This is a genomic window from Vogesella indigofera (genome assembly GCF_028548395.1).
GTDB classification, from domain to species: Bacteria; Pseudomonadota; Gammaproteobacteria; order Burkholderiales; family Chromobacteriaceae; genus Vogesella; species Vogesella indigofera_A.
Genome location: NZ_JAQQLA010000001.1, coordinates 1 through 55,024 on the forward strand (window position 1 = coordinate 1; position 55,024 = coordinate 55,024).

Below are 55,024 nucleotides of genomic sequence, written 5' to 3' on the forward strand. Positions count from 1 at the left end.
GGTGGCCATAGCGAGGTGGTCCCACGCCTTCCCATTCCGAACAGGACCGTGAAACGCCTTAGCGCCGATGATAGTGCAGATACCTGTGTGAAAGTAGGACACCGCCAGACGCCCCATAAACAAAGCCCAGCTCAACCGAGCTGGGCTTTGTGCTTTGTGGGCGGCCAACGTAGCAGGTCTTGCTGCTGTCGTGCAATCCTCCTGTCCTGAAGCCTCTCGTGCCTGCTGCGGTCAACCTTTGTCTGCCTTCCTGCTTCTCATCGACTCGTTTTGCCAAGTGACCCACCGTTATTCGACCCATACGACCCAATTCAACCCTTTTGTCATTAGTTGTGTTGAAACCGCAAGATCGAATGAATCTTTTTGTGGAAAACTAGTCTACTGACACTGGTTTGAATAACTAAAGTCAACACGAACGGTTTGCTGTACGGTGTGGGGTGCCTTGCGCCCGTGCAGTTGCGGTGTTGTCTGCCACGAGGAGAAAAAGTGTCCCGTCTGATTGCCTTGTTGCTGCTGTGCGGTACGCCATTGCTGGCCCATGCGGCCACGCTGGATGGCGCCAGCCTGAGCCTGTTGTGGGGCGTTCCCTTTGCCGGCCTCCTGCTGTCGATCGCCTTGTTTCCGATCGTGGCGCCGGAGTTCTGGCACCATCACTTTGGCAAGATCACTACCGGCTGGACCTTGTTGTTCCTGTTGCCCTTTACGCTGAATTTTGGTGGCGCCACTGCCGCCGGGCTGGTGCTGCATGCCATGCTGGCCGAGTTCATCCCCTTCGTGGTGCTGCTGTTTGCGCTGTACACGGTGTCCGGTGGCATTTTGGTGGCCGGCAATCTGCACGGCTCGCCGGCGCTGAATACCGGCCTGCTAGCGTTGGGAACGGCTCTGGCATCAATCATGGGCACTACCGGGGCGGCGATGCTGCTGATCCGGCCGTTGATCAAGGCCAACGACAACCGCCGTCACAATGTCCATGTGGTGGTGTTCTTCATTTTCCTGGTGGCGAACATCGGCGGCGGCCTGACGCCGCTGGGGGATCCGCCACTGTTCCTCGGTTTTTTGAAGGGTGTCGATTTCGGCTGGACCCTGCAGGCCATGGCGTTGCCGGTGCTGCTGATGGCGGTAACGTTGCTGCTTATTTTTTATGTGATCGACAGCTATCTGTTCCGGAAAGAAGGTGTGTTGCAACGTGACCGGACGCCGGACTCGCCGATCCGTATCAGTGGCTTGCAGAACCTGCCGTTGCTGGGTGCGGTGATTGCCGCGGTGCTGCTGTCCGGCATCTGGAAACCGGGCGTGGTCTTCGACGTGCTGGGCACGCCGCTGGCGTTGCAGAACCTGGTGCGTGACCTGCTGCTGCTGGCGATTGCCGGGCTGTCGCTGTGGCTGACGCCGAAAGCCATTCGCGAGGGCAACGAATTCAACTGGGATCCGATGCTGGAAGTGGCCAAGCTGTTCGCCGGTATCTTCATTACCATCGGGCCGGTGCTGGCGGTACTGCAGGCTGGCGAGAGGGGTGCGCTGACCGCGCTGGTGCAGCTGGTGACCACGCCGCAAGGCACGCCGGACAATGTGATGTACTTCTGGCTGACCGGCGTGCTGTCCAGTTTCCTCGACAACGCGCCGACCTATCTGGTGTTCTTTAATCTGGCATCGGGCGATGCGGCCACGCTGATGGGGCCGCTGGCGCCTACGCTGCTGGCGATCTCGATGGGGGCCGTGTTCATGGGCGCGTGCACCTATATCGGCAACGCGCCCAACTTCATGGTCAAGGCCATCGCCCAGCAGCGCGGTATCGCGATGCCCAGCTTCTTCGGCTACATGGCCTGGTCGTTCGGCATCCTGCTGCCGCTGTTCCTGCTGCTGACGCTGATCGTGCTGTAATTCACCGCCTTGCGGTATCAGGGCTGCCCCTTGTGGCAGCCTTTTTTGCTTGAAATCCGGTATCCTTGCTGTTTTTCCGTTTTCGCGATTCTGTCATGCACATCCATATTCTCGGCATCTGCGGCACCTTCATGGGCGGCATCGCCGCCATCGCCAAGGCCGCCGGCCACAAGGTTACCGGCTGCGACGCCAACGTCTATCCGCCGATGAGCACCCAGCTGGAAGCCATGGGCATCGAGCTGATGCAGGGCTTTGGCGCCGAACAGGCGGATATCGGCGCCGACGTGTTCGTGATCGGCAACGTGGTGACGCGCGGCAAGGCGCTGATGGAAGAGATCATGAATCGCGGCCTGCCGTACATCTCCGGCCCGCAGTGGCTGGCCGAGAACGTGCTGCACGACAAATGGGTGCTGGCGGTGGCCGGTACCCACGGCAAGACCAGCACCACCTCGATGCTGGCGTGGATTCTGCAGGATGCCGGTTTGGAACCGGGCTTCCTGATCGGCGGCATCCCGGAAAACTTCGGCATCTCCGCACGCCTGCCGGGCACGCCGCGCCAGGACGCGGCCAGCACCAGCCCGTTCTTCGTGATCGAGGCCGACGAGTACGACACCGCCTTCTTCGACAAGCGCAGCAAGTTCGTGCACTACCATCCGCGCACCGCGGTGCTGAACAACCTGGAGTTCGACCACGCCGACATCTTTGCCGACCTGGCCGCCATCGAAACCCAGTTCCACCACCTGGTGCGCACCGTGCCAGGCAATGGCCTAGTGGTGAGCAATGGTCGCGAGGCCAGCCTGCAGCGCGTGCTGGAACGCGGCTGCTGGACGCCGGTGGAACAGTTCGGCAGCGATGCCGGCTGGCAGGCCGGCACGGCGGCGGCCGATGGCCGCTTCGACGTGCTGCTGCACGGCGAGACGCTGGGTCGCGTGCAGTGGGAGGTGCCGGGCGAGCATAACCGCCTGAACGCGGTGGCGGCGATTGCCGCCGCGCGCCACGTCGGCGTGACGCCGGCAGTGGCCATCGACGCGCTGTCGCGCTTCAAGAGCGTGAAGCGGCGCATGGAAGTGAAGGGCACCGTGCGCGGTGTCACCGTGTACGACGACTTTGCCCACCATCCCACCGCCATCACCACCACCATCGCCGGCCTGCGCCACAAGGTTGGCCGCAACAGCCGCATCCTGGCGGTGCTGGAGCCGCGCTCCAACACCATGAAACTGGGCACCATGAAGGCGGCGCTGCCGGGCTCGCTGGCCGACGCCGACGAGGTATTCTGTTACGGTGCGGCCGACCTGGGCTGGAGCGTGGCCGAGGCGATGGCGCCGCTGGGCGCCAAGGCGCGCTGCTTCGACGACATCGACGCGCTGGTGGCCGCCATCGTCGCCGAGGCGCACGACGGCGACCAACTGCTGGTGATGAGCAACGGCGGTTTCGGTGGTATCCACGGCAAGCTGTTGAGCGCGCTGGCGGGCTGAGGCGCCTCGCGGACCGCCACCACGCCAGACTGCGGTCTGGCGTTTTTTTATGGTGCGATGCTTTCCACGCAATTGCGGCCGTTGGCCTTGGCGCGATACAGCGCCTTGTCGGCCAGCTTCAGCAGCTCGGACAGGTCGTGCGCGTGGCCGTTGCGGCTGGCGACGACGCCGGCGGAGAAGGTCAGCTGCAGTTGCTGGCCGTCGGTGTGGAACGACTGCGCGGCGATGCCGTTGCGCAGCACATCGACGATGGCGTGCGCCTCGCCCAGCGAGGTGTCCGGCAGCAGCAGCGCAAACTCCTCGCCGCCCATGCGTCCGGCCATGGCGCTGTCCGGCAGCGCTGCGCGCAGGTTGCTGGCAAAGTGTTGCAGCGCGGCATCACCGGCGGCGTGGCCGTAGCGGTCGTTGATGTTCTTGAAGTGATCGAGGTCGATCAGCGCCACGGCAACAGTATCGTCGGCCAGCCGTGCGCGCTCCAGCGCCTTGCCGGCGAAGGACAGGAAGTGACGGCGGTTGGCCAGCCCGGTAAGGTCGTCCAGCGTGGCGCGCTGGTACAGCTCGTGCTGGGTGGCCTGCAGCTGTGCCAGTGCGCGTTCGGTGGCCTGCTTCTCGTCCTGCAGCCGCTGGGCGTGGGCGATGCGCTCGGTGATGTCGATCAGGCTGACGGCGATGGCGTGGCGTTCGCGGAATTGCAGGTAACGCATCGAGGTCATGCTCCAGCAGACCTTGTGGTTGTGGTTGTTGAGTTGCGCTTCGCGGTCGGTGACGATCTGCTGCTCCTGCAGCACCGCCAGCAGCTCCTCGCAGCGCTGCGGATTGTGGAACAGCGCCGGCAGCGTCTGCCGCTGCAGCATCTGCCGCGACATGCCCAGCATGCGCGCGGCGGCATCGTTGCTGGTGAGGATGGACAGCTCGCTGGCGTCGACGATCAGCACGCCGACCTGCACCGTTTCGATCAGCGTCTGCTGGTCGCGCTGCTCGTCGATCAGGGTGCGCATCTTTTCGCGCAGGCTGCTGTTGGTCAGCGCCAGCAGCTGCTGCGCGTGGTTGAACTGACTGCTGCTGTGTTCGACATGCAGCAGGATCTGGCTGATGCGCCACATCAGCAGCAACAGCAGGCAGCTAAGCACCAGTGCGACACCGAGCAGGCTCAGCGCGAACAGGTTGAAGCTGCGGATGATCTGGCTGCTGCGGTAGTTGGCCGCCAGCAGCAGCGGCACCTGGCTCAGACGGGTGGTGGCGACCTGGGTCAGGTTGTGGCCGTTGAAATCCATGCTGCCATTGCTGGCCAGCACGCTGCCGTTGATGTCGAGTACGGCGTAGGCGGGGTGATCCAGCAGCTGTTCCGGGTCCAGCAGCTCGCTGACGCGCAGGAAGCCGGTGAGTGCGCTGTGACAGCGCTCCAGGTCGCACAAGGGCAGCACCACTTGCAGCAGCTCGCTGTTGCCTGGCCGTTTGTCGATCACCGGCAGCGGCAGCACGGTCAGCGCCGGATGTACCGCCGGGCTTTGCAGCCATTGCCGCACTTGCTGCACGGCCGCTGCGCTCAGCGGCTGCTGCTGCCCGCGCAGCTGCTGTTGCTGGCTGGCGTCCACCAGCCACAGGCTGCCGCCCTGCAGCGGAAACAGCTGGGTGGCGTCGCGGGCCAGGCTGGGCTGGTCATTGGCGAACAGCTGCAATTCCTTGTACAGGTTGCGCAGCCGGTCATCGACCGCCGCGCTGGACAGGCGTAGCCATTCCGCCTGCTGTGTCTGTTGCTGAGCGCTGAGCAACGACTGGCGCTGGCGCAGGCCCTCGATCACGCCGCCCCACATCACCGCCAGCACCAGCAGGGCCAGCACCCACGACAGGCGTAGCAGGCGGCGGGCGCGCTGCGTTTCCGGTGCGTGCTGTTCTGACGGCAGGGTCGGCGTCATGTCTTGCCCTTGCCGATGTGCTGACGATGCTGCTGGAACACCCAGCGCTCCCAGCGGCGGGTGTCGTTGTCGTGGCGCAGCGGCTGCAGCCGGGCCAGGTGCTGGTAGCCGTCGGGGCCGGCCAGGCTGGATTCGATGGTCACGCACAGGTACAGCGGGCAGCCGGACGGTGCGTGCGGATGCAGCTGCAGCAGGCCACTGTCGCCGACGCTGGCGGCCAGTTCGTCCTGCCACACCACCGCCTCCAGTCCGATGCGGCAGGGGCGGGGTGGCGGCAGTTGCGGATAGCGCGCCAGCAGACCCAGTTCCAGCACGAAGTCGAGCTTGGCTTCCAGCCGTTGCAGCAACGGGCTGCCGTCACTGTCCTGGTCCAGCGGCGCGGCGAGCACCGCCAGCGCCAGGCCGGTTTCCAGCTGCGCGGCGTGGCTGGTGGCCGCGTCCGGCGCCGGGTGGAAGCGCAGCGGAAAACAGCTGTCAAAGTAGACGGTGTCCAGTTCGGGCAGTGGCATACAAGGTTGGCCGCAGGCTACAGGAACAGGTGGCGGATGCCATCCAGTCCGACGTGGTTGAGGGTGTAGCGGGCCTGGGCGCGCACCACCGGCTTGGCGTGGGTGGCGACGCCGACACCGGCCTCGGCCAGCATCAGCAGATCGTTGGCGCCGTCGCCCATGGCGATTACCTGCTCGGCGCGCAGGCCCAGTGCCTCGCGCTGCGCGATCAGCAGGCGGCGCTTGGCGGCGCCGTCGACGATATCGCCGATGACGCGGCCGGTGAGCTTGCCGTCGATAATTTCCAGCTGGTTGGCGTGGCAGTAGTCGAGGTTCAGCTCCGCCTTCAGCCGTTCGGTGAAGTAGGTGAAGCCGCCGGAAAGCAGCATGAATTTCACGCCGTGCTCACGACAGGCAGTCAGCAGCTCGCGGGCGCCGGCCATCAGCTGCAGGCGCTCATCGTAGACGCGGGCCAGCGCCGCTTCCGGCAGCCCGGCCAGCAGCGCGACGCGCGCTTTCAGCGATTCGGTAAAGTCCAGCTCGCCGCGCATCGAGCGCTCGGTAATCGCCGCCACTTGCGGTTTCAGCCCCTGCATGTCGGCGATCTCGTCGATGCACTCGATGGTGATCAGCGTTGAATCCATGTCCGATACCAGCAGCCCGAAATCGGCAAAGCGGCGTGCGCGGTCGACATAGTTGGCATCCACGCTCAGGCGTTCGGCGCGCGCCAGCACCAGCTCGCGGCGGGCGGGGTCGACATCGTCGAGACGCACCACGTTGGCCGCAACGCTGCGGCTGTCGCTGGCGCCGGACAGGGCGGCCAGCTCGGTGAGGCGGGCTTGGTCGAGGGTGGGGGCTTGTAATACCAGAGTCTGTGGCGTGCTCATGCGTGGGCAGGGATCAAGAGTGAACAGTGCTGACGATTATGCCATGTCACAGCCGATACTGGCGTTTGATCAGCGCGTCCAGCGCCAGCCGGCCGGGGCCGCAGGCCAGTAGCGTAAACAGCATCAGCCCCCACTGGTAGTGGAAGTCGAGCGCGCTGCCTTCCAGCGCCGGATAGCTGATCACCGCCACCGCGTTGAGCACGAACAGGCCCAGCGCGGCGAAGCGGCCGGCCAGCCCCAGTGCCAGCAGCACCGGCAGCACTAGCTCGCCGCCGGTGCCCAGCCATGCGGCCAACGTTGGCGGCAGCAGAGGCACCGCGTACTCCTCGTGGAACAGGAACAGCGTGCTGTCCCAGTCTTCGATCTTGGTCAGCCCGGACCTGAAGAACACCCACGCCAGCCACAGGCGCAGTGCCAGCAGAGCGAGGTCCTGCAGTGGCGGCGCCAGTGGCGTGATCACGCGGCTGGATTGGCGCAGCAGGCAGGCGATGGGCGAGTTCATGGCGGCTTTCCTTGTGCTTGTGCAAACCAGCCGTGCTGCAGGCCGGTCTGCAGGGTGTGTTGCAGCGCGAAGTCTGGCGCCAGCGCCAGCGCGGCGGCGGTGGCCTCGTCCAGCGTGGCGCCCCGTTGCAGGCGGGACAGGAACTCGGTGGGCGCGTCGTCCACACGGCGCAGCTGCATCTGGCCGTGCTCGCGCCACAGCAGCAGGTTTTCCGCCTGCGCCAGCGTGAACGGCTGCCGTGTCGCGCCCGGCTGGTGGTAGGCGTGAATCGCCGACAGCGCCCACGGCGAGCGCAACAGGCTCAGCGAGGCATCCAGCGGCAGGTGCAGTTCGCTCCATTGCGCAGGCGATAGCGCGGCGAGGGTGGCGACCTCCAGGCGCGCGCTGTCGGGGGCGTAATAGCCGCGATGCAGCGCCCACTCCATGCGCGCCACATCCGGCAGGTAGGGCCATTCGGCGGTGGGCGCAAAGCCTGCGATGAAGTCGGCGAAGCCGGCGCCGTAGCGGTGTAGGTTACCGCTGTGCGACGGCGTGGCGCGCACGAATTCGCGGCTCAGCGCGCCGAAGAATGCCGCGCCCAGCAGCTGCTGCACGATGGGGTAGACGAGGGCGAGCATCTCCATCAGCCCGACGCGGTAGTTGTTGCGGTACACCGCCAGCGCATGGGCCGGCAGCGTGGCGTGCGGCTGCCACTGCGGCGCGGTGATGGCGTCCAGCAGTTCATGCTGCCAGCGTTGTGCGTCAGTCATCGCGCGCTCCCCGGCCGGCGGTGTCGAGCATGTGCTGTGCCGTGGCCGCCTCTGCCAGTAGCGTGTCCAGCGGCGGAATGTCGCTGTCCCACTCGATCAGAGTTGGCCGCGGCCCGAAGCGAGCGATCACCGCGCGGTACAGTTGCCACACCGCCGGCGCTACCGGCCGGCTGTGGGTGTCGACCAGCAGGCGGCTGCCGTCGTCGAAGCGGCGTTCGCTGTGGCCGGCGAGGTGGATCTCGCCGATGGCGGCGGCCGGCAGCGCGTCGAGGAAGGCGTCGACATCCAGCCCGAGGTTGATGTGGTTGACGTACAGGTTGTTGACGTCGAGCAGGATGCCGCAGCCGGTGCGCTGCACCAGCTCGGCCAGGAATTCGGCCTCGCTCATCTCGTTGCCCGGAAACTGCAGGTAGCTGGACAGGTTTTCCAGCAGCAGCGGGCGGCCGATGGCGTCCTGGGCTTCGGCCACGTTGGCCGCCACCTGCACCAGCATGGCGCGGGTGTAGGGAATCGGCAGCAGGTCGTTGGCGAAGCGGTAGTCGGCATCGTGGTTGAACGACAGGTGCTCCGACACTGCGGCCGCTGGCACCTGCGCCAGTAGCCGCTGCAGCGAGGCCAGGTGCTGCGGATCGGGACGTGCGGCGGAACCCAGCCCCAGACCGACGCCGTGCAGCGACAGCGGATAGCTTGCGGCCAAGCTTTGCAGCATCGCCAGCGGCTGGCCGCCGTCAAAGAAGTTCTCGCTGTGCAACTCGATCCAGCCCAAGGCGGGCAGGCTGTCCAGAACCTGGCGGTAGTGCGGCTGGCGCAGGCCGATGCCGGCACAGACAGGAAGCGGGGTGCTCATGATCGGCTTTCACAAAAAACGGTGGGGCCGTTACCCCACCCGGTGCGCAGGCTTACTTGCTGCCCGGCTGCAGCATGCCGCCCAGCTGGGAGCAGCTGCCGGCGGCGACGTATTTCCACTCCGCCGGATCCTTGTCGAGCTTGGCCTGGCCGGCGCAGCTGTGGCCGTTGGCGGCGCAGTCGTTCTTGCCGGCGGCGGCGACGCCGTAGCATTTTTCCTTGCTGGCGGCGACCGCCGGGGCGGCCGCGCTCATGGCGATGACGGCGGTCAGGGCGGAGGCAAGCAGGGTGCTGGATGCGGACATGGTGTTTCTCCTGAATGATTGGGGGGTGCTGAAATGCGCGAAGCCGCGCATTACCGCCCTTAGTCGCCTGTGGCGGTAATTCATTACAGCATGCCCGAAAAAGTTCTGGCATGGCGGCCACGGGTAGCCCGGCGCTCGCTAGGTTGGCCGCTGGGCGCAAAAAACCCCGCGCCTTGGCACGGGGTGGCAGGGTGTGGCGTTGCTCGCCGTCAGCCGGCGAGCCGCGTCAGATCACTCCCACTCGATGGTTGCCGGCGGCTTGCCCGATACATCGTAGACCACGCGGTTGAGGCCGCGGACTTCGTTGATGATGCGGTTGGAGACGCGGCCGAGCAGGCTGTACGGCAGCTCCGCCCAGTGTGCGGTCATGAAGTCGCTGGTCACCACCGCGCGCAGTGCGCACACGTAGTCGTAGGTGCGGCCGTCGCCCATCACGCCCACCGATTTCACCGGCAGGAATACCGCGAATGCCTGGCTGGTCAGCTCGTACCAGTTCTTGCCGGTTTTCTCGTCGATGGTGTTGCGCAGCTCTTCGATGAAGATGGCATCGGCGCGACGCAGCAGGTCGGCGTATTCCATTTTCACTTCGCCGAGGATGCGCACGCCCAGGCCCGGACCCGGGAACGGGTGACGGTAGACCATATCGTGCGGCAGGCCTAGTGCCACGCCCAGCTGGCGTACTTCGTCCTTGAACAGGTCGCGCAGCGGCTCCAAGAGCTTCAGGTTCATGTCGTCCGGCAGGCCGCCGACGTTGTGGTGGCTCTTGATGGCGTGCGCCTTGCCGGTCTTGGCACCGGCGGACTCGATCACGTCCGGGTAGATGGTGCCCTGTGCCAGCCACTTGGCGTTGGTGAGCTTGCCGGATTCGCGCTGGAACACCTCGACGAACTCGCCGCCGATGATCTTGCGTTTCTTCTCCGGGTCGGACTCGCCGGCCAGTTTGCCCATGAACTGGGCGGTGGCGTCGACCTGGATCACCTTCACGCCCAGGTTCTGCGCGAACATTTCCATCACCATCTTGCCTTCATTCAGGCGCAGCAGGCCGTGGTCGACGAACACGCAGGTCAGCTGGTCGCCGATGGCGCGGTGGATCAGCGCGGCAGCCACCGAGGAATCCACGCCGCCGGACAGGCCGAGGATGACTTCCTCGTCACCGACCTGGTCGCGGATCTTCTGCACCGCTTCCTCGATGTAGTTCGGCATGGTCCAGCTCGGCTTGGCGCCGGCCACGTGCAGCACGAAGCGGTGCAGCATCTCGGTGCCGCGCTTGGTGTGGGTCACTTCCGGGTGGAACTGTACCGCGTAGAAGCCGCGGTCCTCGTCGGCCATCGCGGCGATCGGGCAGGACGGGGTCTCGGCGATAACGTTAAAGCCGGCCGGCAGCGCGGTGACCTTGTCACCGTGGCTCATCCACACGTCGAGGAAGCCGTTGCCGGCGTCGTCGATGCGGTCCTGCAGGCCTTCCAGGATCTTGGAGTGGTGACGCGCCTGGATTTCGGCGTAGCCGAATTCGCGGGTGTCGCCGGCCTCGACCTTGCCGCCCAGGCTTTGCGCCATGAACTGCATGCCGTAGCAGATGCCCAGCACCGGCAGGCCGAGCGAGAAGATGGCAGGATCAGCCTGGTAGTCGGATTCGTACACCGAGTTCGGGCCGCCGGACAGGATGATGGCTTTCGGGGCGAAGGCCTTGATGTCGGCCAGCGGCATGTCGAACGGGTGCAGCTCGCAGTAAACGTGCGCTTCGCGTACGCGGCGGGCGATCAGCTGGGAAACCTGGGAGCCGAAATCGAGGATGAGGATTTTGTCCATGACTGTCCTTGAATGTAAAAGACTGGTCGGGTCACCAGTCGGATTTGAATGCGGGTACTCGGGGCCGGGCCTGCCGCAGGCAGGCGAGCGCTATTTCTTCAGGCGCCGCTCCGGAATGCGGTCGCTGCGCGCGATCAGCATCAGGATGCCAAGCAGGATCATGCCCAGTGCCAGGCTGTGGCTCAGGCGCAGCCTGCTGGTGTCAAACAGGTAGATGGCCGCACCGGTATAGATCAGCATCGGGTTGGTCACAATGCTGGACTTGGTGATGCCGTCGATCAGCAGCAGGCCGGCGCCGGCGCTGGCCAGCAGGATGGCCAGCAGCGTGATGGTGTCCGGCAGCAGCGCGGTGCTTTTCAGCAGCCACAGGGCGCCGAGGATGATAAGGATGAAGGCCTGGGTGGCGCTGGGTTTCATGGCTCAGCCCTTATCGCGCATCAGGCGCTGTTTTTCACGCGCCCATTCGCGTTCTTTTTCCGATTGGCGCTTGTCGTGCTGCTTCTTGCCCTTGGCTAGGCCGATGTCGACCTTGATGTTGCCTTTGCTGTAGTGCAGGTTCAGCGCCACGATGGTGTAGCCGGCGCGCTCGACCTTGCCGATCAGGCGATTGGTCTGCTCCTGCTTCAGCAGCAGCTTGCGGTCGCGGATTGGATCGGGCTTGATGTGGGTCGACGCGGATTGCAGTGCGGTAATATGGCAGCCAACGAGGTAGAATGCGCCATTGCGGTAGAGAACGTAGCTTTCCTTGATCTGCACGCGACCGGCGCGGATGGCTTTGACTTCCCAGCCTTCCAGTACCAGGCCGGCCTCGATGTTTTCTTCGATGAAGTAATCGTGAAACGCTTTGCGGTTGTCGATGATGCTCATGGCGGCGTGGCGGAAAGACGAAGCGGTAAACCCGATATTCTACCAGAACAAAGCGTATCGCCAAAGTATCGAAAATTCATGGGCTTGCTGCGGCCAACCTTGTGTTGCCGCCGCGCCGGCCTTTTACGGACTCCCACACAGTTTTCATCATGCAAGTTGTCGAGAAAAATGTCCTGGTCGCCCATACCCCGGAGCAGATGTTCCGCCTGGTGGACGACGTGGCGCACTACCCGCGCTTTTTACCGTGGTGCAGCAAGGGGGAGGAGCACTCCCGCGACGGCGACCAGCTGGTCGCCAGCCTGCACATCGACTACCTCAAGGTGCGACAGCACTTCACCACCCGCAATGTGAACGAACCGTACAGCAGCATCCTGATGGAGCTGGTGGATGGGCCGTTCAAGCACCTGCAGGGGCGCTGGCACTTTCTGCCGCTGGGCGATGTCGGCTGCAAGGTGGAATTCCGCCTCAGCTACGAGTTCTCCAGCAAGATCCTGGAAAAGCTGATTGGGCCAGTGTTCGGCCACATCTCCGGCACGCTGGTCGATGCCTTCATCAAGGAAGCCGACAAGGTGTACGGCGATGACTGATTGGCTGCAGCTGGAGGTCGCCTACGCGCGGCCGGAACGGCAGCTGATCGTCAAACTGTCGCTGCCTGCCGGCACCACCGCGCGCGAGGCGGTGCTGCAGTCCGGTATCGCCAGCGAATTTCCGGACATTGACCTTACGCAGCTGAAACTGGGTGTCTTCGGCAAGGCGGTGCCGGCGGAGCACGTGCTGCGCGATCACGATCGCGTGGAGATCTACCGCTCGCTGCAGGCCGATCCGAAGGAGGTGCGCCGCCGCCGGGCCGAGGCCGGCAAGGCGGAGTAGCGATTCCATGGCCGCCGCTGCTTGCGGCCAACCTTGATCACGCCAGTGGCTTGCCGCTGGCGTTGTCATTTCTGAGCAGTCCGGTGCGGTGGCGTCCCGGTGCTTATCGGTATGAGGCTGGAGTCGGCGGCAGAAAAGCAAACCGCCCGCAACAAAGTTGCAGGCGGTTTGGGTGCCCCGCGCACGAGCACTGCGAGCAGTGTCAGGCGGGGCTGTTTGACGCAGACGGCAGGGTCGAGGTGCCGTAATGTCGAACGCTTAGTGGAACTGTTCTTCTTCGGTGGAGCCGGTCAGCGCGGTCACCGAGGACTTGCCGCCCTGGATCACGGTGGTCACGTCGTCGAAGTAACCGGTGCCGACTTCCTGCTGGTGCGATACGAAGGTGTAGCCGCGGTCGCGGGCCGCGAATTCCGGCTCCTGCACCTTCTCCACGTAGGCGGACATGCCGCGTGCCACGTAGTCCTGCGCCAGATCGAACATGTTGTACCACATGGAGTGGATGCCGGCCAGGGTGATGAACTGGTACTTGTAGCCCATGGCGCCCAGCTCGCGCTGGAACTTGGCGATGGTGGCATCGTCCAGGTTTTTCTTCCAGTTGAACGATGGCGAGCAGTTGTAGGCCAGCAGTTTGCCTGGATGCTTGGCGTGTACGGCTTCGGCGAAGCGGCGGGCAAACTCCAGATCCGGGGTGCCGGTTTCGCACCATACCAGGTCGGCGTACTCGGCATAGGCCACGGCGCGGCTGATGGCTTGCTCCAGACCTTTCTTGGTCTTGTAGAAGCCTTCAGCGGTGCGCTCGCCAGTCAGGAACGGCTTGTCGTTTTCGTCGTAGTCGGAAGTCAGCAGGTCGGCGGCTTCTGCGTCGGTACGGGCGATCACCAGGGTTGGTACGCCGTAAACGTCGGCTGCCATCCGGGCGGCGATCAGCTTCTGCACTGCTTCCTGGGTCGGTACCAGTACCTTGCCGCCCATGTGGCCGCATTTTTTCACGGAAGCCAGCTGGTCTTCGAAGTGCACGCCACCGGCGCCGACGCGGATCATCGCCTTCATCAGTTCGTAGGCATTCAGTACGCCGCCGAAACCGGCTTCGGCGTCGGCCACGATCGGTGCGTAGTAGTCAACGAAACCGGCATCGCCTTGTTCCACGCCCTTGGAGTGCTGGATTTCGTCGGCACGGGTGAAGGCGTTGTTGATGCGCTCGACCACCTTCGGCACCGAGTCAACCGGATACAGCGACTGGTCCGGGTACATGGCGGAGTATTCGTTGTTGTCGGCGGCAACCTGCCAGCCGGACAGGTAGATCGCCTTGATGCCGGCTTTCACCTGCTGCATCGCCTGACCGCCGGTCAGTGCGCCCAGACAGTTGATGTACGGCTCGTTGTTCACCAGATTCCACAGCTTCTCGGCACCGTTGCGGGCCAGGGTGTGCTCTACCTGTACGGAGCCGCGCAGGCGCTCAACGTCAGCAGCGGTGTAGCCACGTTTGATGCCTTTCCAGCGCGGGTTGGTATCCCAGTCGTGCTGGATGGCGGCGATGCGTTGTTCGCGAGTAGTCATGGTAAACCCTTCACTTGATAGTTTCGTTTTGCCGGATAAACCGGCGCTCCCAGTTTCTCTTGCTGCAGGCCGGTGATGCCGGTCTTTGTGCGTTGCTAACCCGCCTGTTCTGGTGGCGGGCCTGACTGCCGGAAACCGCCCCGGATCCAGTGCTGGCGGGCCGTGCAGTAGCGCTGTTGTGGAATCATTTAAGCATAAAAAAATTGCGTTGTGTGCACTGCAGCACAAAAAAATCCTTTGTTTTCAAAAGGTAACAAAGGTGCACAAAAATGAATCGCCGGTGCGCGCCGATCCTGATCGTTAACGAAAATAAAAGTAACTAAATGACCATTTACTTATTGTGGAGAAGATCTTGAAAAAGGGCAGCTTGGCCTTATTTACCTGAGGTCTTTGTGAATTCAGCCAAACGGAAGCGATCATGCAGGAAAATCAAAATCCCCAAGCGGAAGAAGTGCTTGAACAAGTTGCCAACCCGGCCGAAGGCGCCGTCGTCAGTGACGCGGAGCGTGTCGCCCAGCTGGAAGTTGAACTAGCAGAAATGAAAGAGCAGTTTTTGCGCGCCAAGGCCGAAACTGAAAACCAGCGCCGCCGTGGCGTGGAAGAAGTGGCCAAGGCACAAAAGTTTGCCATCGAAAAATTCGCCTCCGAACTCATCGGGGTCAAGGACAGCCTGGAAATGGCGCTTCAGGACCAGTCCGGCCAGTTCGAAAACCTCAAATTCGGCGTCGACCTGACGCTGAAGCAGCTGCTGGCCGCCTTCGAGAAGGGCCAGATCAGCGAAATCAACCCGCTGGGCGAGAAGCTGGACCCGCATCGCCACCAGGCTATCAGCACCGAAGAATCCGACGCCGAGCCGAATTCGGTGGTGCGCGTGATGCAAAAAGGGTATCTGATCGCCGATCGCGTGCTGCGTCCGGCGATGGTGGTGGTCGCCAAGGCCAAGAGCTGAGATTGCGACGACTAACCCTCTTGAAAACGCGGAAATAGCCAATATCTGGCAAGACAACCCCCCGGCGCACCACCGGCTGCGACGGGCAAGCAAACAGATTAAATCGAGATCAAATCGAAAGGATTCAGCACTATGGGCAAAATTATCGGTATTGACCTGGGCACCACCAACTCCTGCGTGGCAGTCGTTGAAAACGGCAACCCGCTGGTGATCGAGAACGCCGAAGGCGCACGCACCACCCCGTCCATCATCGCCTATATGGAAGACGGCGAGATCCTGGTCGGCGCCCCGGCCAAGCGTCAGGCGGTCACCAACCCGAAGAACACCCTGTATGCGGTGAAGCGCCTGATCGGCCGCCGTTTCGAAGACAAGGAAGTGCAGAAAGACATCGACCTGATGCCTTTCCAGATCAAGAAAGCCGGTAACGGCGATGCTTGGGTACAGGTGCGCGACAAGGAAATGGCGCCGCCGCAAATCTCCGCCGAAGTACTGCGCAAGATGAAGAAGGCCGCCGAAGACTACCTGGGCGAAGAAGTGACCGAAGCGGTCATCACCGTGCCGGCCTACTTCAACGACAGCCAGCGTCAGGCCACCAAGGACGCCGGCCGCATCGCCGGTCTGGACGTGAAGCGCATCATCAACGAACCGACCGCTGCCGCACTGGCCTTTGGCCTGGCCAAGCAGGAAGGTGACCGCAAGATCGCCGTCTATGACCTCGGCGGCGGTACCTTCGACGTGTCGATCATCGAAATCGCCGACGTAGACGGCGAGCACCAGTTCGAAGTGCTGTCCACCAACGGCGACACCTTCCTCGGCGGCGAAGACTTCGACCAGCGCGTGATCGACTACATCGTGACCGAGTTCAAGAAGGACCAGGGCGTTGATCTGAAGAACGACGTGATGGCCCTGCAGCGCCTGAAGGAAGCCGCGGAAAAGGCGAAGATCGAGCTGTCGTCCGCTACCCAGACCGAAGTGAACCTGCCGTACATCACCATGGATGCTACCGGTCCGAAGCACCTGGCGATGAAGATCACCCGCGCCAAGTTCGAAAGCCTGGTCGACGACCTGGTACAGCGCTCGATCGAGCCGTGCAAAGTGGCACTGAAAGACGCCGGTGTGTCGCTGGCCGACATCACCGACGTGATCCTGGTCGGCGGTCAGACCCGCATGCCGAAAGTACAGGAAGCGGTGAAGGCCTTCTTCGGCAAGGAGCCGCGCCGTGACGTGAACCCGGACGAAGCCGTGGCTGTTGGCGCCGCGATCCAGGGTTCGGTACTGTCCGGCGATCGCAAGGACGTGCTGCTGCTGGACGTGACCCCGCTGTCGCTGGGTATCGAAACCATGGGCGGTATCATGACCAAGCTGATCCAGAAGAACACCACCATCCCGACCAAGGCGTCGCAGGTGTTCTCCACCGCTGAAGACAACCAGACCGCGGTGACCATCCACGTGCTGCAGGGCGAGCGCGAGAAGGCTTCCGCCAACAAGTCGCTGGGCCAGTTCAACCTGGGTGACATTCCGGCCGCCGCCCGTGGCGTGCCGCAGATCGAGGTTGAGTTCAACATCGACGCCAACGGCATCCTGCACGTGTCCGCCAAGGACAAGGCCACCAGCAAGCAGGCCAACATCACCATCCAGGCCTCCAGCGGTCTGTCGGAAGACGAAATCCAGCAAATGGTGCGCGACGCCGAGCTGAACGCGGAAGAAGACAAGAAGCTGCACGAGCTGGTACAGGCCCGCAACCAGGGTGAAGGCCTGATCCACAGCGTGAAGAAATCGCTGGCCGAACACGGCGACAAGATCTCCGCCGAAGAAAAGACCACGATCGAAGCCGCGCTGAAGGATGCGGAAGAAGTGGTCAAGGGCGACGACAAGGAAGCCATTGACGCCAAGATCGAAGAGCTGATGAAGGCATCGCACAAACTGGCCGAGCAGATGTACGCGGCGCAGGGTGCGGAAGGTGCCGCCAACACCGAAGCGGACGCAGGCAAGCAGGACGACGGCAACGTGGTCGATGCCGAGTTCGAAGAAGTGAAGAAAGACAAGTAATCGGCTGACGGTCGACAAGGCACAGGGCTCGCGCGCGGGCGCTGTGCTTTTTCATTGGTAAAACTTGCGGCCAACCTTTGACGGTTGGGCGCACTGGTGAGACAGCATGGCTAAAAAGGACTTTTACGAGGTACTGGGCGTCAATCGCGATGCGTCGGACGACGACATCAAGAAGGCCTATCGCAAGCTGGCGATGAAGTACCACCCGGACCGTAATCCGGACAGCAAGGACGCCGAAGAAAAGTTCAAGGAGGTCAAGGCCGCGTATGAAATCCTGTCCGATGGCCAGAAGCGCGCCGCCTACGACCAGTACGGCCACGCCGGGGTAGATCCGCAGGCCGGCATGGGCGGCGGCGCCGGCTTTGGCGGTTTCGATTTCGGCGACATCTTCAGCGACATCTTCGGCGGCCAACGTGGCGGTGGCGGCGGTGGCCGTTCCAATGTCTATCGTGGCTCCGACCTGCGCTACAACATGGAGATCACGCTGGAAGAAGCGGCGCGCGGCTGCGAGAAGCAGATTCGCATCCCGTCGCACGAAAACTGCGACGTGTGCCACGGCTCCGGCGCCAAGCCGGGCACCCAGCCCAAGACCTGCACCACCTGCGGCGGTCACGGCCAGGTGCGCATGAGCCAGGGCTTCTTCTCCATCCAGCAGACCTGCCCGACCTGCCACGGCAGCGGCAAGCAGATCACCGATCCGTGCCACAAGTGCCACGGCGCCGGTCAGGTGAAGACGCACAAGACGCTGAACGTGAAGATTCCGGCCGGTGTCGACGAGGGCGACCGCATCCGTCTGTCCGGCGAGGGTGAACCGGGTCAGAACGGCGGTCCGGCCGGCGACCTGTTCGTGGTCACCCACATCAAGAAGCACAGCGTGTTCGAGCGCGACGGCATGGATCTGCATTGTGAAATGCCGATCAGCTTCGCCACCGCGGCGCTGGGCGGCGAGGTGGAGATCCCGACCCTGGACGGCATGGTCAAGGTCAAGATCGCGTCGGAAACGCAAAGCGGCAAGGTGTACCGAGTGCGCGGCAAGGGCGTGAAATCGGTGCGCGGCCACGACGTCGGCGACCTGATGTGCCACGTCATCGTCGAAACCCCGGTCAGCCTCACCGAGCGGCAGAAGGAATTGCTGCGCGAATTCGAGGCCATCAGCCAGGGTGATGTCGCAACGCACAATCCGCGGGCCAACTCATTCATGGACAAGCTGAAGGACTTCTTTGGCTGATTAGTGCTGTTTTCAGTTGTTTTAATGACGCGCCGTCAAGCAAGTTTGACGGCGCGTTTTGTTTTCTGGTGCAACGATGTGCCGTTATTTTGCGGATTGTCGGACAAATAATGGCTAATGTATCCAGGCCACTGTTCACGCTGGGCATGTTTCAGTAAGGTTCCGGCTTCGCGAAACAGGCAGATGACCTGTGCGATAGCACGTCGCGGTCGACAAGGCCGCGGCGGCAACAACACCGTCGGAGCGGGTACAGACCCCCCTTGAAACTGAGGAGTAAACATGCAGGCAGCAGTTGATTTTCTGAATGGCTGGATCTGGAGCAAGGGATTGATCTTCCTTTGCCTGGGCGTTGGTTTGTTCTTTTCCATTCGCACCCGTTTTGCCCAGGTACGCCATTTTGGCGAAATGATCCGTTTGATGTTTGACGGCAAGTCCAGCGACAGTGGCGTGTCGTCGTTCCAGGCGCTGGCGATGACGCTGGCCGGTCGTGTCGGTACCGGCAACATCGCCGGTGTGGCCACCGCGATCACCTTCGGCGGCCCCGGTGCCGTGTTCTGGATGTGGATGACGGCCTTCCTGGGCGCCAGCTCGGCCTACGTCGAGTCCACCCTCGGCCAGATCTACAAGGAAAAGATCAACGGTGAATACCGCGGCGGTCCGGCCTTCTACATCGAGAAGGGCCTGGGCATGAAGCGCTACGCGCTGGTGTTTGCCATCGCCACCATCTTTGCCTGCGGCGTGCTGCTGCCGGGCACCCAGGCCAACTCGATTGCTGCTGGCCTGCAAAATGCAATGGGCATTGATCCGAACGTGACGGCCGGCATTCTGGCGGTGATCCTGGGCTTCATCATCTTCGGTGGCGTGAAGCGTATCGCTTCCTTTGCCGAGATCGTGGTGCCGTTCATGGCGCTGGGCTACATCCTGGTGGCCTGCGTGATCGTGGCACTGAACATTCACGAACTGCCGCACGTACTCAGCCTGATCTTCAAGAGCGCCTTCGGCATGGAAGCCGGCTTCGGCGCCATCCTCGGCCTTGCCGTGCAGTGGGGCGTGAAGCGTGGCGTGTACTCCAACGAAGCCGGCCAGGGTACCGGCCCGCACGCATCGTCCGCCGCTGCGGTATCGCACCCGGCGAAGCAGGGTCTGGTACAGGCGTTCTCGGTCTACATCGACACCCTGTTCGTGTGCTCCGCTACCGCCTTCATGCTGCTGATTACCGGCCAGTACAACGTACAAGGTCCGGATGGCAAGGCGCTGTATAGCGGTATCGCTGGTGTCGTGGCCGGTCCTGGCTACACTCAGACGGCGATGGAAAACATCATGCCGGGCTTCGGTTCCATCTTCGTGGCGGTGGCGCTGTTCTTCTTCGCCTTCACCACCATCGTGGCCTACTACTACATCGCCGAAACCAACATCGCCTACCTCAACCGCAAGATCAACCGTCCGTGGCTGACGCTGGTGCTGAAGATGGCGCTGATGGCGTCCACCGTGTACGGCACCGTGAAGACTGCCGATCTGGCCTGGGGTCTGGGTGACATCGGTGTCGGCATGATGGCATGGCTCAACATCACCGCCATCCTGATGCTGCAGAAGCCGGCCTTCATCGCGCTGCGTGACTACGAGGCGCAGCTGGCCAAAGGTGTGGATCCGGTGTTCCACCCAGAAAAACTGGGCATCAAGGGCGCCGACTACTGGACCGGCCATCAGTCGGAAGACAATCTGGAAGAAGAGCGCAAGCACGGCGGTCAACCGGTCTACGACCGAGTTTGATAGACTTGCTGGAAGCAGCATTATGATTGACGCCGGGGCAACCCGGCGTTTTTTCATTGGTGCGTCGCCACGAGGTGCTGGCCCGGCGCCACGCAGTGAGGTCACAACAAGCGCCGTCACCGCCGCTGTCGCCGGACGGCGGCACCCGTCGCCAGCTTGGTGCGTAGCAGGGCAGCGCCGGCGCACTCGCCCGTCTGGCACGATGGCCGCAGGCATTGGCACGCTGCGCTGCGTGCAGTCAAGAAGGCGGCGTTTCCTGTGTCCGCTGCGGCTATTCGCGTACGGCACGGCTGGTCGGGGAGAGCACAGAGCCGGCGGGCAAGCCGTCTGGCTGCGGGTTCGTCTCGCAAGCCCATTGCGGCCAACCTTGCGGCGCTGTGGGCATCGCAGACGAATAGGAGCGCGAGACGACGACACCGGTGACGCGGTGGATGCGTGAACCAGGGCGCCCGTCAAGCCGAACCCGCGTCGGTCGGCAGGCTTGCCGTATTGAGGGCCGTCGCCTGCGCGATGAGGGGCGCCACCTGCGGCGAGGCAATGGCTGTCGCGACCTTGCGGGTGTGAACCATAAAAAAAACGGCGACTCGCAGAGTCGCCGTTTCTGATTGCCAGCAGTTCAGATCATGACTGATATGCCGGCTGTGCCACAGGTGCCGACTGCCTGTGGTAGCCCAGCAGGTAGTACAGGGCAACCAGCATGACCAGCCAGCCCGGCCCGATGATCAGCGCAATGCGTGTCTCCGGGAAGTAGGCCATCAGGCCGATGACCAGCAGCAGGAAGGCCAGCGCGATGTAGGAGCCGTAAGGGAAGAACGGCATGCGGTGCTCCAGCTTGGCGACTTGTCCCGGCGTGAGCATGCGGCGGAATTTCAGCTGCGATACCAGAATCACGGCCCAGGTCCAGACCGCACCAAAGGTGGAGATGGCGGTCAGCCAGGTGAAGACCTCCTTGGGTGCGAGGTAGTTCAGCAGCACGCCACCCAGCAGCATCGTGACGGAAATGAGTACCGCCATGTTGGGCACGCCGTTCTTGCCGACTTTGCCGAATATCGGCAAGGCCTGGCCTTGCTGCGCCAGGTTGTACAGCATGCGGCCGGTACTGAAAATGCCGCTGTTGCAGGAGGACAGGGCGGCAGTCAGCACCACGAAGTTGATGATGCCGGCGGCGGCCGGAATGCCCATTTTTTCAAAGGTCATGACGAAGGGGCTGCCGGTGGTACCGATCTGGTCCCACGGGTAAATCGACATCACGACAAATAGTGCGCCGACATAAAAAATCAGGATACGCCAGAAAACAGAATCAACTGCCCTTGCCAGGGTTTTTTTCGGGTTTTTCGCTTCGCCGGCGGTCAGGCCGATCATCTCCACGCCCAGATAGGCAAACATCACCATCTGCATCGACATCAGGATGCCCTTGACGCCATGCGGCATGAAGCCATCATGCGACCACAGATTGGAAATGCCAGTGGCAATGCCGCCGTTGCCGATGCCGAAGGCGATCATGCCGACGCTGGACACAATCATCAGCACGATGGTGACGATCTTGATCAGGGCGAACCAGAACTCGAATTCGCCATACGCTTTCACGGCAATAAAGTTGAGCGAACCCATCATCAGCAGCGCTGAGAGCGCCCAGATCCAGTGCGGCACATCGGGGAACCACACGCCCATGTAGACGCCGACGGCGGTGATTTCCGCCATGCAGGTGACGATCCACAGGAACCAGTAATTCCAGCCGGTGAGGTAGCCGGCGAGGGGGCCGATATAGTTCTGTGCATAGCGGCTGAACGAGCCCGCTACCGGATTGTGGATGGCCATTTCACCCAGGGCGCGCATGATGAGAAAGATGGCCACGCCGCCCAGCGCATAGGAAATCATGATGGCCGGGCCGGCCATCTTGATCGCGCTGGCAGAGCCAAGGAACAGGCCGACGCCGATGGCGGCACCGAGGGCCATCAGGTTGATGTGGCGCTCCTCAAGTCCGCGCTGCAAGTTGTCTTGCTGGTGTTGCATAAGGTCTCTCCATGTTGTGCAAGGCGTAACATCCGGGCCGATCGGGCCGCGGTGTTGCATGCGGCAGGGGCTGGCTGCTTGTCGGTGCCAGTTCTCCCTGCCGGACGCTTCCGGGCATTCCCTGCTTGGGTGGCAGTGGCGAAGCCCGAAAACCGGAATAGTATAAAAATTATCGTTATCGTTTTTTCACTATAGATTTTGTTTGAATTGACAAAATGCACTTAAATTCCGGTTTTTGCAGGAAGTCACCGGTGTTTTTTCCGGGAAGGGAGCGCGAGGTGGCGGGGCGCGGCCCTGCGGGCGGGAGCGGTATTTGGTATCCTGTGTCCTTATCCGCATCAACATCGACGCCGGGTCTGCCCGGCGTTTTTCACTGGATTTCCGAGCATGGATTTACTGCACAGCACCTGGTTCTGGATCGTGATCATCGGCGCGCCGCTTGGCACCGTGCTCGGCACCCTGGCGCGGCTGTCGCAAAAACAGCCGCCGATCGAGCTGCCGCCGGGCGTGGCGCCGGGCACCTACGCCCGCCGCGAGCAGGCGGAGCAGGATGACGACGCGGCTTCGCGCTGACGCTGCGTGGCGTTGCGGCCAACCTTGCGCTGCCGCAAATGCCGCTGAACTTCTGCTGTGCCCGCTGTCCCAGTCTTGCTATCTTTAGCGCCTTCCTTCTGAACCGTTTGCCGCGAAAGACCCTCATGTTTGCCAACCGCTACTTCCCCGCGACCCGTCTGCGTCGCATGCGCCGTGACGACTTCTCCCGCCGCCTGATGCGCGAAAACGTGCTGACCACCAACGACCTGATCTATCCGGTATTCGTGCTCGAAGGGCAGGGGCGCGAGCAGGCGGTGACGTCGATGCCGGGCGTGGTGCGCCAGAGCCTGGACAAGCTGCTGTTTACCGCCGAAGACGCGCTACAGCTGGGCATCCCGATGTTGTCGATCTTCCCGGTGGTGGAAACCGGCAAGGACAATTCCGGCAAGGAAGCCTACAACCCTGATGGGTTGGTGCCGACCGTGGTGCGCGAGCTGAAGGCGCGCTTCCCGGAGCTTGGCATCATGACCGACCTCGCGCTCGACCCGTACACCATCCACGGTCAGGATGGGCTGCTCGATGACAGCGGCTACGTGCTGAACGACGAAACTACCGCGGTGCTGGTGCAGCAGGCGTTGTGTCATGCCGAAGCCGGCGCCGATGTGCTCGGCCCGTCCGACATGATGGACGGCCGCATCGGCGCCATCCGTAGCGCGCTGGAAGAAGACGGCTACATCCACACCAAGATCCTGGCCTACAGCGCCAAGTACGCGTCGGCGTTCTACGGCCCGTTCCGCGACGCGGTCGGCTCCGCCGCCAACCTCGGCAAGGCCGACAAGTACACCTACCAGATGGACCCGGCCAACCTCGACGAGGCGATCCAGGAAGTGGCGATGGATCTGGAAGAGGGGGCCGACATGGTGATGATCAAGCCGGGCATGCCGTATCTGGACGTGATCCGCCGCATCAAGGACACCTTCAAGGTGCCAACCTACGCCTACCAGGTATCCGGCGAATACGCGATGCTGAAAGCCGCCGCGCAGAACGGCTGGCTGGACGAAGAGAAGTGCATGATGGAAAGCCTGCTGGCGTTCAAGCGCGCCGGTGCCGACGGCATCCTCACCTACTTCGCGCTGGACGCGGCACGGCTGCTGCGTCGCTGATACACGCAGCACGCTCAGCAAAAATGCGGCCAACGTTGGCCGCATTTTTCATGGGCGCCGCGTCAGGGCGCCAGCGTGCCGCTTTCCAGTTGCCGCCAGATTTGCGGCCACTGCGCCGCCCAGCAGCAGTGATGATCAAAGCCCGGAAAGGGGACGATAAGCTGCTGTTGCGCCGGTGCGCGGCGGGCGAAGGACTGCGCGATGAGCGCGGGAATGATGCGATCCTGCTGGCCGAGCAGATGCCATTGCGGTATCTGCACCAGCCGTTTGGCGGCATCCGCCGGGTTGAGCGAATGGCGCAGCGGGCTAATGCGGTGATGCTCGGTCCAGGTCTGGCTGTCCAGGTTGCCGGCGACTGTGATCAGACGGTCGACGTCATGCCGTCCGGCACCGACCAGCGCCGCGACCGCCGCACCGCCTGAGTAGCCGATCAGGCTGATTTGCTTGGCACCGTAGCGGGTTTTCAGCTGGCTGATCGCCTCGTCGGTGGCCTGGATCACGTCGGCGGAAAAGCGGGCGTCGGTCCAGTAACGCTGCGCGCAGCGCCGGTCTTGTGCCGCCAGGTACTGGCAGGGGCGGGCCAGGTAAACCGCATTGCCATCAGGCTGGGCAAGGGCGAGACGCAGCGCCAGTGGATCGATGGGGGTCGGGTCGCCGGACGGTTGCTCGCGATTGAGCCAGGCAAAGCCGTCGCCTTCGATATAGATGCTCAGCGGCTTGTCGGCCCGGATGTGTGCCGGCCCATAGCTGCGCAGCATAAAGGTGCTGCTGCTCAGGGTGCTTGCCTGCCAGTTGCCGGGCTGGGCCAGAGCCTGTGCCGTGGTGGCGCGCTCGGCCGGAGTCGGCAGCGTGCTGCACGCGGCCAAGCATAGCAGCGGCAGCAAGCGGTAGTGGAGGGCAAGGGGTCTGGTGTTGTCGGTTGTCGTCATCATGAAAAAGGCCACAACCCGGTGACGGGTTGTGGCCGGTTAGCGCAGCTTGTTTCAGAACGCCCAGCGTGCCTTGAGCGATGCCGTCTGGTTCAGGAAGGCTTCCCGGTGTTCCGCATCATAACGCAAGGTGATCTCGGTACCGTTGGCGGTGGTGTGCGTCAGACCGACGCCAGCCCGTGCCGACCATGGCTCCGCATCCAGGCCGTAGGTAGTAAACGCGGCACCGGGGGCACCGGCAAAGGTGGCGGTGATGCTGGAGCGCTTGGCCATGGTGTCGTAGCCGACGCCCAGGTTGGCCGACAGGCTGGTGTTGTCACTCAGCTGGTGGCTGATCTTGCCGTCCAGGCCCAGTACCAGCTCTTCACTGTCACGGCTGCCCACGTTCAGGTTCAGCAGGCCGGCACCACTTTCCTGGTAGGCCTTGTCCTTGATCCAGGTGTAGTCGGCACGGATGGACGGGGTGATGCTGGTGGTGGCGCTCAGCTGGTAGGTGCGGCCAAGGCCGGCACCGGCGTGGGCGGTGTAGCTGGTGTACTCGGAAGTCGCGGTGCTGTTGGTAAAGGCGATGCTACGACGACCCTTGTTGCTGTTCTGGCCCACGTCTACCTGGAAGTTGACTTCGCTGTTGTTGCCCAGGCTGTAGCTGCCGTAGCCGACCAGCTGGAACACATCGACATCGGCACTCTGCTTGGCCACGTTCGAGTTGCTGTCCACGTCGGCTTTGGCGTAGGCCATGGCGGTGCCAAGGCGCAGCTTGTCGTTGACGGCGCTGTCGACACCAAATGCCACGCCGGTGGTGGTCGATTCGAAGCCGGATACGCCATTTTGGTCATCCTGATCCGCCCACGAGCCGAACGGCTTCACCCACACGTATTTGTCGCCGAAGAAACCGTCACCGGAAGACAGGCCGCGATTGGACTCGATGCGGGCCTGAATCACCTTGTTGATGCCGGACAGCGCGTTGCCGGCCGCTGCCATGGAACCGCCTGTCAGCAGTGGTAGCGTCTGGCTGGCGGCCGCGGAGATTTGCTGGTCGCCAGAAAGGTTGGCATTGGTGAACAAGGCAAGCAGGTTGGCGTTGGCATCAATGACTGCTGCCGCGCCAAGAGCTGGATTATTGTTTGCATTGGTACTGGCAACGAGAACGCGTACCCCACCACCGTTGGCAATTTCTCCTTGTTGTGCCAGGTAGGCAATAAGGTTCTTCACGAAATCGCTGAGACCTGGGTAGCTATTGTTATCCAAGAACGCAGTTTGCAGGAAGTTCACATCAAGCACGGAAATGACGGTACCGGTCGGGGCATTGGCTAGGGTGCCGACCGCCCAGGCCACCGCACTGCAGTCTGCTGTGATGCAGGTGCCGGTGCCGGCGGAGGGAAAAATGCCGCTAGCCGGTAGTGTTAGCGTCGAAGTGGCGTTATCAACCTGGAAAGCCTGGTTGATCGTGGTTGCTGTGAAGCTGGTCTGTGTCACGGTGCCAAGCGTTCCGCCGCCAAGGCTGGCGATGAAGGTGCTGATCGCCGTGTTTCTGGTTGCACCATAGCCGGCGTTTTCACCCATCAGGAAAAGCGTTCCGCCGCCATTCAGGTAGGAGGTATAAGCGGTTTGCTGGTCGGCTGTAATGCCCTTGTTGGCACCCAGATCCCATACTTGGCTATAGGAAGCTAGGCCGGTTGGCGTGTAAGTGGCGTAGTTGCCGCTGATATCGATGGTGGTCGGGGTGTTCCCTTGCGTGGTTTGTACTGAGGCAAGACCCGCCGCTTCATCACCGGCTGCCTGATAGTCGTAAATGAGCACGTTTGCTGCCTGTGCTTGCAGCGGTAATGCAATGGCGCAAACCAAGGCGATTTTTTTTAGTTTCATTCCCAGTCTCCAGTATGCAAGAGGTGTTGTCGCTAATTTTCAATTTAAATGCAATATGGAAACAATGATAACAAGAGCATGCTAAATATGTTTGATTTTATGCGAGGATGTATAGAAGTCATTCTTCTGTGTTGCAAAATAAATACTCATTTGTTCTTGATGTTTGGGTGTTGGTTGGCGGCAAGTCCACTCAAGGTGGTCATTTGCCATTGAGCCTTGAACAAAAAGTCAGGCAGTCGCGCCCCGTCGCTTCACGCACGTCCTGCAGCGGCAGCCGCTTGCTCTTGAAGTCCATGGCGCGGCAGCCGTAGGGGAAGCGGGCGTCGTGGGTGATGTAGTAGTGGACGCAGGCGCGGCAATGCGGCACAGGGGAGCTGGGGCGGTTCACGGTCGGGTTCGGCGCTGGAATGGGGTACGGATTGTCGCACAGCCGAGGCTACGGCTGCCGGACGGGGGTAACACTCACCCGGTGAAAATCGTGCGCAACTGTCCCTGATAAAGTCGTCGGCGCGGGTCTAGAATGGTGACAGAACGATGCTTGCCGGCACCGGTCAACGGCGCCGGCTTCCACGCTGAACAACAGGGACCCTCCCGCATGAACCACACCTATCTCGCTCATCTGCAAGCCACGCTGGCGCAAATCCGTGCCGACGGTTTCGAGAAACCGGAACGCGTGATCGCCACGCCGCAACGTGCCGGCATCACCCTGTCCGGTGGCCGCGAAGTGCTGAACTTCTGTGCCAACAACTACCTCGGTCTGGCCGACGATGCGCGCCTGATCGCGGCGGCGAAGCAGGGGCTGGATGATTACGGCTACGGCTGCGCCTCGGTGCGTTTCATCTGTGGTACGCAGCAGGTGCACAAGGACCTGGAGGCGGCGATCTCCGGCTTCCTCGGCACCGACGACACCATCCTCTATTCCAGCTGTTTCGACGCCAACGGCGGCGTGTTCGAGACCCTGCTCACCGAAGACGACGCGGTGATCTCCGACGAGCTGAACCACGCCTCGATCATCGACGGCGTGCGCCTGTGCAAGGCCAAGCGTTTCCGCTACAAGAACAACGACATGGCCGATCTGGAAACCCAGCTCAAGGCCGCCGAAGAGGCCGGTGCCCGCTTCAAGCTGATCGTCACCGACGGCGTGTTCTCGATGGACGGCATCATCGCCGACCTGAAAACACTGTGCGACGTCGCAGAACGCTACGGCGCCATCGTGATGGTGGATGATTCGCACGCCGTCGGCTTCATGGGCGAGCACGGCGCCGGCACCCCGGAGCTGTGCGGCGTCAGTGACCGTGTCGACATCTACACCGGCACGCTGGGCAAGGCGCTGGGTGGCGCGTCCGGCGGCTACGTCTCCGGCCGCAAGCCTATCATCGACCTGCTGCGCCAGCGTTCGCGGCCGTACCTGTTCTCCAACACCCTGGCGCCGGCTATCGCCGCTGCCAGCCTGAAGGTGCTGCAGATCCTGGCCACCGAAGAGGGCGCTGAGCTGCGCGCCAACCTGAGGCGCAACGCCGACTACTTCCGTCAGGCGATGAGCGAGGCGGGTTTCACTCTGGTGCCGGGCCAGCATCCGATCATTCCGGTGATGCTGGGCGATGCCAAGCTGGCCGGCGAGATGGCGGCGGCGCTGCTGGCGGAAGGCGTGTTCGTCACCGGTTTCTCCTACCCGGTGGTGCCGAAGGGCAAGGCGCGCATCCGTACCCAGATGTCGGCCGGCCACACGCTGGAGCAGGTGCAGCACACGGTGGCCGCCTTCATCAAGGTTGGCCGCGAGCTGGGCGTGATCTGATTCTTGCGGAGGCCACGGCGGCGCTGCCTGCCGCGTGGCCCGCGCGTTCCGTTTCACCGCGCCGCCGCCTGTCGCGGCGCACTACAGGATAAAACATGAAAGCTCTTGCCAAACTGCAGGCCGCTCCCGGCCTGTCGATGACCGATGTGCCGCATCCGGAAGTCGGCCACAACGACCTGCTGATCAAGATTACCAAGACCGCGATCTGCGGCACCGACATCCACATCTGGAACTGGGACGACTGGGCGCAGAAGACCATCCCGGTGCCGATGCACGTCGGCCACGAGTATGTCGGCGTGGTCGCCGGCATGGGCTCGGAAGTGCAGGGCTTCAAGATCGGCGACCGCGTGTCCGGGGAAGGCCACATCACCTGCGGCCACTGCCGCAACTGTCGCGCCGGCCGTCGCCACCTGTGCCGCAACACCACCGGTGTCGGCGTCAACCGCGAAGGCGCGTTTGCCGAATACCTGGTGATCCCGGCCTTCAACGCCTTCCCGATCCCGGACGACATCTCCGACGACCTGGCGTCCATCTTCGACCCGTTCGGCAACGCGGTGCACACCGCGCTGTCGTTCAACCTGGTCGGCGAGGATGTGCTGATCACCGGCGCCGGCCCGATCGGCATCATGGCGGTGGCGATTGCCAAGCACGTCGGCGCTCGCCACGTGGTGATCACCGACGTCAACGACTTCCGCCTCGATCTGGCGCGCAAGATGGGTGCCACCCGTGCGGTGAACGTGGCTCAGGAAGACCTGAAAACGGTGATGCAGGAACTGCACATGAGCGAAGGCTTCGACGTCGGCCTGGAAATGTCCGGCAATCCGCACGCCTTCCGCCAGATGCTGGAAACGATGAACCACGGCGGCAAGGTGGCGCTGCTGGGCATTCCGCCGGCCAACACCGCTATCGACTGGAACCAGGTGATCTTTAAGGGCCTGGAGATCAAGGGCATCTACGGTCGCGAGATGTTCGAGACCTGGTACAAGATGGTGGCGTTGATCCAGTCCGGGCTGGATATTTCGCCGATCATCACCCACCACTTCAAGGTCGATGATTTCGAAGCCGGCTTCGCCGCCATGCTGTCCGGGCAGAGCGGCAAGGTGATTCTGGACTGGCAGTAAGCGGAATATGATGTTTGCGGCCAACCTTTGCCACAAGGTTGGCCGCAATGGATGGCAGAGCAAGGCACGATGCGGTTAGAATCGTGCCTTGTTTTTCATCTTTGAAACGCCGCGACATGCTCACTTTTCAGGAAATCATCCTCACCCTGCAGCACTACTGGAACCGTCAGGGCTGCGCCTTGCTCCAGCCGTACGATACCGAAGTGGGCGCAGGCACCTCGCATACCGCCACCTTCCTGCGCGCCCTCGGCCCGGAACCGTGGCACGCCGCCTACGTGCAGCCCAGCCGTCGCCCGAAAGACGGCCGCTACGGCGAGAACCCCAACCGCCTGTTCCAGCACCACCAGTTCCAGGTGGTATTGAAGCCGTCGCCACCGAATATCCAGGACCTGTACCTCGGCTCGCTGCGCGAGCTGGGCATCGATCCGACCGTGCACGACATCCGCTTTGTCGAGGACGACTGGGAAAACCCGACCCTCGGCGCCTGGGGTCTGGGCTGGGAAGTGTGGCTCAACGGTATGGAAGTGACGCAGTTCACCTACTTCCAGCAGGTCGGCGGCCTCGATTGCAAGCCGGTGCTGGGCGAGATCACCTACGGCCTGGAACGGCTGGCGATGTACCTGCAGGACATCGAGAACGTGTACGAGCTGGTGTGGACCTACCTGCCGGACGGTACGCCGGTGAGCTACGGCGACGTGTTCTTCCAGAACGAAGTGGAGCAGTCGCGCTTTGCCTTCGAGCACAGCAATGTCGAGCTGCTGTTCAAGCAGTTCGGCGACTACGAAGCCGAGGCCAAGCGCCTGCTGGACGCCGGCCTGCCGCTGCCCGGCTACGAGATGATTCTCAAGGCCGGCCACACCTTCAACTTGCTGGACGCGCGCGGCGCCATCTCGGTGACTGAACGCGCCGCCTACATCGGCCGCATCCGCAACCTGGCCCGTGGCGTGGCGCAAGCCTATTACGCCGCGCGCGAGGCGCTGGGCTTCCCGATGTGCAAGAAAGACTGATGCCATGAAGACGTGGGCAGCGCTGTTCTTTGTGCTGTTGGCCACGCTGGCCGCGCTCAGCTGGTATGTGCGCAGTCAGCAGCCGGTGCCGCAACCGGAGGGCGAGTTCCAGGTGTACCAGAGTGGTACCGGCCTGGAACTGTCCCTGGAGCTGGCCACCATCGCCAACGTCAATGACGGCCTTGTCCGTTTCGTCAACCAGGAGCGGTTCAGCGAGCGCAAGACCCAGAAAGAGCTGGGCATCCGCTATCACATCCGCCGCCTCGAAGGCCGTGCCGACTGCAACGCGCGCCAGTATGCGTTCATCGGCGCCTCGTACTGGACCGCCAGCGGCCAGCACGTCTACACGCAGATGTTCCCGTTGCAGCGTTTTAACTGGACCTTCGTGCCGGTGGTCGCCGATTCGACGGCCGATACCATGCTGCGCCTGGTGTGCCGACTCGCCCCCAATGCTCCTAGCTTGAAGATTGAATGACCATGACTGCTACCCTGTTGATCGAGCTGCTCACCGAAGAGCTGCCGCCGAAAGCACTGGAAAAGCTGGCCGCCAGCTTTGCCGACACCATTACCGACGAACTGAAAAAACTGCAGTTCGTGGCCAGCAACGTGCAGTCGCACGTGTTCGCCAGCCCGCGCCGTCTGGCGGTGCAAATCCCGGCCGTCGCCGCCATCCAGCCCGAGCAGCACAGCGTGCGCCGCGGCCCGGCGGTGGCCAGCGGCATGAAGGACGGCCAGCCGACCCCGGCACTAGCCGGCTTCGCCCGCTCCTGCGGCGTGGAGGTGAGCCAGCTCACCACCGTGCACGACGGCAAGCAGGACGTGTACGCCCATGAATCGACCAAGGCCGGCGAAAGCCTGTCCGCGGTGCTGTCCGGCATCGTCGCGGGCGCGCTGAAAAAGCTGCCGGCGCCGAAGCTGATGCGCTGGGGCGACCTCGACGTGCAGTTCGTGCGTCCGGTACACGGCCTGATGATGCTGCACGGCGAACAGGTCGTCGCCGGCGAGGTGCTGGGGCTGCAAAGCGGCAACGTCACCCGCGGCCACCGCTTCCTGTCCGCCGGTGACGTGACCATCCCGAGCGCCGATGCCTACCCGCGCACGCTGGCGGAAGAGGGCAAGGTGATTGCCAGCTTCCTCGCCCGCCGCGAACTGGTGCGCCAGCGCCTGTCGCACGCCGCCGCCAAACTGAACGCCACCATCGCCGCACCGGACGCGCTGTTCGATGAAGTGACCGGGCTGGTGGAATGGCCGGTGGTGCTGGAAGCCGGCTTCGAGGCCGAGTTCCTGAACGTGCCGCAGGAATGCCTGATCCTGACCATGCAGCAGAACCAGAAGTACTTCCCGCTGCTGGACGCGCAGGGCAAGCTGATGAACCGCTTCCTGCTGGTGTCCAACCTGGAAACCGACGACCCGCGCTTCATCATCGGCGGCAACGAGCGCGTGCTGCGCGCGCGCCTGTCCGATGCCAAGTTCTTCTACGAGCAGGACCAGAAGCATCGCCTCGACAGCCGCCTGCCGCGGCTGGAGCACGTGGTCTACCACAACAAGATCGGTAACCAGCTGGAGCGCGTCACCCGCCTGTCCAGCATCGCCGCCGCCATCGCCGGCAAGCTCGGCGCCGACAGCTCGCTGGCCGGCCGCGCCGCCTATCTCGCCAAGGCCGATCTGGTGTCCGACATGGTCGGCGAATTCCCCGAGCTGCAGGGCATCATGGGCCGCTACTATGCGCGTCTGGATGGCGAAGACGACGTGGTGGCCGACGCCATCGAAGGTCACTATCACCCGCGCTTTGCCGGTGACAGCTTGCCGCAGGGCGCCATCGCCACCGCGGTGGCACTGGCCGACAAGCTGGAAACCATCGTCGGCATCTGGGGCATCGGCCTGATCCCGACCGGCGACAAGGACCCGTTCGCGCTGCGCCGCGCCGCGCTGGGCGTACTGCGCATGGTGCTGGAGCAGCCGCTGGACCTGAAGGCGCTGATCAGCGATGCCGCCGACGCCTTCCCGGCCGGCCTCTTGTCCACCACGGTGGTGGACGAGGTGTACGCCTTCTGCCTGGAACGGCTGAAGAACTACCTCGCCAACGACTACAAGGGCGACGAGATCGACGCCGTGCTGGCGCTGGCACCGACGCAGCTGAACGAAGTCGGCGCCATCCTGGCCGCCGTCGCGCAGTTCAAGGCATTGCCTGAAGCGGCCACGTTGGCCGCCGCCAACAAGCGCGTGAAGAACATCCTGAAGAAGACCGAGGGCGACATCGCCGCGGTGAACCCGGCGCTGTTTGCCGAGGACGCCGAGCGCGCGCTGTTCGCGGCGGTGGAAGCGCTGGCACCGGCGGTGGACGCCAAGTTTGCCGCCCACGACTTCGCCGGTGCGCTGACCCAGCTGGCCTCGCTGCGTGCGCCGGTGGATGCCTTCTTCGACGGCGTGATGGTGATGGCCGACGATCTGGCGGTGCGCGCAAACCGCATCGCGCTGCTGGCAAGGTTGGCCGCACTGTTCAACCGCGTGGCGGACATCTCGCTGCTGGCCGAGTAAGGACTGGCGCCGCTGGCGTCAGCACCCGCCTGACCGGCTCCCCGCAAACCGGGGCATCGCACGATGCTCCGGTTTGTGTTGCCGGGGCAGCGGGCACGATGGCCGGCGGTACGCTGCCGGTTTTGTGGGGCTTGCGGTCGTGACCGTGGCCAGAACTAGGAGTGTTGCTTGAAACTCGTCATCCTCGATCGTGACGGCGTGATCAACGAAGATCGCGACGATTTCGTCAAAAACACCATGGAATGGCAGCCGCTGCCGAAGAGCTGCGACGCCATCGCCAACCTGACCCAGGCCGGCTGGCACGTGGTGGTCGCCACCAACCAGTCCGGTATCGGCCGCGGCCTGTTCGACATGCACGCGCTCAATGCGATGCACGAGAAGATGCACCGGCTGGTGGGGCAGGCCGGTGGCCGCATCGACGCGGTGGTGTTCTGTCCGCACACCGCCGACGACCAGTGCCGCTGCCGCAAGCCGCAGCCAGGCATGGTCGAAGACATCATGGCGCGCTTCAATGTGCGCGGCGAAGGCCTGCCGATGGTCGGCGACAGCCTGCGCGACCTGCAGGCGATTGCCGCGGTCGGCGGCCGGCCGCTGCTGGTGAAGACCGGCAAGGGCCTGCGCACGCTGGAAAAAGGCGGCCTGCCGGCCGGCACCCAGGTGTTCGACAACCTGTTTGCCGCTGCCGACTACCTGATTAACCTGGAAAACTGAACTGCCCATGTTGCTGATTCGTAACCTGATCTACTGGCTGCTGGTGGCCATCGTCACGCCGCTGTTCTTCCTCGGCCTGTTCATCGGCGCGCCGTTGCCGCGCCGCACCCGTCACGTGATCGGCGAGAGCTGGGCGCGGCTGCTGACCTGGCTGCTGTGGCACGTGGTCGGCCTGCGCTACCGCGTGATCGGTGCCGAGAACATCGTCAAGGAGCCGGCGATCATCTGCGCCAAGCACCAGTCCGGCTGGGAAACGCTGGCACTGCAGGAGATCTTCCCGTCGCAGGTGTTCGTCGCCAAGAAGGAACTGCTGTGGATTCCGTTCTTCGGCTGGGGGCTGGCGCTGACCAACCCGATCACCATCAACCGCTCCGATCGCGCCAATGCCAACCGCCGCATGCTGGAGCAGGGCACCAACCGCAAGCAGCACGGCTTCTGGATCAGCGTGTTTCCGGAAGGCACCCGCACCCGCCCCGGCGTGGCCGGCAAGTACAAGCTGGGCGCGGCGCGGATGGCGAAGCAGCTGGACATGCCGCTGGTGCCGGTGGCGCACAATGCCGGTGAATTCTGGCCGCGCAACGCCTTCCTCAAGCATCCGGGCGAGATCACGCTGGTGATCGGCCCTGCGATTTATCCGCGCGACGATGTCGGCCCGGAGGCAATGACGCGGCAGGCGGAAGCGTGGATCGAGGCGCGTCAGCGCGAGATCGGCGGCGTCGGCCCGTTTGCCCACCCCGATGAACGCAAAGCACGCACTGCTTAGCCTGCAGCTGCCGCACGGCGCGGTGACGGTACGCCTGATCCGCCGCGCGCGGCAGAGTGTCGGCATCCGCATCAAGGACGGCACGGTGGAGCTGATCGCGCCGCCGGCGGTGCCGATGGCCTACCTGCACGAGGTGCTGGCCAAGAAAAGCGGCTGGATCGCCAGCCATCTGGCGCGTCACCACGCCGAGCAGGGCGAGCGCGCGCTGACGCAGGGCCAGGTGCTGCTGGGCGGCGAGAGCTACCATCTGCACTGCGTCGCCGCCAGCCGCCACCAGGCGCAGCTGATCGGCGACACCCTGCACCTGGCCGGGCCGATGCTTGAACAGCCGGCACGGCTGGCCGCCAGCGTGGTCGGCTACCTGCAGCAGCAGGCGCGGCAGCGCTTTGCCGCGCGGCTGGAACTGTGGCAGCCGCGCGCGGCGCGGTCGCTGACCGGCTGGGGGCTGTCTTCGGCGCGCACGCGCTGGGGCAGCTGCACCGGCCGCGGTGTGGTGCGCCTCAACTGGCGGCTGGTGCAGGCGCCGGAATCGGTGCTCGACTACGTGATCGCCCACGAGCTGGCGCACCTGCTGCACATGAACCACTCGCCGGCGTTCTGGGCCGAAGTCGGCCGTCTCTATCCCGGCTGGCAAGGTGCGCGGCAGTGGCTGAAGCAGCACGGCGACAGCCTGTTCCGCTACGGCTGAGCGCCCCGCAAACACACTGTTCTGGCCGGCGCGGGCTTTGCTTTCGCGCCCGCCGTCCCCATCTGATCTGCCTCGCTGCCTGTTGCGGCCAACCTTTTCCGGAGAACACCATGCGCCTGCTGCATACCATGATCCGCGTCGGCAACCTCGACCGCTCCATCGCCTTCTACACCGAGGTACTGGGCATGACCCTGCTGCGCAAGCACGACTATCCCGATGGCCGTTTCACCCTGGCCTTTGTCGGCTATGGTGACGAGGACAGCAATAGCGTGATCGAGCTGACCCACAACTGGGATACCGACAGCTACGAGCTGGGCAACGCCTTCGGCCACCTGGCGGTGGAAGTGGCCGACGCCTACGCCGCCTGTGACGCGGTGCGCGCCAAGGGCGGCAAGGTGGTGCGCGAAGCGGGGCCGATGAAGCACGGCACGACCGTGATCGCCTTTGTCGAGGACCCGGACGGCTACAAGATCGAGTTCATTCAGCGCGGCACGCGCTAAGCGCCTGTTCACGATCTGCTGCTACTGGTCTCGATGGGGCGATACCGCGTTGAAAACGGCTTCGGAATGCTCATTGACCCCATGTCAATTCCGCTTCCTCCTTCGTTTTCGCCTTGTCTCGCGTGAGCGTGCGAGATCGTGAATACGTGTTAACTATCCGCCGCCACACGGCCAGTCGCAGTTCTGCGGCTGGCCGTTGTGCTGTCTGCATGCCGGCGGGCAGCCGCGGCGGCGACTCGGTTACAATGAACGCCATTCGGATAAGGGAAGTGCCGCTTGCATGCTGATCCTCAATCAACGTCAGAAAGACCTGCTGGCCTGGGTTAACCGCGAGGGTTATGTCGCGGTCGAGAAAATGGCCGCCCATTTCGCCGTCACCCACCAGACCATCCGCCGCGACATCACGCTGCTGGCGGAAAACAAGCTGCTGCAGCGCTACCACGGCGGCGCCAGCGTGCTGTCCAGCGTCGAGAACGTCGCCTACGACGCGCGCCAGGTGCTGATGATCGACGAAAAGCGCCGCATCGCGCGCGCGCTGGCGGCGGAAATCCCCGACAACGCCTCGCTGTTCATCAACCTCGGCACCACCACCGAGGAGGTGGCCAAGGCGCTCTCCCAGCATCGCGGCCTGCGCGTGATCACCAACAACTTCCACATCGCCAACCTGATGTGCGACTACCCCGACTGCGAGGTGCTGGTCGCAGGCGGCGCACTGCGCAAGCGCGACCGCGGCCTGACCGGCGAGGCGACGGTGCAGTTCATCCGCCAGTTCAAGGTCGACTACGGCATCATCGGCGTGTCCTGTATCGAGCACGGCGGCGTGCTGCGCGACTACGACTACCGCGAGGTGCTGACCACGCAGGCGATCATGCAGCAGTCGCGCCAGGTATGGCTGGCGGCCGACCATTCCAAGTTCGATCGCCCGGCGCTGGTGGAGCTGGGGCACCTGTCGCAGGTGGACGCGCTGTTTACCGACCAGCCGGTGAGCAAGGAAATGGCCGAGGTGCTGGCCGCCGGTGACACCCGGCTGGTGGTGGCGGCCTGATGCTGATCGGCGAACTGGCGGCGCTGACCGGTGCCACGCGCAAGGCGATCCGCCTCTACGAGGCGCAGGGCTTGCTGCCGGTGCCGCAGCGTCGCGGCAACTACCGCGTTTATCAGCCGCTGGACGTGCACCTGGTCAGCATGATCCGCCGTGCGCAGACGGTGGGCTTCAGCCTGGCGGAACTGAAAGAGCTGGCGGTACTGAAGGCCGCCTCCGGCAGTTTTCCGCTGGCGGTGGCGCAGCAACTGATCCGGCAGAAACAGCGGCATTTCCAGCAGGAGGTGCAACGGCTGCAGGCCTTGCAGCAGCAGCTGGTGCAGCTGGAGGCCGAGCTGGCGCTGAACTACGGCGACGCCCCCGTCACCAGCACTTGACCTTGTCCTGTAGGGCAAGCTTTACGCTGATGCTTCCTTATCCCATCAGGAGCATTTGCGATGACATCCCTGCCTTTTGAACGCATGACCGCGCTGGTCAGCGGCGCCTCTTCCGGTATCGGCCGCTGCTTTGCCGAGGCGCTGGCGCAGCGCGGCTGCCACCTCATTCTCACCGCCCGTTCCGGCGACGCGCTGCAACAGCTGGCCGCGCAGCTGCGGGCACAACACGGCATCCGGGTGCTGGTCATCGCCGCCGATCTGGCACAAGCCGGTGCGGCGGCGGCGTTATACGCCGAGATCACGGCCGCGGGCTGGACGGTGGACCTGCTGGTCAACAATGCCGGCTTCGGCAAATGGCGCCATTTCCTCGACGAAGACGCCGACACCTACCAGCGCATGCTGATGCTGAACATCGTGGCGCTGACCGAACTGACGCGGCTGTTGCTGCCGGCGATGCAGGCGCGCCGGCTGGGAGCGGTGATCAACGTGGCCTCGACGGCGGCCTTCCAGCCCCTGCCGTATATCGCGGTTTACGGCGCGTCCAAGGCCTATGTACTGCACCTGACCGAGGCGCTTGCCGCCGAGTACGAGGGGAGTGGCGTGCGCTTTCTGGCACTGTGCCCGGGCAATACCCGTACCCGCTTTACCGAGGTGGCCAACGCCGATGTGTCGGGCATGGCGACGGCCTCGCCGGAATCGGTGGTGGCGTCGGCACTGCGGGCGCTGGACGCAGGAAGGCACTACCACGTGCCGGGCCGGCTGAATTACCTGACCGCCCAGCTGCCGCGCTGGCTGACGCGGCGTCAGGTGACGCGGCTGGTGGCGACGCTGTTTGCCAAGCGCATTATGCCAAAGGTATCGTGAGGGGCGGCGGGCGTGCGGCCCGCCGACGACGGATGTGCTTCTCTGAAAGGAAACAAGATGGCGACTTCACCCCAGTGGTGGCTGTTTGCCGGGGCAGCACTGCTGATGGTGCTGACCCCCGGTCCCAATATGCTTTACCTGCTGTCGCGCAGCCTGTGCCAGGGACGCCGGGCCGGCATGATCTCGCTGCTGGGCGTGGTCGCCGGTTTCCTGCTGCACATGCTGGCCGCCGCGCTGGGGTTGACGGCGCTGTTCCTGGCCGTGCCGCTGGCCTATGCGCTGCTGAAATGGGGCGGTGCCGCCTATCTGATGTGGCTGGCCTGGCAGGCGCTGCGCCCCGGTGCGCGCTCGCCTTTTGCCACGCGTAGCCTGACGACCGATTCGCCGCGGCGCCTGTTCATGATGGGTTTCCTCACCAATGTGCTGAACCCCAAGATCGCGGTGTTTTACCTGTCCATCCTGCCGCAGTTCATCGTGCCGGGGGCGGGCAGCGTGTTCCGGCAGAGCCTGCTGCTGGGGCTGACCCAGATTGCCATCAGTTTTGCGGTCAACCTGCTGATTGTGCTGTTTGCCGCCCGCCTGGCCGCGGGCTTTGCCGCCAGGCCGCGTTGGCTGGCGGCGCAGCGCTATGTGATGGGCAGCGTGCTTGCTGCGCTGGCCGTACGCATGGCGCTGCAGCCGCAGCGCGCCGGCTAACACGCTGCGGCCAACCTTTTAGCCTTGCTGTGCCTGCGTCTTGCGCGCACTGCCTGCAGGCTGGCTGCTGCGGTACGCCGCCAGCCAGCGTTCTACCGCGGCCTCGGCGCCGGCCGGCAGGTGCAGGCGCAGCTTGCTGCGCCGCCACAGCACGTCGTCGGCGCAGGTTGCCCACTCCTTGTCCGCCAGATAGCGCAGCTCGACCTCGTACAGCCCGGGCTGGATTTCCGCGCCCAGCGCCGCAAGGTTGGCCGCAGTGCCCAGTAGCGGGTAGACGCGGCTGCCGTAGGCGCGCGCCAGCCGCGTGGCCAGCGCCGGCGGCAGCCACGGCTTGGCCTGCTGCAGGCTGCGCACGAAGGCGTCGAAGTCGCCGCCGGGCAGGTCGCCGCCGGGCAGATGCTGGCCGGCGGTCCAGCTTGGGCGCGTGTTGCCCAATAGCGGCGCCAGCTGATCGACCGCCTGTTCCGCCAGCTTGCGGTAGGTGGTGATCTTGCCGCCGAACACTGACAGCAGCGGCGCGCCGTCGCTGTCCAGCTCCAGCGCGTAGTCGCGGGTGACGCCGCTGGCGTTGTCGTGCTCGTCGTCCAGCAGCGGCCGCACCCCGGAATAGGTAGCCACCACGTCGGCGGGGGTGATCTGCTGCGCGAAGTAGCGGTTGCTCATCGCGCACAGGTAGGCGATCTCGTCGCTGTCGATGGTCACTTTGGCGGCATCGTCGTGGTATTCGACATCGGTGGTGCCGATCAGGGTGAAGTCCTGCTCGTAGGGAATGGCAAAGATGATGCGCTTGTCCGGGTTCTGGAAGATGTAGGCAAAGTCGTGATCGAACAGCTTTTTCACGATGATGTGGCTGCCCTTCACCAGCCTGATCGCCTTGCGCGCCGGCGCGTGGATCACGCCGCCGAGCAGCTGCTGCACCCACGGCCCGCCGGCGTTCACCAGCGCGCGGGCGCGCACCTGCTGCTGGCCGTGCTCGCCGCGCAGTGTGCACAGCCAGCCGTCGCCGTCGCGCTGGGCGGCGACACAGGCGGTGCGGGTACGGATGCTGGCGCCGCGCTCGGCGGCATCCATCGCGTTGAGCACCACCAGCCGCGCGTCGTTGACCCAGCCGTCGGAGTAGACGAAGCCCTGGTGGTAGCGTGATTTCAGCGGGCTGCCGGCCGGGTGGCGCTCGAAGCGGATGCGCTCGCTGCCTGGCAGGCGGCGACGCCGGGCGAGGTGGTCGTACAGGAACAGGCCGCAGCGGATCAGCCACGCCGGGCGCTGTTCGGCGTCGTGCGGCATCACGAAGCGCAGCGGCCACATGATGTGCGGCGCGGCGTCGAGCAGCCCTTCACGCTCTTGCAGCGCCTTGCGCACCAGCGAGAATTCGTAATATTCCAGATAGCGCAGGCCGCCGTGGATCAGCTTGGTGCTGGCCGACGAGGTGTGCGCCGCCAGATCGTCCTTTTCACAGAGCAGCACTTTCAGGCCGCGGCCGGCGGCGTCACGGGCGATGCCGGCGCCGTTGATGCCACCACCGATCACGAGCAGATCATAACTTTCCACGAGCTTTCCTTTGCACGGCGCCCCGTCCTGACGGCGTGGCGCTTGTTGTCTCTTGAATAATAGAAGATAAATATAAACGAACACAAAAGCAACATTAAACGATCAAAAATGTTTGTTTTGTGTTTTTGTTCGACGTAAAAAAAGACGCCCGAAGGCGTCGAGGGAGAGTGCAATCCGTCTGGACAGCCGCGCCGCGGTGGCGCAGGCCGTCAGTGTCAGGCTCAGGCCACGCTGTGCGCCACGGCGGCCAACGTTGCGCCCAGCAGCGAGCCGATTACCGGCACCCAGCTGTAGCGCCAGTCGCTGTCGCGCTTGCCCTTGATCGGCAGGATGGCATGCATGATGCGCGGCGCCAGATCGCGCGCCGGGCTCATCGCGTAGCCGGTGGTGCCGCCCAGCGACACGCCGATGCCGAGCACCAGCAAGGCCACCGGCAGCGCGTCCATCGCGCCCAGCGACACCTTCGGCGCCACCATGCTGAGGATGGCGAACACCAGTACGAAGGTGGCCAGCACTTCCGACAGCAGGTTGCCGCCGGTGCTGCGGATCGCCGGGCCGGTGCAGAACACCGCCAGCTTGGTGTCGGCGCAGTCGGTATGGTCGAAGTGGTCGCGGTAGATCAGCCACATCAGCAGCGCGCCGGCCATGCCGCCCAGCATCTGCGCCGCGATATAGCCGGGGGCGTCGGCCCAGGCAAATTTGCCGGCCACCGCCAGTGCCACCGTCACCGCCGGATTGAGGTGGGCGCCGCTGATGGCGGCGACGCTGAACACGCCGACAAACACCGCCATCGCCCAGCCGAAGGCGATCACGATCAGGCCGCTGTTATGGCCCTTGGTGCCTTTCAGGATTACGTTGGCAACCACGCCGTTGCCGAGCAGCACCAGCAAGGCGGTGCCGATGAATTCGCCGAATAGTGGATTCATGTTGAAACTCCGTAGCGAACGCGGGGCAGTACGCTGCCACCGCGAGAAAACAGGATGAGATAAGGTGCTGGCCGCGCCGGTAGCATCTGGCTACCGGCGTGATACCTTGCTTAGGCCGCGTCGTTGGCCCAGCTGATCGCGGCGCGGGTGGCGCGCTGCCAGCCGGCGACGTAGCGATCGACGGTGGCGGCATCCAGCTGCGGCGAGAAGCGGGTGTCCAGCTGCCACTGCCCCTGGATGTCGTCGGTGCTTTGCCAATAGCCGACGGCGAGGCCGGCGAGGTAGGCGGCGCCCAGCGCGGTGGTCTCGGTGATCTTCGGTCGGGCGACCTGGGTGCCGAGGATGTCGCTCTGGAACTGCATCAGCACATTGTTGACGCAGGCGCCGCCGTCGACGCGCAGCTCGGCGATGGTGATGCCGGAATCGGCCTGCATCGCACCCAGCACGTCCATGGTCTGGAACGCGATGCTGTCCAGCGCGGCGCGGGCGATGTGGGCGGCGCTGGTGCCCTGCGTCATGCCGACGAGGGTACCGCGCGCGTCGGAATTCCAGTGCGGGGCACCCAGCCCGGCGAAGGCCGGCACCAGGTACACGCCGTCGCTGTCCTTCACCTCGGCCGCCAGCGGGCCGACATCGTGCGAGTGCTTGATGATGCCGAGGCCGTCGCGCAGCCATTTCACCACCGAGCCGCCGATGAAGATGCTGCCTTCCAGCGCGTACTGCACCTTGTCGCCGACCTGCCAGGCGATGGTGGTCAGCAGCTGGTTGTGCGACGCGATCGGGGTGTCGCCGGTATTCATCATCATGAAGCAGCCGGTGCCGTAGGTGTTCTTCACCATGCCCGGGGTGGTGCACTGCTGGCCGAACAGCGCCGCCTGCTGGTCACCGGCGACGCCGGCGATCGGGATCGATACCCCCAGGTGCGCGGCGTGGGTGTGGCCGTAGACTTCGCTGGAGCTTTTCACCTGCGGCAGCATGCTGGCCGGGATGCCCATGATGTCGAGCAGCTCGTCGTCCCACTGCAGGCGGTGGATGTCGTACAGCATGGTGCGCGAGGCGTTGGACACGTCGGTGACGTGCACCGCGCCGTGGGTCAGCTGCCAGATCAGCCAGCTGTCGATGGTGCCGAATGCCAGCTTGCCGGCATTGGCGCGCTCGCGGGCGCCGGGCACGTTTTCCAGGATCCAGCGCACCTTGGTGGCGGAGAAGTAGGAGTCGACCAACAGCCCGGTCTTGTTGCGGATGGTGTCGGCCAGGCCACGGGCGCGGATCTCGTCGCAGAACGGCGCGGTGCGGCGGTCCTGCCACACGATGGCGTTGTACACCGGCTGGCCGGTGTCGCGGTCCCACACCACCGTGGTTTCACGCTGGTTGGTGATGCCGACCGCGGCGATCTTGCTGCCGGGGATGCCGGCGCGCGCCAGCGCCTCGGCGGCCACGCCGACCTGGCCGGCCCAGATTTCCATCGCGTCGTGCTCGACCCAGCCCGGCTGCGGGTAGATCTGGCGGAATTCCTTCTGTGCCGAGGCGACGATGTCGCCACTGCGGTTGAATACAATTGCCCGGGAGCTGGTCGTGCCCTGATCCAGCGCCAGAATGAATTGATCTTGCATTTGAGAAGTCTCCTCGGCCGCGGGCCGTGTTGTGAGTTGTTTCTTTGTTGTTTGTTTTTGTGTTTATTTTGTTGTTTTTGCTTTCGTTCGAATTGTAGTGCCGCCAAAGCGGCTGTCAATTCGTGCTGTCAAAAAGTTGACACAAAGCCCGGATGTTGCAGTGCGGAGTGTGGTGTAGTCGTGCGGCTACAAGTTGTTGCGATGCAAGGCAAAAATGCCGTTTTCCGGCCGGGAAAACGGCATTGTGCGCGCAGGGTGGGCGTTGCGCGGATGTTGCAGTACAAAGGTTGGCCGCAAGGCCTCAGCCGGGCGGCAGCATCAGGCACTGCAGCGCGGCGGGCACCAGTTCGAACGTGACCGGCGCGCTGCCGCACAGCTCGCCGTCCAGTTCCAGCGGGCAATCCGCCGCCGCGCCGTCCACCTGCAGTTGGCGGCCGCGCAGGTAACGCACCCGCGGGTCACGCAGCGGCTGCGCCGCGCGCAGTTGCGGCAGCAGGCGCAGGAAATCGAGGCCGTTGCCGTCGCGGATCAGCACCAGCTCGAACAGGCCGTCGTTGACGCTGGCCTGCGGCGCGATGCCCAGCCCGCTGCCGAAGTAGCGGCCGTTGGCCACCGACAGGCACAGGAAACGGCCGCTGATGGTCTCGCCGTCCAGCGTCAACCGCATCGGCCGCGGCCGGAAACGCAGCAGCGCCGCCAGCACCGCGCTGCAGAAAGCGGCACTGGCCGGCAGCCACGACGGCAAGCGCTTCACCCGCCGTACGATGTCGCTGCTGATGCCGAGCGAGGCGATGTTGTTGCACCAGCGCACTTGCTGCTGGCCGTCGTTGCCGTGGGTGGTGACGCGGATCAGGTCCAGCGGGTAGGCGTGACCAGCGGCGATCAGCGCCAGCAAGTCGTCGCTGTGGCGGCCGCTGCCCAGCGTGCGCACGAAGTCGTTGCCGGTGCCGCTGGGCAGCACCCCCAGCACCAGTTGCTGCCGCTGCGCTGCAGGCACGCTCATCAGGCCGTTGACCACCTCGTGCACGGTGCCGTCGCCACCGACGGCGATCACCCAGCGCGCGCCGGACAGCGCCGCCTCGCGCGCGAGGCGGGTGGCGCTGGTGGCGGAGGTGGTCAGCAGCACGTCGACGCTGAACTGGTCGCGGAACGGTTGCAGCAGCTGCTGCGGCAGGCCGTCCGGGCAGTGGCGGCCGTGGATGATGAACACGATGCGGGAGGCGGGGGCGGACGTAGACGGGGACATGGTGAGAATCGCGAGGCAGATCGCGCCATTATGCCGCCATCCGGCGCTCGCGCAAGGTTGGCCGCAAGCGTTGCGGCCAACCCTGGTGCGGGATTCAGGCGTTTAGCCGTGCCAGCAGTGCGTGGGCGACGGCTTCGGACGAGGCCGGATTCTGACCGGTGATCAGCAAGCCGTCCTCGACGATAAACGGCGCCCAGTCGGCGCCTTTCTCGTAACGGGCGCCACGAGCCTGCAGCGCGTCTTCCAGCAGCAGCGGCACGATGCTGGTGAGTTGCACCGCTTCTTCCTCGCTGTTGCTGAAGCCGGTGACGCGCTTGCCGGCGACCAGCGCCTTGCCGTCGGCGCCGGTGACATTGACCAGCACCGCCGGCGCGTGGCACACCGTGGCCACCGGTTTGCCGGCGGCGACGGTGGCGGCGATCAGGCGCTGCGAGTCGGCATTGTCGACCAGATCCCACAGCGGGCCGTGGCCGCCGGGGTAGAACACCGCGTCGTAGTGGCTGGCGTCGATGCTGTCCAGCGGCAGCGTTTCCGCCAGTCGCGCCTGCAGCATGGCGTCGGCATTGAAGCGCTCGGTGGCCGGGGTGCTGAACGCCGGGTCGGCGCTTTTCGGGTCGATCGGTGGCTGCCCGCCGCGCGGCGAGGCGAGGGTGATGGCGACGCCGGCATCGGCCAGCGCGTAGTAGGGGGCGGCGAATTCCTCGATCCAGAAGCCGGTCTTGTGGCCGCTGTCGCCGAGCCGGTCGTGGCTGGTGAGTACAAACAGTACGTGTTTCATGGGCGTCTCCATTAATCGGGTACAAGGTTGGCCGCAAGCGTTGCGGCCAACCTTGGGGGGCATTACAGCGCCGGGTAGTCGGTGTAGCCTTCGGCACCGCCGCCGTAGAAGCTTTCCGGGCGTGGCGGGTTCAGCTCGGCGCCGCGGGCGAAGCGGGCCGGCAGATCCGGATTGGCGATGAACGGACGGCCGAAGGCGACCGCGTCGATCAGCCCGGCGCCGATCAGTTGCTCGGCCTTGTCTACGGTATAGCCGCCGGCGGCGACAATCGGGTGCGGATAGATGGCGCGCACGGCACGGCGGAACTCATCCGGCCACGCGGGGCCGCCGGCCCAGTCCGGCTCCGACAGGTGCAGGAAGGCGATGTTGCGCTTGGCGATCTCGCCGATCAGGTACAGCGCCATCTCCTGCTGGTCGGTCTCCGACAGGCCGTTGAACACCCCCAGCGGCGACAGGCGGATGCCGACGTGGGCGGCATCCCACTCGGCGATCACCGCGTCCAGCACTTCCAGCACGATGCGGGCGCGGTTCTCCACGCTGCCGCCATACTGGTCGCTACGCACGTTGGCCGCCGGCGACAGGAACTGGTCCAGCAGGTAGCCGTGGGCGCCGTGGATCTCGACCAGGTCAAAGCCGGCGCGGCGCGCGTTGTCGGTGGCGCGGCGGTAGTCCTCAATCAGGTCGGCGATTTCGGCGGTTTCCAGCGCGCGCGGGGTGGAGGTCGGGCTGCGTACCAGCTGGCCGTTTTCGTCGCGGATATTGGTGTTGCTGTCGGCGCGGATCGCCGACGGAGCCAGCGGCGCGTCGCCGTTCGGCTGCAGGCTGGTGTGCGAGATGCGGCCGGTGTGCCACAGCTGGATGGCGATCTTGCCACCGGCGGCGTGCACCGCGTCGTTGACCTCGCGCCAGGCGCGCACCTGTTCCTCGTTGTAGATGCCCGGCGCGCCGGCGTAGCCCTTGGCGGTCGGCGAGATGTGGGTGCCTTCGTTGATGATCAGGCCGGCGCCGGCGCGCTGGCGGTAGTAATCGATCGCCAGCGCGGTCGGCACGTCGCCCGGCTCGGTATTGCGCAGGCGGGTCAGCGGTGCCATCAGCACGCGGTTGGCGAGGGTAATGGCACCGAGGTGCAGCGGGGTCAGCAGTTTGTCGGCTTGCATGGGGCGTGGTCCTTTTCAGTCAAAGAGGCGGCAGTACGGGTGGTGCTAACAAGGGTGATCGGGCAAGGCATGCAGCGGGCAACGGCGGGCCGTGGGCGCGGTAGCGGGCTGGCGGGTGTTGCCGGGCTGCAGGCATGCGATTTCTTTCTGTTTACTAATAGACCGGTCGTCTATATTTGTGCCATAAAAAACCGCTCGCCAGAGGCGAACGGTACTGCGTGTCTCAGGCGGCGTTGCAGGGCAACAGCAGGCCTTGGGTGTGGGTCATCGCCGCTTGCAGCGGCGCCAGACTGTGCTGGGTCTTGTACATCAGCGCCGCGCCCAGCCACAGGCTGTACAGCGCATAGGCGGTTTCATCGGCCGGCAGCTGCGGCTTGATCGAGCCGTCCTGCTGCCCGCTGCGGATGCAGGCCGCCAGCTTGCGCACAATGGCATCCATGCCGTCGCTCAGCGCCACGCGCATCGGCTCCGACATGTCGGACACCTCGGCCGCCAGCTTCACCGCCAGGCAGCTTTGCGATTCGCAGCTGGCGTGGTTGTCCAGCCATTGCTGGAAGTAGGCCAGCAGCCGTTCGCGGCCGTTACCATGCTGGCGGTCAGTCAGCAGATCGCCGACCCGCTCGCGGTAACCGGAGAAATAGCGCGCCAGCAACGCCACTCCAAAGTCTTCCTTCGACTTGAAGTAGTGATAGAACGACCCCTTCGGCACCTTGGCCTCGGACAGCAGCTCGGAGAGCCCCATCGCGGTAAAACTGCGGCCGTGGATCAGCACCTCGCCGACGGCAAGGATGTGTTCGCGGGTATCGGGGTATAGGCTTTGACGTGACATGTTTTCAATATATTAGACCGGTCGTCTTGTTGTCAAGCACTGTGTTGGGGCGGGGTGGTTGTTCCGCGCAAATATAGTCGAAAACAGTTTAATAAAGTCGAAAACAAAACATTAAAGTCGTAAACAAGAGCCGGCGGATCTGTGGTCACTGACCTTTTTAAGCTGGTCCTGCCGGTCAACTTTGATACTGAGCGCGCGTCTGACTTTCGGCCAAAGCAGAAGTCCTCATTCCGCGCGAAATTAACTGCTGCCACTCGGAAAGCAGTCTTATCTTATCGCCCACAGGAACCGGGATAGACCAGCATGGCCGCAGCGCCGCGACAGTGACCACATAAAAACCCCCTGTCTAGGCTGGCAACAGGGGGCATCGCCACCTTGCAGTGGCTGCGGGCCACACTTACTTGATCTGCATATTGTCCTTGACCGACCTCACGCCACTGACGCCACGGGCCAGCTGCATCGCCCGGTCGGCATCCGAACTTGAGCGCACAAAGCCGCTCAGCTGCACGCGTCCCATATAGGTTTCGACGTTGATTTCGGTCACTTTCAGCACCGGGTCGTTGAAGATCGCGGTTTTCACGCGGCCGGTAATCACGCTGTCGTCCATGTACTGACCGGTGCTTTGATGCTCGCGGGTCGCGGAACAGCCCGCCACCGACAGCAGTGAGGCGACCACGAAAAACGCGGACAGGTATTTGTTGAATGCTTTCATGATGAATGCTCCACAATGGTTGCGCGCGCCGGCGGCGTGTTGCTGGCCAGCCGGCCACCCCTACCATCATCCGCGTCTCAATTACGCGCGGCAGGTAGCGGCTTGCAGGATTTAACGTGCCGGGGCGGCGGGGCGGCAGTGTTGCCGCACACCGCCGCCATCGGCATCAAGGCTTCGAATCGGCGTCCTTGTTGCTTTCCTCGAAACGGCGGATCTGATCCTCGGCAGCCTGCCTGGTGATACCGTAGGCTTCCTGCAGTTTGCCGGCGAGGATGGTGCGTTTGCCGGCAATCACGTCCAGATGATCATCGGTCAGATCACCCCATTGTTCGCGCACCTTGCCTTTGTACTGTTTCCAGTTACCTTCGATGATGTCCCAGTTCATGACTTGCTCCTTTTGACGCCGGATGCGGCTGACAAGATGGTCAAGTTGGCATCCGCTGCCCCCCGGCACCGGTGGCGCGCACCACATTCGTGCTTGGTCGCGGCCGTACCGGACAGTGTCACCATACTGCGGCCAGCGCACGGTGCTGTCGGTACGCTGCGCCACATTGCGGCAACACGGCAGAAACCGGCGGCAAGCGCCCTCGGCAACACCGCGCGCCGGCGTGCCGTAACGGGCAGACTGCCCGTCAGGCGTAGCCCCCTGTGCTGGCGCAGTGACGGGGCATAAATCGGCGGCGGCTCGCCTATACTGCTTTGGATGAGGGTAAGCACCATCAGGAGTTGGCCATGTCCGAAACCATCACGCCACAACAAAACCACCTGCTGGGCGCCTTGCCGGCAGAGGTACTCGACCGCCTGCTGCCTTATTTCGAGCTGATCGAGCTGCCGCTGGGCAAGGTGCTGTACGAATCCGGTGACGCCTTGCGCCACGTGTTCTTCCCCACCGATGCCATCGTGTCGCTGCTGTACGTGATGGAAAGCGGCTCCTCGGCGGAAATCTCGGTAGTCGGCAACGAGGGCATGGTCGGCATCGCGGTGTTCATGGGCGGCGAAAGCACCCCCAGCCGCGCCATCGTGCAAAGCGCCGGCTACGCCTTCCGCCTGTCCGGCAGCCAGTTCAAGAACGAGGTCAACCGCCACGCCGAGCTGCTGCAGCTGATGTTGCGCTACACCCAGGCGCTGATCACGCAGATGGCGCAGACCGCAGTGTGCAACCGCCACCACTCCATCGACCAGCAGCTGTGCCGCTGGCTGCTGCTGTCGCTGGACCGGCTGCCCAGCAACCAGCTGACCATGACCCAGGAGTTGATCGCCAACATGCTCGGCGTGCGCCGCGAGGGCGTCACCGACGCCGCCGGCAAGCTGCAGAAACTGGGGATCATCGAATACAGCCGCGGCCACATCACCGTGCTGGACCGGCCGCAGCTGGAGCAGCTGTGCTGCGAGTGCTACGCGGTGGTCAAAAAGGAAACCGACCGCCTGCTGCCTTACACCGTTACCCCGCGCCGATAGCGGTCACGGTGTGTCAGACAGGGTTTCGTCGACAAAGCGCAGTAGCGCCGCCATCACCGTCAGCAGCACCGGCCCGACGATGATGCCGATCATGCCAAAGGCGGACAGGCCGCCGATCACGCCGATGAACACCGCCAGCATCGACACCGGCTCGCGGCTGGAAATCAGTAGCGGCCGCAGCAGGTTGTCGGACACCGATACCCCCAGCCCCCACACCAACATGAAGATCGCCCAGCCCCACTGTGACATCAGCGCCAGCGCCAGCACCGCCGGTGCCCATACCAGCGCCGCGCCGCCCATCGGCAGCAGCGCCAGCGAGGCCGCCAGTACGCCGAACACCACCGGCGACGGCAGGCCGCTGATGGCGAAACCGATACCGACCAGTACACCCTGTGCCAGCGCGGTCAGACCGGTGCCGTAGACTACAGCGCGGGTGGTGCTGCCGATCATCTGAAGCAGGCGGCTGCGCCGTTGCGGCTCCATCGGCACCAGCCGCACCGCACGATTGAGCAGCATGCGGCCGTCGCGCAGCAGGAAGAACAGCAGGAACAGCATCATGAAGAAGTGGACCACCATGTCGAGGGTGCCGAGCACCACCTGGCCGCCGGTGCTGGCCAGAGACTGCAGCAGCAGCCGGGCGCCGCTGTCCAGCCAGCCCTGCAGCTGATCGTGACTGGTGGTGAAATTGTGCCGCAGCCACGCCGACAGGCTGCCGAGCAGCGGATAGCGCTCCAGCTGCGCCAGCAGATCGAGATCGAAACGCAGCGGCTGTTTTTGCAGGCGGGTGACCAGCTCGGCAAACTGGTTGGCAAAGGCCACGCCGAGGCTGACCAGCGGCCCGGCCAGCACCAGCGGCACCAGCACGGTGATGATGCCGGCGGACAGACCGTCGCGGCCGCGCAGCTTGTGCGTCAGCCAGCGCTGCAACGGTGCCAGCAGAAAGGCCAGGCAGATGCCCCACGCCAGCGCATCCCAGAACGGCGCCAGCATCCAGTACAGCGCCAAGCCGCACAGGGTGGCGACAGCGATGATAAAACCCTTGAGATAGAGATCCACGCTCGCTCCTCTGTGACTCCGGTGGCACACGGCGGGCAACAATTGACAAGCCGGGCAGCGTGCGCGCTTGCGGCCAACCTTTGCAGGCGCAACCGCAGCGGCGCGCACCGCGTGCCGCGGCTTAAATACGACCGGAAATCAGCCGCACCAGGAACATCACAACGGCGATAACCAGCAAAATGTGAATGAAGCCGCCGAGGGTGTATGACGACACCAGACCCAGCAGCCACAGAATCAGCAGGATCACTGCAATGGTGGTAAGCATGCTTCGTACTCCTTTTCCGGCGCTGGCCCGCCAGCCGCAGCCGGCAACTCGGTTGCCACCTCGGCGCAGTACTCGGCGCATTGCCCTATTACTTCAGGAACCTGCTATGTTGCTGCCGTTCAAAACGCTTAATCAGCTGCTCGGCCTCGTTCCTGCTGATGCCGTAGGCTTCCTGAAGCCTGCCCGACAACGCCACGCGTTTGCCGGCAATCACGTCAAGACAATCGTCGGGCAGATTGCTCCACTCGGCTTTCACCTTGCCCCTGAATTCCCTCCAGTTTTCTGCCACCCGATTCCAGTCCATCATTGTTCCTTCCGCATGGCGCCCGAATACTGGCATCGCCAATCGGGCTGCCGATCATGTAGCCGGCCGTGCACTGCGGGTGCACTGATGCCAGGACAGGATACTGCGGCCAAAATTAGCCATCGTTTGTGCTGCGCTCATGAAAAAACCGGTTACAGGTTCAAGGATAGTCAGTGCCGGCGGTCCTGTCGGTACGCTGGCAGACATAAGCCGACGATTGTCCGACATGCCCCGTCGCAGCTTGAGACAGCGCGGTAGGCGCCAGCAGCCGGCTCCGACGGCCTTGCCGGTGCGCCGGCGAACAGACGGTGGCGCCCGTTGTCGTAGTATCAGATGGCACGTCCAAGGTTGGCCGCAGACGCTGGCCGCACCCTCGCTGCCATAGCGCTCCGCGCTGGAACAGGCGCTGCGCCACAACCGCAAGCTGAACACCATAGAACTGATGCAACAGGATCTTACCGCCCTGTGACGCCGCTCCGGCACCTCGAAGGAGCAGCTGCTCGCTCAGCTGGAAGACTGGTGCCGCAGCGCCGAGGGTAGCGGCATTGACGCGCTGCGGGAGTTCTCCCGCGCGCTGCAAAGCTACGACTTAGCGTTGGGAGAGACCAAATGAGCTGGACACCATCCTGCGGCTCGGCGCCACTCCCGGTTGACTGCACAGCCACCGTTGGGGTTACCGCCCCAGCGGCAGGCTTGATGCGGTGTTGTCGGTGCAGCTGATGCGATGGTGGATGGGCCGCTTGTGCCCGGTGGCCACTCCCGACAAACAAAAGTGTCCCTGCACCGAGGTGCGGGGACGCTTTTTTGGCGGCAACCACCGGCAACCACCAAGGTTACGACGGAGTGGTGCCACGTACCAGCACACGGCGATCTGCTGCGGGACCGGCAATCAGTGCCGCACGCTCTAGCTGCGCATTGCACGCGCGGCGGATCTCGCCGGTTATTCGGGACCAGATTGCAAGGTATCGAGGGTAAGCCGATGCCGGCGCAATGACTGCGCTGGTACCGGAGTCGGCTACGGTGGCGCTGCCTGGCCAGCACGGCCGGCGGCAGCGCCGTTTAGTTAGCGGCGATCATCCATTTCATGACCGATGACACCGCCGATGGCGGCGCCACCCAGGGTGCCGAGTGTACTGCCACCGGTCAGCACTGCACCGCCGATGGCACCCACGCCAGCGCCGACGGCGGTGTTTTGCCCTTGGCGCGACATGCCGGCACAACCACCCAGACTCAGCAGCATGGCTACGCTGACTGCGCCGAGTGTCAATCTCTGCATTGTTTTCATGGGGTTACCTTTTTCCTGAACAGGGTATTTCGGGTGAGCCGTAGCGGCGTGGACGTCGCTGACGCCCTGACCGGACTGGCCGGCACTTCATGCGAGCCGCGGCTCACGTTGACTCCTTTGCGTGAATGGGCAGAGCCATGTCGGCAGGAGTCACCGCATGCACTGCTCGTCGCCAACACCATGCGACCGTCAGGCCGGTATGGCTCGCTGCAACGGATGCAGTGGTATTGACGCCAATGAATGCAGCTTAAATGCGCCGCCCGTAGGCCGTCTGTCTGCTAGCACACAAACAAAGGAAATCGTCGGTGTGATGACCAGCAAGTGGCCGGCAACATGTGACCCGCTGATCGGCACAAGGGGAAGCGCGAGGAGGCCGGTGGTGTGCGCCGTCGGTCGATAAAGCATCAACCGCGTCATCCCTCGGCCAACAGGGCTGCGGGCGGCTATGTATGGCAACGAACAGACTGCGGCCAACCCTGGTGCAATGATGAGCCTGTTCGCGCCATAGCAATACCGGCCGCGTGACCAGGCGCGCTATCAGGCAACACCGGCATGCCACGTCACACCGCGATCTTTCAAGCCGCAGCCCGCCCGCAGTGCCAGGCGCTACCGGATACCCCGGGCAAGCCTTGCCGCGGTCATCCAGCCAGCCATAGGCAGAGGCACCCGCTCGCGGCAGGCCACAGGAGAGTCAACATGAAAAATATTCTGCTTGCCACGGCCATTGCCGCCGTCACCATCATCGCCACCCCGGCCCTTGCTGCCGACGTTGGTGTCTCGATCAGCATTGGCCAGCCAGGTTTCTACGGCCGCCTCGACATCGGAGGCTACCCGCCGCCTCGCGTGCTCTATCGCGAGCCGATCGCTATCCGCCGCGTACCGGTCGCCCGCCCGCCGATCTACCTGCGGGTACCGCCGGGCCACGCCCGCAACTGGGGACGCCATTGCCGCAGCTACAACGCCTGTGGCGAACGGGTCTACTTCGTGCAGGATCGCTGGTACAACAACGAGTACGTGCCGCGCTACCAGCGTTATCAGCGTGATCGCCAGCATCAGCGCCGCCATCATTCCTATCAGCAGGGCGACAATTGGGACCACCGCTACGAACAGCAGGGCATCCCGCCCTTGTATAACCGCAACAGCGACGATCAGGACGGTAATGACGGCTATCAGAACCGTTGACCGTGGTGCCACATCTTTCTGGCCAGGGTCGCGCTTCCCAAGCGCACCAGGTCGGCCATAGGCGCCGCCACCTGGGTGGTATCAGTACCGAAACCTTGGAGTAGGCTTCAGCGTGAGGCGGGAATTTGTTTACCGCCCCTGGGACAGTCCAGATTGCTAAGCTGACCGAGTAACGCCGCATTGAGGGGGAGAAACTGCTGCTTAGCATAGCCCCCCAAAATGGCGTGAAAAACGCTGCGGCCATCGGCATTAAGATTGCGTAGATCGTCAAAGGTAAAGGGCAAAAGGGTGGGCCGGGCATCCATCTGCAACCAGAAACGGGCCAGCAGCTCGCGGTTGTCACGCCCGGCTACGGTCTGGATTCTGGCTAAAAGCTCACTTTCATTCATCCTATGTCTCCTGGTTGAAGGTAAGTCAGTGCCATACCTTGCGGGGTACAGCCCTGGCGCAAACGCATGACACAGGAGCAGCATGCGCTCTGGCGTACACCACCTCTGTTCACTAACACACACAACCATCGAAATAGCTGCTATCCGTGTGACCGGCAGCGTACTGCCTCCACCTGGCCAGTCCCGACTTTCATGGGTGGGACTACTCCGGGTCCTGCAGGTATTTGCCCAACCATAGTTGCGAGCACTTGAGGCAAGGTGCTCGCAGAAGGGTTAAGAAACACGGTGCAGAGTACCCATCCCATCGGGTTTGGCGAATATCGATACCGAGTCGCTCTCTCCTCAGAGGGAGACAGAGCATAGTCATGGTCATGCGGCTCAAGTGGCAGAACGGCTGTCTCCGGTTGCGCTTGCCGAACAGCTGACCTTTTGAATAAGGCGTGGCCGCATTAGGGTGTAAAGCTAGCGTTTGAACGTAATCTGGTCACTGACAGCTTTGGCCAACCTACTGCCGATCAAGCTGCTCGATATGAGCGCTATTATTTGGCAGCCTGCAAAGATTTCCATCAGGCCAAGCTTCTGCTTTGCTGTCTTCAGAACCGGCGACGTGATTGGTGTTTTTGATTTTAATTGACACTTTGCGGACGAGCTCGACGTGAGACGCAGGCTTGTTTACGACTTTAGCCAAGATGCGAGTTGTAACTATGGCGTTGAGAGGCCGGTGGGTGAAGGGTGCTTGTTTACGACTTTAATTGGCAAGAACACTGTTTTTCCGTGCAAATGAAGCCAAGAACAAGACAGTAAATTCGAAAGCGAGTGCAGGGGAGGCCGGTGAGCCCGGTCAGCTGTGCCGGTGGTCACTGGCATTTCTCGTCCCGTGTGCCAATGTGGCCCGCTTGATCACCGAGCGTGCGTTTCACGTTCGGCCATAGCTAGTCGATGTAAACCGTCGCTTGGAGCGGCGGCTGCCGATCCGGCAATGTGCTGGTCACGGCACCGTGTGGCACTTTTGCTCAGCGTGCCTTTTTTGCCGTGCCGTCGTTTCTCAACGACTGCCACAACTCCTGCAGCGTGGTATTGGCGTTGTTGATGGCGCGATAGACACGGATTTCGAGCCGGGTATGCCACTCGTCCGAGCCGGCATGTACCAGCTCGCCCTTTTGCAAGGCGTCAACCGCCGCGCTTTCCGGTACCCATGCTACCCCGTAGCCTTCCTTGGCCATGTTCAGTAACAGCATGGCCATGTCTGCTTCATTGCAGCGCTCCAGGCTGGGCTCGGTGGATACCTGCTTGAGGAGCGCCTCAACGACCCGGCCCAGAAAGGTGGTGGAGGTATAAGCCAGATAGGGGAGCGGCGCGGTGTTTCGCCCTGGCAGGCTGAAGGCGGGCCGACCGGAAGGGCGTGGCGCGGAGACGGGAATGAAGTCTTCATATCCCAGTGACAGATAGTCGAACTTCTCCGGGTCAAGCAGGATGGGCGTAAGGGGGTGGTGATAGCAGAACATCAGATCGCAACTGCCT

57 protein-coding genes, 1 rRNA gene and 1 pseudogene (1 of these 59 cut by a window edge) are annotated in these 55,024 nt (G+C 63.7%); 28 read left to right on the forward strand and 31 right to left on the reverse strand.

The genetic code is table 11. The annotated features are described in order from the left end of the window. The 3 genes from rrf to mpl all read left to right on the forward strand — a co-directional run. A 5S ribosomal RNA gene (rrf, locus tag PQU89_RS00005) occupies positions 1 to 110 on the forward strand; the annotation flags it as partial. Positions 111 to 486: 376 nt separating this feature from the next. Continuing rightward, positions 487 to 1,881 (forward strand): sodium:proton antiporter, encoded by a 1,395-nt coding sequence (locus PQU89_RS00010; protein ID WP_272764022.1) that lies wholly within the window; start codon positions 487 to 489, stop codon positions 1,879 to 1,881. A gap of 95 nt (positions 1,882 to 1,976) precedes the next feature. Then, positions 1,977 to 3,356, forward strand: a complete 1,380-nt coding sequence (mpl, locus tag PQU89_RS00015) for a UDP-N-acetylmuramate:L-alanyl-gamma-D-glutamyl-meso-diaminopimelate ligase (protein ID WP_272764023.1) — start codon at positions 1,977 to 1,979, stop codon at positions 3,354 to 3,356. Positions 3,357 to 3,403: 47 nt separating this feature from the next. On the opposite strand, the gene PQU89_RS00020 is transcribed toward mpl, so the two are convergent. The 10 genes from PQU89_RS00020 to smpB all read right to left on the reverse strand — a co-directional run bounded on the left by PQU89_RS00020 (position 3,404) and on the right by smpB (position 11,725). Beyond that, entirely contained in the window at positions 3,404 to 5,272 is a 1,869-nt protein-coding gene (locus PQU89_RS00020) for a sensor domain-containing diguanylate cyclase (protein ID WP_272764024.1), read from the reverse strand. Next, positions 5,269 to 5,781, reverse strand: coding sequence for a hypothetical protein (locus tag PQU89_RS00025; RefSeq protein WP_272764025.1), 513 nt, complete (start codon positions 5,779 to 5,781; stop codon positions 5,269 to 5,271). The genes PQU89_RS00020 and PQU89_RS00025 overlap by 4 nt, the downstream gene beginning before the upstream one ends. A gap of 17 nt (positions 5,782 to 5,798) precedes the next feature. Next, positions 5,799 to 6,647 (reverse strand): phosphoserine phosphatase SerB, encoded by an 849-nt coding sequence (gene serB / locus PQU89_RS00030; RefSeq protein ID WP_272764026.1) that lies wholly within the window; start codon positions 6,645 to 6,647, stop codon positions 5,799 to 5,801. A 46-nt stretch (positions 6,648 to 6,693) separates the two neighbouring features. Then, positions 6,694 to 7,149, reverse strand: coding sequence for a DoxX family protein (locus PQU89_RS00035; protein WP_272764027.1), 456 nt, complete (start codon positions 7,147 to 7,149; stop codon positions 6,694 to 6,696). Next, the gene (locus PQU89_RS00040; RefSeq protein ID WP_272764028.1) at positions 7,146 to 7,898 is read right to left on the reverse strand and encodes an HvfC/BufC family peptide modification chaperone; all 753 of its coding nucleotides are present in this window, start codon (positions 7,896 to 7,898) and stop codon (positions 7,146 to 7,148) included. Before PQU89_RS00040 ends, PQU89_RS00035 begins: the two co-directional genes overlap by 4 nt. After that, positions 7,891 to 8,745: an MNIO family bufferin maturase gene (bufB, locus tag PQU89_RS00045; protein WP_272764029.1), complete on the reverse strand. Its 855-nt coding sequence runs from the start codon at positions 8,743 to 8,745 to the stop codon at positions 7,891 to 7,893. Before bufB ends, PQU89_RS00040 begins: the two co-directional genes overlap by 8 nt. 52 nt (positions 8,746 to 8,797) lie before the next feature. Beyond that, on the reverse strand, positions 8,798 to 9,049 hold the full coding sequence (locus PQU89_RS00050; RefSeq protein ID WP_272764030.1) for a BufA1 family periplasmic bufferin-type metallophore: 252 nt from the start codon (positions 9,047 to 9,049) through the stop codon (positions 8,798 to 8,800). Between the two features lie 231 nt (positions 9,050 to 9,280). Then, entirely contained in the window at positions 9,281 to 10,858 is a 1,578-nt protein-coding gene (gene guaA, locus PQU89_RS00055; protein ID WP_272764031.1) for a glutamine-hydrolyzing GMP synthase, read from the reverse strand. A 90-nt stretch (positions 10,859 to 10,948) separates the two neighbouring features. Next, positions 10,949 to 11,275, reverse strand: coding sequence for a hypothetical protein (locus PQU89_RS00060; RefSeq protein WP_272764032.1), 327 nt, complete (start codon positions 11,273 to 11,275; stop codon positions 10,949 to 10,951). 3 nt (positions 11,276 to 11,278) lie between these two features. Further along, positions 11,279 to 11,725 (reverse strand): SsrA-binding protein SmpB, encoded by a 447-nt coding sequence (gene smpB / locus PQU89_RS00065; protein ID WP_272764033.1) that lies wholly within the window; start codon positions 11,723 to 11,725, stop codon positions 11,279 to 11,281. Between the two features lie 149 nt (positions 11,726 to 11,874). Between smpB and PQU89_RS00070 the strand changes: the two genes are divergently transcribed. Together PQU89_RS00070 and PQU89_RS00075 are read left to right on the forward strand one after the other, a co-directional pair. Next, on the forward strand, positions 11,875 to 12,312 hold the full coding sequence (locus tag PQU89_RS00070; RefSeq protein WP_272758920.1) for a type II toxin-antitoxin system RatA family toxin: 438 nt from the start codon (positions 11,875 to 11,877) through the stop codon (positions 12,310 to 12,312). Next, positions 12,305 to 12,595 (forward strand): RnfH family protein, encoded by a 291-nt coding sequence (locus tag PQU89_RS00075; protein WP_272764034.1) that lies wholly within the window; start codon positions 12,305 to 12,307, stop codon positions 12,593 to 12,595. The genes PQU89_RS00070 and PQU89_RS00075 overlap by 8 nt, the downstream gene beginning before the upstream one ends. A 258-nt stretch (positions 12,596 to 12,853) precedes the next feature. Here PQU89_RS00075 and aceA read toward each other — a convergent pair whose 3' ends face one another. After that, positions 12,854 to 14,152 carry an isocitrate lyase gene (gene aceA, locus PQU89_RS00080; protein ID WP_272764035.1) on the reverse strand — a complete coding sequence of 433 codons (1,299 nt, stop codon included), beginning with the start codon at positions 14,150 to 14,152 and terminating at the stop codon, positions 12,854 to 12,856. 418 nt (positions 14,153 to 14,570) lie between these two features. Here aceA and grpE point away from each other — a divergent pair, with 418 nt between their 5' ends. The 3 genes from grpE to dnaJ all read left to right on the forward strand — a co-directional run bounded on the left by grpE (position 14,571) and on the right by dnaJ (position 18,378). Next, positions 14,571 to 15,101, forward strand: a complete 531-nt coding sequence (gene grpE, locus PQU89_RS00085) for a nucleotide exchange factor GrpE (protein WP_272758921.1) — start codon at positions 14,571 to 14,573, stop codon at positions 15,099 to 15,101. Between the two features lie 132 nt (positions 15,102 to 15,233). Beyond that, entirely contained in the window at positions 15,234 to 17,150 is a 1,917-nt protein-coding gene (gene dnaK, locus PQU89_RS00090; protein ID WP_047965765.1) for a molecular chaperone DnaK, read from the forward strand. Positions 17,151 to 17,256: 106 nt separating this feature from the next. Further along, positions 17,257 to 18,378 carry a molecular chaperone DnaJ gene (gene dnaJ / locus PQU89_RS00095; RefSeq protein WP_272764036.1) on the forward strand — a complete coding sequence of 374 codons (1,122 nt, stop codon included), beginning with the start codon at positions 17,257 to 17,259 and terminating at the stop codon, positions 18,376 to 18,378. A 35-nt stretch (positions 18,379 to 18,413) separates the two neighbouring features. Here dnaJ and PQU89_RS00100 read toward each other — a convergent pair whose 3' ends face one another. Further along, complete coding sequence (locus tag PQU89_RS00100) at positions 18,414 to 18,746, reverse strand: hypothetical protein (RefSeq protein WP_272764348.1); 333 nt, start codon at positions 18,744 to 18,746, stop codon at positions 18,414 to 18,416. Between PQU89_RS00100 and PQU89_RS00105 the strand changes: the two genes are divergently transcribed. Then, complete coding sequence (locus PQU89_RS00105) at positions 18,658 to 20,148, forward strand: alanine/glycine:cation symporter family protein (RefSeq protein WP_272764037.1); 1,491 nt, start codon at positions 18,658 to 18,660, stop codon at positions 20,146 to 20,148. The two genes, PQU89_RS00100 and PQU89_RS00105, sit on opposite strands and share 89 nt — an antisense overlap. A gap of 621 nt (positions 20,149 to 20,769) precedes the next feature. Here the strand turns inward: PQU89_RS00105 and PQU89_RS00110 are convergent. Then, complete coding sequence (locus PQU89_RS00110) at positions 20,770 to 22,161, reverse strand: amino acid permease (protein ID WP_272764038.1); 1,392 nt, start codon at positions 22,159 to 22,161, stop codon at positions 20,770 to 20,772. A gap of 387 nt (positions 22,162 to 22,548) precedes the next feature. Between PQU89_RS00110 and PQU89_RS00115 the strand changes: the two genes are divergently transcribed. Beyond that, a complete protein-coding gene (locus PQU89_RS00115; protein ID WP_272764039.1) occupies positions 22,549 to 22,734 on the forward strand; it encodes a hypothetical protein in 186 nt (61 codons plus the stop codon). A 125-nt stretch (positions 22,735 to 22,859) separates the two neighbouring features. Further along, positions 22,860 to 23,858: a porphobilinogen synthase gene (gene hemB, locus PQU89_RS00120; RefSeq protein WP_272764040.1), complete on the forward strand. Its 999-nt coding sequence runs from the start codon at positions 22,860 to 22,862 to the stop codon at positions 23,856 to 23,858. Between the two features lie 62 nt (positions 23,859 to 23,920). On the opposite strand, the gene PQU89_RS00125 is transcribed toward hemB, so the two are convergent. The 3 genes from PQU89_RS00125 to PQU89_RS00135 all read right to left on the reverse strand — a co-directional run bounded on the left by PQU89_RS00125 (position 23,921) and on the right by PQU89_RS00135 (position 27,041). Then, a complete protein-coding gene (locus PQU89_RS00125) occupies positions 23,921 to 24,742 on the reverse strand; it encodes an alpha/beta fold hydrolase (protein WP_272764041.1) in 822 nt (273 codons plus the stop codon). Positions 24,743 to 24,841: 99 nt separating this feature from the next. Next, entirely contained in the window at positions 24,842 to 26,653 is a 1,812-nt protein-coding gene (locus PQU89_RS00130) for an autotransporter family protein (RefSeq protein WP_272764042.1), read from the reverse strand. 199 nt (positions 26,654 to 26,852) lie between these two features. Beyond that, complete coding sequence (locus tag PQU89_RS00135; RefSeq protein ID WP_272764043.1) at positions 26,853 to 27,041, reverse strand: hypothetical protein; 189 nt, start codon at positions 27,039 to 27,041, stop codon at positions 26,853 to 26,855. 207 nt (positions 27,042 to 27,248) lie between these two features. On the opposite strand from PQU89_RS00135, the gene PQU89_RS00140 reads away from it, so the two are divergent. From PQU89_RS00140 to PQU89_RS00200, 13 genes are all read left to right on the forward strand, one after another. After that, positions 27,249 to 28,448 carry a glycine C-acetyltransferase gene (locus PQU89_RS00140; protein WP_272764044.1) on the forward strand — a complete coding sequence of 400 codons (1,200 nt, stop codon included), beginning with the start codon at positions 27,249 to 27,251 and terminating at the stop codon, positions 28,446 to 28,448. A gap of 95 nt (positions 28,449 to 28,543) precedes the next feature. Beyond that, entirely contained in the window at positions 28,544 to 29,569 is a 1,026-nt protein-coding gene (gene tdh, locus PQU89_RS00145) for an L-threonine 3-dehydrogenase (RefSeq protein ID WP_272764045.1), read from the forward strand. A 116-nt stretch (positions 29,570 to 29,685) separates the two neighbouring features. Further along, positions 29,686 to 30,576: a glycine--tRNA ligase subunit alpha gene (glyQ, locus tag PQU89_RS00150; RefSeq protein ID WP_047965816.1), complete on the forward strand. Its 891-nt coding sequence runs from the start codon at positions 29,686 to 29,688 to the stop codon at positions 30,574 to 30,576. 4 nt (positions 30,577 to 30,580) lie between these two features. After that, on the forward strand, positions 30,581 to 31,051 hold the full coding sequence (locus tag PQU89_RS00155) for a hypothetical protein (RefSeq protein ID WP_272764046.1): 471 nt from the start codon (positions 30,581 to 30,583) through the stop codon (positions 31,049 to 31,051). A 2-nt stretch (positions 31,052 to 31,053) separates the two neighbouring features. Next, positions 31,054 to 33,114, forward strand: coding sequence for a glycine--tRNA ligase subunit beta (gene glyS, locus PQU89_RS00160; RefSeq protein ID WP_373322769.1), 2,061 nt, complete (start codon positions 31,054 to 31,056; stop codon positions 33,112 to 33,114). A gap of 168 nt (positions 33,115 to 33,282) precedes the next feature. Continuing rightward, positions 33,283 to 33,825, forward strand: coding sequence for a D-glycero-beta-D-manno-heptose 1,7-bisphosphate 7-phosphatase (gene gmhB, locus PQU89_RS00165; RefSeq protein ID WP_272758929.1), 543 nt, complete (start codon positions 33,283 to 33,285; stop codon positions 33,823 to 33,825). Between the two features lie 7 nt (positions 33,826 to 33,832). Next, positions 33,833 to 34,588 carry a lysophospholipid acyltransferase family protein gene (locus PQU89_RS00170; protein WP_272758930.1) on the forward strand — a complete coding sequence of 252 codons (756 nt, stop codon included), beginning with the start codon at positions 33,833 to 33,835 and terminating at the stop codon, positions 34,586 to 34,588. Continuing rightward, the gene (locus tag PQU89_RS00175) at positions 34,563 to 35,276 is read left to right on the forward strand and encodes a M48 family metallopeptidase (protein ID WP_272764048.1); all 714 of its coding nucleotides are present in this window, start codon (positions 34,563 to 34,565) and stop codon (positions 35,274 to 35,276) included. The genes PQU89_RS00170 and PQU89_RS00175 overlap by 26 nt, the downstream gene beginning before the upstream one ends. Before the next feature lie 110 nt (positions 35,277 to 35,386). Further along, positions 35,387 to 35,776, forward strand: a complete 390-nt coding sequence (gene gloA / locus PQU89_RS00180) for a lactoylglutathione lyase (protein WP_272764049.1) — start codon at positions 35,387 to 35,389, stop codon at positions 35,774 to 35,776. Between the two features lie 280 nt (positions 35,777 to 36,056). Further along, positions 36,057 to 36,821, forward strand: a complete 765-nt coding sequence (locus PQU89_RS00185; protein WP_272764050.1) for a DeoR/GlpR family DNA-binding transcription regulator — start codon at positions 36,057 to 36,059, stop codon at positions 36,819 to 36,821. Further along, positions 36,821 to 37,195 (forward strand): MerR family transcriptional regulator, encoded by a 375-nt coding sequence (locus PQU89_RS00190; RefSeq protein ID WP_272758933.1) that lies wholly within the window; start codon positions 36,821 to 36,823, stop codon positions 37,193 to 37,195. The genes PQU89_RS00185 and PQU89_RS00190 overlap by 1 nt, the downstream gene beginning before the upstream one ends. Positions 37,196 to 37,255: 60 nt before the next feature. Next, positions 37,256 to 38,059 (forward strand): SDR family NAD(P)-dependent oxidoreductase, encoded by an 804-nt coding sequence (locus tag PQU89_RS00195; RefSeq protein ID WP_272764051.1) that lies wholly within the window; start codon positions 37,256 to 37,258, stop codon positions 38,057 to 38,059. Between the two features lie 57 nt (positions 38,060 to 38,116). Continuing rightward, entirely contained in the window at positions 38,117 to 38,755 is a 639-nt protein-coding gene (locus tag PQU89_RS00200; protein ID WP_272764052.1) for a LysE family translocator, read from the forward strand. 18 nt (positions 38,756 to 38,773) lie between these two features. Here the strand turns inward: PQU89_RS00200 and glpD are convergent, their stop codons facing one another. The 9 genes from glpD to PQU89_RS00245 all read right to left on the reverse strand — a co-directional run bounded on the left by glpD (position 38,774) and on the right by PQU89_RS00245 (position 47,949). Next, positions 38,774 to 40,303, reverse strand: coding sequence for a glycerol-3-phosphate dehydrogenase (gene glpD / locus PQU89_RS00205; RefSeq protein WP_272764053.1), 1,530 nt, complete (start codon positions 40,301 to 40,303; stop codon positions 38,774 to 38,776). A gap of 221 nt (positions 40,304 to 40,524) precedes the next feature. Continuing rightward, on the reverse strand, positions 40,525 to 41,229 hold the full coding sequence (locus tag PQU89_RS00210; protein ID WP_189353380.1) for an MIP/aquaporin family protein: 705 nt from the start codon (positions 41,227 to 41,229) through the stop codon (positions 40,525 to 40,527). A 110-nt stretch (positions 41,230 to 41,339) separates the two neighbouring features. Next, positions 41,340 to 42,842 carry a glycerol kinase GlpK gene (glpK, locus tag PQU89_RS00215; RefSeq protein ID WP_272764054.1) on the reverse strand — a complete coding sequence of 501 codons (1,503 nt, stop codon included), beginning with the start codon at positions 42,840 to 42,842 and terminating at the stop codon, positions 41,340 to 41,342. A 301-nt stretch (positions 42,843 to 43,143) separates the two neighbouring features. Then, positions 43,144 to 44,088 carry a diacylglycerol/lipid kinase family protein gene (locus PQU89_RS00220; RefSeq protein ID WP_272764055.1) on the reverse strand — a complete coding sequence of 315 codons (945 nt, stop codon included), beginning with the start codon at positions 44,086 to 44,088 and terminating at the stop codon, positions 43,144 to 43,146. Positions 44,089 to 44,182: 94 nt separating this feature from the next. Next, on the reverse strand, positions 44,183 to 44,866 hold the full coding sequence (locus PQU89_RS00225; protein WP_272764056.1) for a type 1 glutamine amidotransferase domain-containing protein: 684 nt from the start codon (positions 44,864 to 44,866) through the stop codon (positions 44,183 to 44,185). A gap of 62 nt (positions 44,867 to 44,928) precedes the next feature. Further along, positions 44,929 to 46,023: an N-ethylmaleimide reductase gene (nemA, locus tag PQU89_RS00230; RefSeq protein WP_272764057.1), complete on the reverse strand. Its 1,095-nt coding sequence runs from the start codon at positions 46,021 to 46,023 to the stop codon at positions 44,929 to 44,931. Between the two features lie 223 nt (positions 46,024 to 46,246). Next, the gene (locus tag PQU89_RS00235) at positions 46,247 to 46,852 is read right to left on the reverse strand and encodes a TetR/AcrR family transcriptional regulator (protein ID WP_272764058.1); all 606 of its coding nucleotides are present in this window, start codon (positions 46,850 to 46,852) and stop codon (positions 46,247 to 46,249) included. Positions 46,853 to 47,249: 397 nt separating this feature from the next. Continuing rightward, entirely contained in the window at positions 47,250 to 47,564 is a 315-nt protein-coding gene (locus tag PQU89_RS00240; protein ID WP_272764059.1) for a BON domain-containing protein, read from the reverse strand. 166 nt (positions 47,565 to 47,730) lie between these two features. Continuing rightward, complete coding sequence (locus tag PQU89_RS00245; protein ID WP_272764060.1) at positions 47,731 to 47,949, reverse strand: CsbD family protein; 219 nt, start codon at positions 47,947 to 47,949, stop codon at positions 47,731 to 47,733. Positions 47,950 to 48,296: 347 nt separating this feature from the next. On the opposite strand from PQU89_RS00245, the gene PQU89_RS00250 reads away from it, so the two are divergent. Then, a complete protein-coding gene (locus PQU89_RS00250; RefSeq protein WP_272764061.1) occupies positions 48,297 to 49,022 on the forward strand; it encodes a Crp/Fnr family transcriptional regulator in 726 nt (241 codons plus the stop codon). A 3-nt stretch (positions 49,023 to 49,025) separates the two neighbouring features. On the opposite strand, the gene PQU89_RS00255 is transcribed toward PQU89_RS00250, so the two are convergent. The 3 genes from PQU89_RS00255 to PQU89_RS00265 form a co-directional block, all read right to left on the reverse strand. Continuing rightward, a complete protein-coding gene (locus tag PQU89_RS00255) occupies positions 49,026 to 50,078 on the reverse strand; it encodes an AI-2E family transporter (RefSeq protein ID WP_272764062.1) in 1,053 nt (350 codons plus the stop codon). A 121-nt stretch (positions 50,079 to 50,199) separates the two neighbouring features. Then, entirely contained in the window at positions 50,200 to 50,343 is a 144-nt protein-coding gene (locus tag PQU89_RS00260) for a lmo0937 family membrane protein (RefSeq protein ID WP_272764063.1), read from the reverse strand. A gap of 88 nt (positions 50,344 to 50,431) precedes the next feature. Continuing rightward, on the reverse strand, positions 50,432 to 50,650 hold the full coding sequence (locus PQU89_RS00265) for a CsbD family protein (protein WP_272764064.1): 219 nt from the start codon (positions 50,648 to 50,650) through the stop codon (positions 50,432 to 50,434). A 481-nt stretch (positions 50,651 to 51,131) separates the two neighbouring features. On the opposite strand from PQU89_RS00265, the pseudogene PQU89_RS17185 reads away from it, so the two are divergent. Together PQU89_RS17185 and PQU89_RS17190 are read left to right on the forward strand one after the other, a co-directional pair. Beyond that, a pseudogene (locus tag PQU89_RS17185) lies at positions 51,132 to 51,260 on the forward strand (DesA/ISL3 alpha bundle tail domain-containing protein); the annotation flags it as partial. Positions 51,261 to 51,300: 40 nt separating this feature from the next. Further along, positions 51,301 to 51,555, forward strand: coding sequence for a DUF3309 family protein (locus tag PQU89_RS17190; protein WP_441372801.1), 255 nt, complete (start codon positions 51,301 to 51,303; stop codon positions 51,553 to 51,555). A 155-nt stretch (positions 51,556 to 51,710) separates the two neighbouring features. On the opposite strand, the gene PQU89_RS00270 is transcribed toward PQU89_RS17190, so the two are convergent. Further along, a complete protein-coding gene (locus PQU89_RS00270) occupies positions 51,711 to 51,932 on the reverse strand; it encodes a YMGG-like glycine zipper-containing protein (protein ID WP_047967529.1) in 222 nt (73 codons plus the stop codon). 696 nt (positions 51,933 to 52,628) lie between these two features. Between PQU89_RS00270 and PQU89_RS00275 the strand changes: the two genes are divergently transcribed. Next, positions 52,629 to 53,114, forward strand: coding sequence for a hypothetical protein (locus PQU89_RS00275; protein WP_272764065.1), 486 nt, complete (start codon positions 52,629 to 52,631; stop codon positions 53,112 to 53,114). Positions 53,115 to 53,221: 107 nt separating this feature from the next. Here PQU89_RS00275 and PQU89_RS00280 read toward each other — a convergent pair whose 3' ends face one another. After that, positions 53,222 to 53,503, reverse strand: a complete 282-nt coding sequence (locus PQU89_RS00280) for a hypothetical protein (RefSeq protein ID WP_272764066.1) — start codon at positions 53,501 to 53,503, stop codon at positions 53,222 to 53,224. A 1,013-nt stretch (positions 53,504 to 54,516) separates the two neighbouring features. Further along, positions 54,517 to 55,024 carry the 3' portion of a LysR family transcriptional regulator gene (locus tag PQU89_RS00285; RefSeq protein ID WP_272764067.1) on the reverse strand. The gene runs 413 nt beyond the window's last position, so the window shows 508 of its 921 coding nt (coding positions 414-921); its start codon lies beyond the right edge, outside the window; the stop codon is at positions 54,517 to 54,519.

Excerpts from the sequence above, each read along its gene's own strand:
- PQU89_RS00025 (WP_272764025.1), bottom strand. The coding sequence starts at position 5,781 with ATGCCACTGCCCGAACTGGACACCGTCTACTTTGACAGCTGTTTTCCG.
- PQU89_RS00185 (WP_272764050.1), top strand. The coding sequence starts at position 36,057 with ATGCTGATCCTCAATCAACGTCAGAAAGACCTGCTGGCCTGGGTTAAC.
- serB (WP_272764026.1), bottom strand. The coding sequence starts at position 6,647 with ATGAGCACGCCACAGACTCTGGTATTACAAGCCCCCACCCTCGACCAA.
- gloA (WP_272764049.1), top strand. The coding sequence starts at position 35,387 with ATGCGCCTGCTGCATACCATGATCCGCGTCGGCAACCTCGACCGCTCC.
- PQU89_RS00190 (WP_272758933.1), top strand. The coding sequence starts at position 36,821 with ATGCTGATCGGCGAACTGGCGGCGCTGACCGGTGCCACGCGCAAGGCG.
- PQU89_RS00200 (WP_272764052.1), top strand. The coding sequence starts at position 38,117 with ATGGCGACTTCACCCCAGTGGTGGCTGTTTGCCGGGGCAGCACTGCTG.
- smpB (WP_272764033.1), bottom strand. The coding sequence starts at position 11,725 with ATGAGCATCATCGACAACCGCAAAGCGTTTCACGATTACTTCATCGAA.
- PQU89_RS00040 (WP_272764028.1), bottom strand. The coding sequence starts at position 7,898 with ATGACTGACGCACAACGCTGGCAGCATGAACTGCTGGACGCCATCACC.
- bufB (WP_272764029.1), bottom strand. The coding sequence starts at position 8,745 with ATGAGCACCCCGCTTCCTGTCTGTGCCGGCATCGGCCTGCGCCAGCCG.
- PQU89_RS00130 (WP_272764042.1), bottom strand. The coding sequence starts at position 26,653 with ATGAAACTAAAAAAAATCGCCTTGGTTTGCGCCATTGCATTACCGCTG.
- aceA (WP_272764035.1), bottom strand. The coding sequence starts at position 14,152 with ATGACTACTCGCGAACAACGCATCGCCGCCATCCAGCACGACTGGGAT.
- PQU89_RS00210 (WP_189353380.1), bottom strand. The coding sequence starts at position 41,229 with ATGAATCCACTATTCGGCGAATTCATCGGCACCGCCTTGCTGGTGCTG.
- PQU89_RS00110 (WP_272764038.1), bottom strand. The coding sequence starts at position 22,161 with ATGCAACACCAGCAAGACAACTTGCAGCGCGGACTTGAGGAGCGCCAC.
- guaA (WP_272764031.1), bottom strand. The coding sequence starts at position 10,858 with ATGGACAAAATCCTCATCCTCGATTTCGGCTCCCAGGTTTCCCAGCTG.
- hemB (WP_272764040.1), top strand. The coding sequence starts at position 22,860 with ATGTTTGCCAACCGCTACTTCCCCGCGACCCGTCTGCGTCGCATGCGC.
- glyS (WP_373322769.1), top strand. The coding sequence starts at position 31,054 with ATGACTGCTACCCTGTTGATCGAGCTGCTCACCGAAGAGCTGCCGCCG.
- dnaK (WP_047965765.1), top strand. The coding sequence starts at position 15,234 with ATGGGCAAAATTATCGGTATTGACCTGGGCACCACCAACTCCTGCGTG.
- dnaJ (WP_272764036.1), top strand. The coding sequence starts at position 17,257 with ATGGCTAAAAAGGACTTTTACGAGGTACTGGGCGTCAATCGCGATGCG.
- glpK (WP_272764054.1), bottom strand. The coding sequence starts at position 42,842 with ATGCAAGATCAATTCATTCTGGCGCTGGATCAGGGCACGACCAGCTCC.
- PQU89_RS00250 (WP_272764061.1), top strand. The coding sequence starts at position 48,297 with ATGTCCGAAACCATCACGCCACAACAAAACCACCTGCTGGGCGCCTTG.
- PQU89_RS00020 (WP_272764024.1), bottom strand. The coding sequence starts at position 5,272 with ATGACGCCGACCCTGCCGTCAGAACAGCACGCACCGGAAACGCAGCGC.
- PQU89_RS00175 (WP_272764048.1), top strand. The coding sequence starts at position 34,563 with ATGAACGCAAAGCACGCACTGCTTAGCCTGCAGCTGCCGCACGGCGCG.
- PQU89_RS00170 (WP_272758930.1), top strand. The coding sequence starts at position 33,833 with ATGTTGCTGATTCGTAACCTGATCTACTGGCTGCTGGTGGCCATCGTC.
- PQU89_RS00280 (WP_272764066.1), bottom strand. The coding sequence starts at position 53,503 with ATGAATGAAAGTGAGCTTTTAGCCAGAATCCAGACCGTAGCCGGGCGT.
- PQU89_RS00060 (WP_272764032.1), bottom strand. The coding sequence starts at position 11,275 with ATGAAACCCAGCGCCACCCAGGCCTTCATCCTTATCATCCTCGGCGCC.
- mpl (WP_272764023.1), top strand. The coding sequence starts at position 1,977 with ATGCACATCCATATTCTCGGCATCTGCGGCACCTTCATGGGCGGCATC.
- PQU89_RS00070 (WP_272758920.1), top strand. The coding sequence starts at position 11,875 with ATGCAAGTTGTCGAGAAAAATGTCCTGGTCGCCCATACCCCGGAGCAG.
- PQU89_RS00220 (WP_272764055.1), bottom strand. The coding sequence starts at position 44,088 with ATGTCCCCGTCTACGTCCGCCCCCGCCTCCCGCATCGTGTTCATCATC.
- PQU89_RS00225 (WP_272764056.1), bottom strand. The coding sequence starts at position 44,866 with ATGAAACACGTACTGTTTGTACTCACCAGCCACGACCGGCTCGGCGAC.
- PQU89_RS00240 (WP_272764059.1), bottom strand. The coding sequence starts at position 47,564 with ATGAAAGCATTCAACAAATACCTGTCCGCGTTTTTCGTGGTCGCCTCA.
- grpE (WP_272758921.1), top strand. The coding sequence starts at position 14,571 with ATGCAGGAAAATCAAAATCCCCAAGCGGAAGAAGTGCTTGAACAAGTT.
- PQU89_RS00260 (WP_272764063.1), bottom strand. The coding sequence starts at position 50,343 with ATGCTTACCACCATTGCAGTGATCCTGCTGATTCTGTGGCTGCTGGGT.
- PQU89_RS00140 (WP_272764044.1), top strand. The coding sequence starts at position 27,249 with ATGAACCACACCTATCTCGCTCATCTGCAAGCCACGCTGGCGCAAATC.
- PQU89_RS00105 (WP_272764037.1), top strand. The coding sequence starts at position 18,658 with ATGCAGGCAGCAGTTGATTTTCTGAATGGCTGGATCTGGAGCAAGGGA.
- PQU89_RS00265 (WP_272764064.1), bottom strand. The coding sequence starts at position 50,650 with ATGATGGACTGGAATCGGGTGGCAGAAAACTGGAGGGAATTCAGGGGC.
- tdh (WP_272764045.1), top strand. The coding sequence starts at position 28,544 with ATGAAAGCTCTTGCCAAACTGCAGGCCGCTCCCGGCCTGTCGATGACC.
- PQU89_RS00275 (WP_272764065.1), top strand. The coding sequence starts at position 52,629 with ATGAAAAATATTCTGCTTGCCACGGCCATTGCCGCCGTCACCATCATC.
- PQU89_RS00035 (WP_272764027.1), bottom strand. The coding sequence starts at position 7,149 with ATGAACTCGCCCATCGCCTGCCTGCTGCGCCAATCCAGCCGCGTGATC.
- PQU89_RS00235 (WP_272764058.1), bottom strand. The coding sequence starts at position 46,852 with ATGTCACGTCAAAGCCTATACCCCGATACCCGCGAACACATCCTTGCC.
- nemA (WP_272764057.1), bottom strand. The coding sequence starts at position 46,023 with ATGCAAGCCGACAAACTGCTGACCCCGCTGCACCTCGGTGCCATTACC.
- glyQ (WP_047965816.1), top strand. The coding sequence starts at position 29,686 with ATGCTCACTTTTCAGGAAATCATCCTCACCCTGCAGCACTACTGGAAC.
- PQU89_RS00115 (WP_272764039.1), top strand. The coding sequence starts at position 22,549 with ATGGATTTACTGCACAGCACCTGGTTCTGGATCGTGATCATCGGCGCG.
- PQU89_RS00155 (WP_272764046.1), top strand. The coding sequence starts at position 30,581 with ATGAAGACGTGGGCAGCGCTGTTCTTTGTGCTGTTGGCCACGCTGGCC.
- PQU89_RS00050 (WP_272764030.1), bottom strand. The coding sequence starts at position 9,049 with ATGTCCGCATCCAGCACCCTGCTTGCCTCCGCCCTGACCGCCGTCATC.
- PQU89_RS00270 (WP_047967529.1), bottom strand. The coding sequence starts at position 51,932 with ATGAAAACAATGCAGAGATTGACACTCGGCGCAGTCAGCGTAGCCATG.
- PQU89_RS00245 (WP_272764060.1), bottom strand. The coding sequence starts at position 47,949 with ATGAACTGGGACATCATCGAAGGTAACTGGAAACAGTACAAAGGCAAG.
- PQU89_RS00075 (WP_272764034.1), top strand. The coding sequence starts at position 12,305 with ATGACTGATTGGCTGCAGCTGGAGGTCGCCTACGCGCGGCCGGAACGG.
- PQU89_RS00100 (WP_272764348.1), bottom strand. The coding sequence starts at position 18,746 with ATGGAAAAGAACAAACCAACGCCCAGGCAAAGGAAGATCAATCCCTTG.
- PQU89_RS00195 (WP_272764051.1), top strand. The coding sequence starts at position 37,256 with ATGACATCCCTGCCTTTTGAACGCATGACCGCGCTGGTCAGCGGCGCC.